Origin of the sequence: Natronorubrum halobium, from assembly GCF_051351675.1 — an archaeon.
Classification (GTDB): Archaea; Halobacteriota; Halobacteria; order Halobacteriales; family Natrialbaceae; genus Natronorubrum.
In genome coordinates this window covers 1-51623 of record NZ_CP195597.1, presented here as the reverse complement: position 1 = coordinate 51623, position 51623 = coordinate 1, and the positions used below count along the sequence as shown (strand labels likewise).

The following is a 51623-nucleotide window of genomic DNA, read 5'->3' as shown; positions in this document are numbered from 1 at the left end:
GGGTCACCCCTATACTTCTGTAACTACGCCTGTCTCTCAGCGTATATCGACGAGAACGGCCTTACCACAGGAAATGCGTGCGAGTGGAATCCCAATGAAAGCGACTGTTGCTAATCGACGGAATCGGTGAATCTGCGCTCTGTATCCAACACGTCTGTTGAAACCTATCACTCCTTGAGGGTTTCAACAGGACCAACCCACTCACTCCGAATCGTCCAACTGCTCTTTCACGTCCTCGAGTTCGCGCTCGAGACGATCGACACGCTCGACCAGCGATTCTTCGCACACTTCGGTCTGGAGAATATCGAAGAGTTCGGGGTCGTGTTCGCGTAGTAATCGGGCGTCGTCTCGCATTCGTCGCTCTAGTTTTTGTTTGACTCGAGATCGGTGCGTAGAGCGTGTATCGTCGTCGACGCTCTCGTCGCCGCGAATTGCGGCCCGCTCGCCGTCGGTAAGTAAAGCCCGTCGCATAGATTGTGTTTGCGTTTTCGTCACCGTATGCGTTCGCATTAACGGAATACAGTGACTAAACGGTACTGGTGTTCAGCACCGTATTCGGTGAAACCAAAACAAATATGTTGATGGGGACTAGAGTTATGGGTAACTCGCGGCACCCCCGCGATGGTGACCACCTATGCCGAGAAACCCACTACCGGAAACGGTCAAACGGGCGAATCGGGCGGACGAACAACTCGCTGACGCCGACCTGGGCTCGAGCGACGAGTCCGACCAGCGCCCGGCACTCGAGGCGCTCACACTCGAACAGCCGAACGCGAATGCGCTGTGTCTGGCCGAAGCCGGCCACGATGGGGCCGCGTGGATCGAAGCCGACGCGAACGCCGTCGTCGATCTACACGAGGTGGCCTGAGATGTCCGTTCAGGCGGATTTTGATAGCTTCGGACTGGAGGATACCGAGACGCGGTCGTACGATCCCGACAAGCTATCGGCCGACAACGAGGACTACCAGCATTCGGGCGTCCTCGATTACTTCCACAACGAGCGCGGGATGGCGGCCGAGCGTATCGCTCGCGAGGTCTTCGACGGCAAGGTGTCCGGCGAGACGATTCGCCACTGGCTCGTCGAACACGGCCTGAAAGCCCCGGCTGGAACACTCCTGAGCCGCTCTGGACACACGGGGGCGTCACCGATGGTCCTACTCGGTGAGTTGGCACGCGAAAATGGCGACTCGATGCTCGAAACCCCACTGGGTGATCTCCTCGAGCGATACGCCGACGAAGTCTCGCATCGGTCGACGTTGACCAACGAAGGTTGATAGGTTAGGAGTCCGAACAATCGGCGACAACGTGCGCGACGGTCTCACATGACAGTGTGACGCGGTTCGATCCCGCGGCGTACCTTCCGTGCCAAAACGGCACAACACCCCTGCTATGGACGCAACACAGGCAGCAGTCGACCGAGCGATCGGCGACTGTACGACCGAGATGGATAGTGATAGCGACCAGCCAACCGACCTGCAGAACGTCTCGCCCGATAGCGATCGGTTCGCCGTCGACGCGGACGACGAGGCGATCGAACCGCTCGAGCTCCCCGAGGACTGGACCGAGACCGACCTCACAGACGAGTCGGTCGAAATCGATGGTATCGACAACGCCGCCGAAATCGAGGAGGTCGATCTCGAATGAGCACCGAGTCCAAAGCCGACGAGACGCAGTCCGTCGACGAACCAGAGCCAGAACCGCAGCCGGAAGCTGAAGAGAAAGAAGAGGAAGCCGACCCAACGCCGGATCTCACGACCGAGAGTGGCGGGTTCGCGTGCAAGGCGACTGCAGGCGACCTGCTCGCGTTTTTCGAGCAGTACACCCCGATTCTCGACGAGATGAAACTCCACCTCGAGTCCGACGGCCTGGAAGGGCGCGGCGTCGATCCCGCGAACGTCGGGATGGTCGACGAGCGACTCGACGCGGCCGCGTTCGACCACTACTCGAGTACGGGCGGACTGATCGGTCTGGATCTCTCCCGGATCACGGATATCCTGAGTCTCGGCGAGTCCCGAGACCCGGTGTCGTTGGAACTCGATCAGGAGACGCGCAAACTCGAGATCGTCATCGACGGGCTCGAGTACACACTCGCACTGATCGATCCCGATAGCATCCGGCAGGAACCGGACATCCCGGATCTCGAGTTGCCCGCGTCGGTGACACTCGAGGGCAAGGACATCCACCGAGCGGTCAAAGCCGCCGATATGGTCTCCGATCACATGCGATTCGAGACCCGGCAGAACGACGCCGGGGAGGACGCGTTCGTCGTCAGCGCCGAGGGCGATACCGATGATGTCGTTCTCGATCTCACGCGTGAGGACGTGATCGACCTCGAGATGGGCGACGGCGACGCGCTGTTCTCGCTGGACTACCTCAAGGATCTCTCGAAGGAGATCCCGGCGAACGCAGAGGTGACCCTTGACCTCGGCAATGAGATGCCGGTGTTCATCCAGTTCGAGCATATCGAGGACGACGACGAAGAGGGAGACGACACGTTCCACGGCGAAGTCACGCAAATGCTCGCGCCGCGTATCTCGAGTGACTGACCATGTCGGGTACACAGCACTCGGGTGAGACAGAGCGATCCGCCGATGAGTGGGAAGCGTATCTCGAGGCAAACCCTGACGAAGTGTTGCTGTTCGTCGACGCGAACTACGAGATTCACACGTTCGAGCACGAACCAGAAAAAGGCGAGTTGTCGTTCGTTCGGGGTGGCAGTCACGGATACGACTACGACGGTTCCCGTGCTGCGCTCGAGTCGTTCGCCGCCGACGATTCGGATATCCACAAGCTGGTTCCTCGAGACGAGGAATACGCCGAACGAAAGCGACTCGTCGACGGCGAGTTCGACAACCCGCAGGAGTGGGTGGAAGCATGACGGCGACCGATTCAGAGCGTGAACTGACGCTCACAGGTGTCGGCAGTGATCAGCGACGGACGCTGTTGGACGCGGCCGGTAACGACCCACACGACTTCGGGATCCGAACGACGATCGATGTAACGTCAGTCACTGAGGATAACGTCGGTGATCTGCTCGATGCACTGCTCGAGGTTCAACAGGAGATGGCCGATTACGGGGCCTACGACGAAGCAGAAGCAGCATCGAGAACGTACGACATGATTCGTGAGCAGGCGAGAGCGGAGGGGTTGGTCAAATGACCGGCGCTGAATCGGCCGACTCCGAAGACAGACTGCTCGAGGAAGAGTGGCCCTACGAACACGTCGAACCGGGCGAGGTCGAACGGAATCTCTCCTACCAGGAGGCGAAGGCGCTCCGACAGGAACTCGAGGACCTCCGCTCGACGGTCGACGACTGGGCGTGTGATGAGTGCGAAGAACGGAAATCGGTCTGCTATCATCCAGCGTCCGACCAGAACCGCTGCCGGGTCTGTGCCGGCTTCGAGGACCCAGACGCAGACATGGAGACCGAATCATGAGCTCGGGATCAGCCGATCACCGACTCTCGGCGGGCGTCCGCGTCGAGTTCCAGACGGTGGATTCGACAACCCCCAACCGTGGTCGGATCACGGAGATCGACGGCCACCAGCTCCTGATCAACTGGGCCGACGAGACCGAGTGGATCGACCAGGAACAGATCACGTCGATTCTCGAGCGTAACCAGCACACCGAGCGGATGTCTCGCGAGGACGTCCCCGAAAAGCCGGGCTACGAACTCGAGATCGACGAAAACGTCGACGCTTCGCTGGCGGACGCGCTCAAGACGGCCGCGGTCGCGAACGAGGGATACCTCGAGGCCCTACTCGCTGCGGAGTTAGCGTCGTTCCGGCTTGAACGAGGTGCGTACGACAGATGAGTGACTCGAGCGGCAACGCTGTGGACGGGACTGAGCGATTAGGAATCGTACGCGATGTGCTCAACAGCGAGGACCAGTCTGTAGAACAGATATATCACGATCGCCGTAACAGCGAGAGGAACCCACAGGGACCAAATTGCCCAATTCCCGAGTATGATGCCAGAGAGAAGACCAAGTACGATGAGTCCACCTACGATATATCCAATAACGGGCTCTGCGTCTCTAACATCCTGATTGGGAGGCATACAGCCCTTTTCCAATCGAGTTGTCAAAAATGTTCCTGCAATTCTAGACGTAGAATCTTCGGTAGAGGACGATCACTACACACGGCCACTGACGGCAACGGAGGCGATTCGTGATGCCGTCGGACAGAACTGAGCGGGTCGGATGCTATCGATGGAAGCGCGAGGGTTGCGAGGACACGTTCTGGTCCGAGTATCCTGCCACAACAGAGCAATTTGAGAAAAGCGAGGCTACGATCCTCTTTTGGGATGTAGTCACAGAAATGGGGGGAATCAGAATGAACACAGACGGGACTGAGCGATGGTGGAGCGACAAAACACCATCTCTGAGGGAGCGTATCGGAGCACTGACGAACGTGTTCCTATCGGGTCGTTTCGAGCACGAACTTCGATCTGCGGTGGCTGCACGACCCCGAACGAGACCGATGGGGGAAGACAATTTCGTCGGCATCGATCTGTACAAAATCTGGTTCGTTCTACACCACGACGAGCACGGTGACGACCGGACAACGAACCTCTACATCCGGAAAATCGGAGATACGTATGCGAACATAGATCGAATCCACGAGTCAAGCATTCAGGCAGGATTGTTGCCTCTCCAGAACGACGACTGGCAGTACCTACAACCGGACATGGAGCAGTCGGACGGTGACCTCGATGGATAAACCAATCCCCCGACCCGACGCCGATCGACGCGACCGGCTTCCACCTGAAGAAGCCCGTGCGAACAAGTACACAGCACTCGAGAACGGTGCGACGATGGGGACGGTCTGCGAGTACCAGGTTGACGACTGGTCGTGGGTCATCATCACCGACGTTCCCGAGAAAACGTGGGGCGACATCTTCGACGAGAACGACGACCGAGCAGACGAGAATGTCGTCCGATTCCTGAACCTCGAGAAACTCACCGACGACGAGTTCGGACTGTTCGAGGGCTGTATCGGCTGCTACGAACACGTCGACACCGCACGACAGTTCACCGATCACGACGGCGCTGGCAACCTCATGCGTCTGTCGGACTTCCTCGAGAAATTCAAGCCACTCGGACCGCTCCACCCCGAGCACAGGTCTACACCCGGAGGTGACGACCGTGGCGACTAACACTCGGTCCCGTACTCGAGACGACGAGTCCGAAAACGTGTTCGATGATCCGATGATGACGCCGCCCACGACCAACGCCGAAACTGGTACGTGGGACGATTCCGGATCGATCCGCGGCTGGACGTTCCGGTTGAAGCAGAACCAAGCGCAACTCCTCGATCTCGTGCTTGAGGACAAGTGGACAGCACACGATTTCACGTGCCTGCTGATCCGCGTGACCGAATACTTCGAGCGCGGCCGGCACACCCAGACTGAACCGGATCACGGTGAAGGCGAGACGTACTACCGCGGCTACGTGCACGCGCCGAATGTCGACTCGTTCTCTAAAGGCTACTGTGGAACGTATATCGTCGACTGCCATCCAGACGACGGCTGGTTCGTGTGGGACGAACGGAGCTGGTCAAACCGACCAGGATACACACAGTCCATGCAAGAATCGGCCCGCGGGAAGACTGAACGGCTCGCAGAGGGGCTGGCAAAACGGCAGCGAGGAGAGCTATGAACTCCGACAAAGCGGCCGACGTTCGGGATTCGATCAATCGACTCCCCTGTGTCGCTCACGACGCCGAACCCAGCCGGAACTACGCCAACGGGACGACGACAATCACGAATCGCGGCGAGGAGTGGACGCATACAGGCAAGTGTGTGGATCTGGATGACTTCCAGTTCCGACCGGCGACGATCAACGAAGCCGCACAGATTTCGTTCGACGGCGGTGACCGACGACCCTGTTTCGAAGTGATCCTCGAGCCGCTGGCACTTCCGACGCGACCATTACCGACGATTTCCGTCCCACCTGCGGTGGTCCACGAAATCGCAAAGCACGGGTGCCGACTCCGAGTGACAGCCGGTTACCGCGGTCGTCACACTCCGGGGATGCTCCGAGTTCGTGACGATTTCACGTACGACCGAACGTCGAATACAGGCGACGACGAGTGCGAATCGTGTGGCTGCAATCGATTCCGACTCCACGATGGCGTGCCGGAGTGTGAACGCTGTGGGAAGCACCGCGGGGAACGAACAGCACCTTCGGAACCGACACTTGAGGATTACGCATGACCGACGATCTCGACTACGAGTACGCCGTCCACAGACCGGACTCTATCGGTGAGACGACCTTCGACACTCGTCACGAGACAATCGGCCACGCGGCGATACTCTCCCGATACACCGACTCAGCGGACGAGTTCGAAGTGTTCGCCCGCCGGAAGACTCGAGAACCAATGACGAACGACGCACTGTGGCGAGCCCGGATCACCGACAAGGGCGGCGACGAGTGGGACCACGTCGGGTGGACGCTGCTGTACGAAACGCGGTCGTTCGCGACCGAGGCGGCCTATCGGTATATGCTGATGAACCATCTCGACGACGTGTCCGTCTCGAGTATGCCCTGGTACGGTGAGGACTACCGGCAGGTCGGGGCGCTCAAGGGCGGGTCTGACGATCAGTTCCCGATCTACGTCGGCTTCGACGAGGACGGCCAGCCGCTGGAACACGACGCGAACCAACTGCAGTACGCCCACCACGTCACGAACACGGCGCTGAATCGGTTCGATCGACAGGAGCAAGAGCCAGAGCCAGAACCGGAGGTAGCTGAACATGCCGAGTAGTGAAAACGACGACAGAAAACGCGAGCGCACGCTCGAGGACGTACTCGAGAACCCAGCCGACGACCTCGAGTCGACGGTCTTCCTCTGGCTCACTCCCGAGGATATGGACGACTCGATACTCGCCGTTCGACGAGCGTCCCTGGTATCACTAGTCGCTCGCGACGCGGACCGACTTCTCGTTGAAGTGCGGGAAGGCGAAGACGTCGAGTCACTGATCGAGTTCGAAGGCCGGGAGAACGTCGAACTGGCCTACGGGAGTCGGTATTCAACCCGTGGCGCGAATCTTTTCGAACGCGTACGAATCGCGGAGCGTGATCTCGAGCGATGAGCACCGATACGACACCGACCACGACGACCACAGAGGGCGAATCGAACATCCATCACATCGTCGTCTCTGGACGGAACGTCGAGCCACTGCTTCCGATCACGAAAGAGCGCGTGCCTGCAGATCGCGTGCGCCTGTACCCGCTCGCGACCGGCGACACCAACGAGACCGCGGAGACGGTCGCAGAGTACGAACGGATCACCGACCTCGTAGGCCTCGAGACGACCGTCACCGACCCACTCGAGAACTTCCGAAAGCTCTACACTGAGACGTTCGTGGCCCTCCGGGACGACCTTGAGCGCGGGCACGACGCGTGGGTGAACGTCGCGGGCGTCGCGAACCCGACCGGCTTCGCACCGATCACAGCAGCGACGTCGCTGGTCCTCTCGAGTACGGTCGATCCGAACCAGATTCACGTCTACGCGTCCGATGACGACGGGCAACCGTGGACGATCCCGACGGCGGTGCAAGCGCCCTCAAGTGACCTTGGCGAACAGATCCTCGAGACGATCACGCACGAGAATCCGGATTCGGTGACCGCCGTCGCCCGCTCACTCAGTGGCAATGACGACGGCCTCGATGGGTCGTTCCGGAGCAAAGTCCAGTACAACGCCGGACTACTCGAGGAGCGCGGACTGGTTCGGATGGTCGATGACGGCTACCGGAAACAGCCGGAACTCACGGCAGCCGGTGAACTGCATCTCGAGGCGCAAAGGAAGCAATAAACCGAGAGATCCTGAACTATTCGGCGGCGTGCTATTCTTTGGGTAGCTTGTCGGTACAGGCATGTACGCTACAAGTTCGGTTAGCAGTAGACAGTAACACGGTTTCTTTATTCAGAATTGCTCGTGTAACTCATAATCAGTATAGGTGATGCACTTATCGGTGCGGGCAGTGTACTGGCTCTACATGCCCGAAGAAGTCTTGTTCAAATCAGAGAGCGATCAGACTCGAGAAGAAATCGCATCGTATCTTCGCAGTGTTGCTGATAAGCTTGACCAAGGCGATGCGGTCACGCTCAAATCTGGTTCCGAGTCCGTGACAATGGAGCCGCCAGCCAGCCCAACGTTTGAGGTCAAAGCTGAACGCGAGGGGCCAACAGACGGGGCCGGTGAATTAAGTATCGAGTTCGAACTCGAATGGGACGAGAACGATAGTGAGGGGGACAACGGAAATGACCAGTTAGAAATTGAGTGACCAATTAGCACACGTAGTTGGCGTTCAGTACAGGTGAGCAATTCATCAGAATGACCCGCCAATACCAATGTAGACAAAGATTCCAACGATAGTTGCAATCACGTCCAGTGCGAATAGAATCGCATAGTCCTTTGATTCCATATCGTTGAGATTCTAGCCTAGTCTCTAAATTGTTCTGCAGAGGGTTGGTCACTTCGCATACGTAGTTTCCGTTCAGTACAGGATATCCACCGAATGGTTGCCTATTCCAGCCCGTGTTTTACGCTGATGCCCGTCGCTTTGGTACGTGATGGCAGTAACTCAAATTGATCACGTCAGTGAGAACGACCGGATGGCAGAGTGTATCGACAACTGTTTCGAGGCTGCCCAAGCGTGCGAGTGGTGCGCTGATGAATGTATTGGGATGGGTGACGAGATGGCTCGCTGCATTCGCCTCTGTCGGGACGTTGCTGATCTGACGACAATGCATGCCCGATGGATGGCCCGGAATTCCGGCTACAGTAGCGATCTCGCAGAAACCTGTGCTGAACTCTGTAAAGAGTGTGCCGACGAATGCGAACAGCACGATGAAGAACACTGTCAAGTCTGTGCAGAGAAGCTGCGAGAGTGTGCAAATTCCTGTCGCGACATGGCTGAGGCGTAGAATCTGCACCTGACCATCCGACTACACAGACACCTATTTTCATGACTGTCCTTAGGCGGTCATGCGAAATCCCAACGAACCCAATATGATACTATGAGTGGACGTGGTGAAAAACCCGAAGAAGACGGAGATGAACAGGCAGAGCGAGAAGCAGAACCAGTCGCTCTTGGCGAGAATGTGTACAACAAAGATGGAGAGATTCTCGGGAAAGTTCGAGGATACGAACAGGGAGGTTTCTTCATATCAACGCGCGATGGGGTGGAGCAGCTCAGTATTGAGCATGCCCGGTCGGGACACGATTTCGGTGAAGCCCACCTAATGTGGCGGTGCATGAACTGCGGTGAGATGGGTGAAATTGACGAGGGAATGCCGGAGCAATGCCCTAACTGTGGCATCGAAAAAGAAGAACTCATGTGGTGGACAGAAGATTGAGTGAATCTATTCAGTGAGGCTGGTAGAGCTACGAACCATGGTTCCTGAACCAGAGGCACCCTCTCAAGAGGAAATCGAAGAACGAATTAAACAAGTCGGATGGTACTCGCGTGCAGTCCGTACGGGGTTGGTAATCATTCTGAGTGCGTTTTTATTGGCGATTGGTGTCATCCTTCCCGCGAATCTCGACAGTCCTGCACAGGCAATTGAGTCGATACTCATGCCCCTCACGTTTGTTGGATTAGGTGTGATCCTATACGGAATCGGTATGCATCTACACTTGATGCATTTGAATCTCGTCAGACAGCTACAGCCTGAACAGACAGACGATCAGCGATCGGTTTCCAAGCCAGATGACTAAATTTTGAACTCGGAATACTTCAGTCCGCATCTGTAGTTGCCGAATCAAATGGTTCAGCTTCCTACCCAATAATAGCAAGTGAATTATATACCACCACTGATAGAGTTGAGCTGCCACAATAGCAATAAAACGATGATGGAAATTCGCCTACATTTCGTGAATTCGGAGTAACTTTGCAAGTCAGATAGTCATAAAGCCTGTCGCGAACAATGCGAGAATAATTCCTAACGCAGTGACGAGGCTGCCTACAGTAGTCCCAATTTGAAGCATATCTTCTCCAAACATCGTATGAAGAACATGCCGACCAGTGAAATACAGCACTATTCCACCAGCAGAACCCATACCACCAAGAATTACGAGTATTTGATATCCCACACTGAGTGTCAATCTGGCTGGAACAAAATCATTAGGGCCGTTATTATGATATATTTTTAGAAAAGAGTATATAGTCTACTCTTCTCTTCGGATCGCAGCTAAATCTCGTGCGAGTCGGGCTTTATCAGTTCCAGCGGATGTCCCATCGTCTCTCGAGATTACGATCATGCCCGGCGCTGGATGACAGGGCGCTCGATCGCCCTCACTGAATCCAGCGTCCTTCGCAGGCGGCAGTTGGACCTGATAACCGTGACCGGCGATTCGAACGGTCGCATCCATCGCCCGATGTACGCTGTTGGTGTCCTGCGCTGCTGCGACGACGAGTTCCGCTCTCTCTCCGACCGAGACAGTATCGAGATCAACCATGAGGAGGAGGTGATCGAACGCGTACACGCGGACGTCGGCCAGCGCGGTTGCCTCTCCATCGGCATCCTCTTCGACGAGGCCCGCCGCTCGAGTGGGCTTCGTGATCTGCAATGCGAGACCGTCAGTGCCGGAGGACTTGATCTGGTTCGCCATGTTGTTAGCACTAAGTGCTAACCAAAGAGCCTTTGGGGTCCGTTATTTTCTCCCTGAGAAATTAGTAGGACAAATCGAGATTAGGCACCGAGTGAGGCAGTAGAATCGCCATCTTCGGAGATAACAGCATCAAAAAGTGGTGTGAGAATATTGATAGTCTCATCGTCACATTTCATCGGGTCAAGGTGGTAGTGAGCAACTGTATCCGAGTTGGCTATATCCGATGTAAGGGAATAGAAGAAACTAAACGTGGTATCCAGATCAATTTGGTCGAGCAATGCATCAACTGAATCGAAACAAAGCGACGTCATATGTGAATTAGATTCCCAATCGGAAAGCGTAGCTTCAATTCGATCGTAAAGTGTAGACAGATCCTGCTCATCAGCGATCAAGTCAGCTTCAATAGGGCCGGGGAGTGTAACAGACTGGGCACTTGCTGATCGAGCAAATTCACCGAGGCTGATAATCTTGCGTTCTGCAGGCATCTCATATTGTTGTGCGTTCAACTCAGCCACCTTTTCGTCTGCAGGTTTGTCAACTATTATGCTGAGAACATTTTGCCGGTCCGGAGGATATGGGTACTGGAGGTCCGAACAAAGTTCGGTAGTATCTGTTCTTTGGGCTAAGAGAAGCACATTCGAGGTATGAGAAAGAGTTGTGTGAATCGATTCTGGGTCTCTGAGTAGGATTTTTCCATCACCATGTACCGTCACGTGAAACCCTTCATACTCAAAAGACACAAAGCAGTTATTCCCGGAGTGACCCATCCTATCCAATCCTTCTGGGTCAATAACGGAATGAAGCGGTGCCAATTCACCCCGCCCTGCACCGACAATAGCCGAGATAGACTGTATTACCCGAATACTTGGCAACTCAGTATCATCAAATGTGAGATAATATGGTGTCTCATGAGCCATGCGCTTAGGATACAGTTCACAGATAGCTACTAAAAGGATGCGGCCCAAATGCACACAATAAATCCTGTAAATTGGATATTTGCCACATCAACCTTTAGTCAGCGGAGATGAATTTGACAATTGTCAATCAGAGTTCAGCCAACAGATTATCTCAGGGGGTAATGTAGTCCCACTGAGGAGACGAATGGAAATATGTGGTATGCGTATACGGGCGAGTTGTGTTTAATTAGCCCATCTCTGGAATGATGTGGATTAGAGACCGCAAAAGGTGTCATAGAACGTTTTTCGCGGTATTGATTTCATCCCCTTATACGGTGAACCCGCTGATAAGTAGCCCTACAGAATGAGCACCGGAAAGTGATGACTTTCAAGGAAAATTGATAAGCTATAATCCCTCAATGATGTCTGCGAATTGAAACCTGACTTTTAATACTCCAACGGGGATATCCACCAGTAATGGCTCCGAAAGACGAAGATATTGTCCGTATACTTACAGAGTCTATTAATCGTGAAATTTTAACAGTTCTCAATGATGCTCCTCGCGGCCTCTCTGTAACGAAGATTGCCGAACAACTCGTTTCGGCGGACGAAAAGGAACTCAACCAGACAATCATCTCGCTACACCACAATTACCTGCCTCGACTTGACGAAGTCGGCCTCATCACGTATGACCACGATGAAAATGTCGTCACCACCGGAGATTATTCGACAGGTAACGCAGATTGGATGGACATAGACGCACTCGACGAACTGATCTCGCAGTTCGGGACGGGATACAGACCAGACGAGCGTACTGTCGGACGACTCGAGGGCCGCGAAGCGGTGTACGACTACTGTCGAGACTTGGCTGACAGAGCCGACGAAGAGCTCTTCCTGATCTACGCTTCCAACGACTTACTCGACGAAGCGTGTCTCCCGTACGCTGAGAACGCCATGGATCGAGGCGTTGAACTTCATGCTGGAACGAAAAACCAAGATGCTCGAGAGTTCTTTCGGGAGCGTCTCCCGGAAGCGACGATATGGGACCCACAGATGGATTGGATGTACGAGCAGGCGAACTATCCCAAGGTGAGTCGGCTCATTGTCGCAGATCGGGAGACTGTTGTCGTCGGCCTCTGGGATGAGGATGCCACTGGTGCGAAAACGGAGGTTGCGATGATCGGAGAGGGACGGACCAATCCGTTGGTGGTCCTCACCCGCGAACTGCTCGGTGCTCGATTAGACCATCTCGATTATCAGAGTGACGAGTTTCTCGGGGATCTTCCGTTTGAAACGTGAGCAACGGTCTGTGCTGGTTCGAATGTGTTCGATAACAGCTTTCTCTGTTCTTACCAAACTAGTTGATAACAGAGCAGGGTCATGTGAATTTCTCTACGACAACTCGTACCACGAGCGTGGTTGGCAAGACAAATCCCTTTCATTAGTCGAGACGTTCTTTCGGTATGGAATCCAGCACACACCCCTCCCAAGACGAGACAACAGGTTCTAACGAACATGACGAACGGATCACGGTCGGCGCCGACGGCTACGATCTCCCGGTCGTCGACGTGCTCACGGGCCGCGGATTCATCACCGGGAAAAGCGGATCCGGGAAGTCGAACACCGCGAGCGTCGTGATCGAACAACTGCTCGCAAACGGCTTTCCCTGCCTGATCGTCGATACGGACGGCGAGTACTACGGGCTGAAGGAACGCTTCGAAATGCTCCACGTCGGGGCCGACGAGGAGTGTGACCTGCAGGTCAGTCCGGAGCACGCCGAAAAACTCGCGGAGTTCGCAATCGAGCAGAACATCCCGATCATCCTCGACGTCTCGGGGTATCTCGACACTGACGATGCCAACGCCTTGATCCGGGAGACGGCCCGCCACCTATTCACCAAAGAGAAGAAACTCAAGAAGCCGTTCCTCCTGGTCGTCGAAGAGATCCACGAGTACGTTCCCGAGAGCAGTGGCCTCGACGACACCGGCCAAATGCTCGTCAAGATCGGCAAGCGCGGACGCAAGCACGGACTCGGTATCGTCGGGATTTCCCAGCGTCCAGCCGATGTCAAGAAGGACTTCATCACGCAGGCCAACTGGCTCGTCTGGCACCGACTGACGTGGGAGAACGACACCAAAGTCGTCGGTCGGGTCGCCGACACCGAGTATCGCGACCGCGTACCAGATCTCCAAGATGGCGAAGCGTTCGTCCAGGCCGACTGGAACATGTCGATCGACCGAGTCCAGTTCAAGCGCAAGCGCACGTTCGACGCGGGAGCGACGCCGGGACTAGAGGAGTTCGAACGACCGGATCTCAAATCCGTCTCGGAGGACCTCGTCGACGATCTCGAGGAAATCAGTGATCGCGAACAGCGCCGACAGGATCGGGTGGCCCAACTCGAGCGGACGGTCGAAGCCAGAGACGAGAGAATCGAGGAACTGGAACAAGAACTCGAAAACGCCCGCGATATGACCGACATGGCCCAGCAGTTCACGCAGGCGCTCACGTCCGCGGCCGACGGAGATGCTGAGAGCGGCGAGACCATTCAACAACAGGTCGACGAAATCCGCGAGCAGAAAAACGAGGAGATTCGCCGACTACGTTCGGAGCGCGACCAATTACAGGACCGTGTCGACAACCTCGAGTCGACGGTCACCGACCAAGCCGACCGGATCCGCGACCTCGAGCAGTACGAACAAGCCGTCGAGAACCTCGAAGAACTCCGCGAGGGCGTTGCACGGATGGCTGATGCACTCTCGATGGACGTCGACGGCGGATCAGAGAAGTACCGGCAGAAGCTCGAGCGCAAAGACGAGCGAATCGACGAACTCGAAGCGGCGATCACGAAACTCGAGCAACAGGGCTACTCGCTCAACGAGGAGTTCACCGAGAAGATGGATTTCCTCCGGCATGAAGCCGTTCGTGAGGAGATCGACCGGGCGGCCTCGAAAACGCGCACGAAAGACGAGCACACGTGGGACGTACTCTCGGTGCTGGTTGACCAGGACGAAGCGACGACAAAGCAGATCACGGCCTTCGTCGACGTAAGCAAAAGTAGCGTCCGGTCGATTCTCTCAAAGTTGAAAGACCAACACGTCGTACACGCACGTAAGCGTGGGAAGACGCCACACTACAGTCTGAACGTGGAGGGGATGAAGCAGATCATCCAGCAGCGCCGAAAACGCGAGGAGATGGCAGAACTGAAAGACCGCGTGAAATCGTGAGTCCTGATTCATCTACCTGATAACCTAACCAATTTCTTAGACGTTCGGCAGCTTAATTACCGCTGGTTGTGACAGTCACGATAACTGTCCTCACGAATCGGACAGCGACCGTCGGATCTGCCGGCGGTGTACCGTACGTCGTAAATCAACACCCCTGCACCGCCAGCAATGTACATGTCACCGCAGCGGCGGGCACAGTCTCGAGCACTCGCGCTCGCGGCCATGCTCGTCGTCTCACTGTTCGCACTCGCAGTCGTTCCGACCGGCCTTGGGGCCGAACCAACCAGCCTTGATACCGACGCGAGCGCCACCACTGCCGCGCTCGAGCCGTCGATCACGACCACCGACACAGACGAAGATATCGACGATTTCGAAGGCGACGGCGACCCTGTCGAACTCGACGTCGACGACACCGAGTATTTCCACTACGACGGCGAAGAACACGGCGACCTCTACTACCTGATCGGCGATCAGAACGACCAGGTGTACGTCTACGACGAGACGTTCACCCTTCTCGAGACCCACGCCCTCGAGTACGATCCCGCCGGAATCACCCGCTTCGACGGGCACTGGGTGATCTCGAGTTGGGACACCGACCAACTCTACATCTACGATAACGACGAGTTCACAGATCCCGAGACGGTCGACCTCTCCAATCACGACGTCGGCGGAGTATCGACGACGCCGTGGAACATCGATAGCTCCGACGGCCGGCTCTACGTCACCGATCAGGAGGAGATCGTCGCCTTCGACGCCGACTATGAAGTCACGGACCGAATCCAGACCGACCTCGAGACGGCGAAAGGACTCTACGCGGTCAACGATCGACTGTTCCTCATGGACAGCGATACGGATCCGACCGTCTACGAGTACGATCTCGACGGTACCGAAGTCGCCACGTACGACGCGCCACCGGACTACGGTGCCACGTACGACGAGTCGACGAAGGGGCTGATGCTACTCGGTGGCGATTGGTACGTCCATCCCTCCGACCTCGATTCGAATCTGTATCGGTTCCCCGCCACAATCGAAGAATCCAGTGGAGCGACGCTCACAGGGGTCGTTACCGACCAGCGAGGCGAACGGGTCCCAAATGCGACGGTCACCGTACACGGAATCTCGGAAACGGCGTTCCCCGATCTCGATGGGAGCGCCCTCGAGTCCGAAGCCGACGAACTCCTCGCAGAACTCGAGGATCCACTCCCCGACGCGTTCGACGAGAGCTACGATCTTGACGCCCACACGGACACCGACAGTACCTACGCGCTGATCCACGAGAACAGCGATTGGGGCGTCGGGACGAATACGATCATCGAGTCGAGTATCGACGAACCCAGAGTGATCGTCGACCAAGATCAGCAGGTGGTCATCTCGCTGTGGGATCCCGCCGAAGACGGCGGCTGGATCGAAAATCAGGTCGATCAGAGTTTCCACGGAGCGACCACCGAGGGAACGGTCGTTATCGAGCAACTATCGCCGACCGGCGAAATCACGGACACGCGAACGCTCGAGACCGAACCGATCGCGTCGACGACCGGCGCGAATCCACTCTCTACGACCGAACATCACGGCGTCCGAACCACCTTGCCGCCGGGCGTCTACCGGGCCTACCCCGAGGACAACGACGCAGGCGGCTACCCGTTCACGGTTGGATCGCCCGACGAAATCGCGAGCGGGTTCGCAGACGACCTTCGGGACGACGCCGATCAGTTGACCGAGCGAGCAGAGCGTATCGCCGACCTTGAAGCCGACGAAACGCTGGTTCGCGAGACCACCCAAGCTGACGGAAACGGCGAGTTCGAACTCGAGATAGACGAAACGGTCGCGACGGCGACGGTCCAGCCACTCGGCACGCCGGGTGAGACGCTCGATGACCTCGAGACACTCGAGGAGCCGACGATCGCCGATCTACAGAGCCTCGATCACGATGGGGCCTTCTACCTCCCGATGCCCAACGCACAGACGTACGCCCCACCCGAGGACGACCTCGAACTCACCGTCTATCGGACGCCCGATCTTCCGTTTGCCGAACTCGAGGCGTACGAGGATCTCCACGCAGAACTCGAGGAGGCCCTGCTGAACCAAAACCTCTCCGAACTGGACGGTTGGGACGAACATCTCGCGGAAATGGATCACGAGCGGCGTGCGGAACTCGAGGACGCCTTCGGTGACCTCCTTGAAGACGATGAGGACGAACTCGAGGATGATCCAGACCTTGAGACGATTCTGAACCGACTGGACGACCTCGAGAGCACGATCGACGTCGGGGACGGCGTGATCGACGAGTCAGACTCGGATCCAGACCAAGCGTTCGACATCTCGTGGACGCTCCCCGACGATATCACCGAAGACGAGGTGACGATCGTCGCCCATACGGACGCAGGCGAGACTCACTCGGTCGACGCCGACCACTGGACACTCGAGACGGGCGGGCTCTTCGACGACCCGACAGTCACGCTCGAGGAGCATCCGTTCGACGACGAGACGGCAGTCGCCAACTACGAAATTCATATCGCAGACGGCGTGTCCTATGGATCGGACAGCGTCTCCGCGCCGAACCCAGGCTTCGACGGCGAGATACCGGAGCTCGAAACGCTCTCGTTCTCCACACTCTCACCCGCAGCGGGCGAACGCGTCTCGCTGGACGTTCGGACTGCAGCGGATAGCACGGCCGATATGATCGACGCCGACGTGATCGGTCCCGACGACGAGATGATCACCGCGGAGATCGACGCCACCGACGACCGCGTTGCGTTCGAAGCGACAGGCGACGGGGTCCATCACGTCCGACTCACACTCGAGAGCGCGAGCGGTCACGAGTTCACGGTCACTGAGCGCCTGCGAGCGTCCGACCGCGCACTGCCCGATCACGCGACCGTCCGAGCAGGCACGTCCGCCGTGGGCGACTACGCAGTCACGGGCGATACGCTCACGGACGCCCAACTCGAGACTGACGGGGACAGCATCGACGTGACGGCCGTGATCGATCCCGACGAGAATCTCGGTGAGCTGCACGTCCAGCCCGACCCGGTGCTCTCGGGGAACGACCACGAGTTCGATATCTCGATCGTCAAAGGGCCAGACGAGATGCCGGTCAATAGCAATGTGGCCGTGACGGTCCATCTCGAGAACTACGACCCCGACTCGGCGGTCCACTGGCGGAACGGGGATGCAATCACCGTCGACGGTGACACACGCTACGGCGAAGTACTCACGCGAAACGACGGCGAGAAACACCTGTTGATGAGCTACACGGACGGCAACGGGGAACTGGAATCGCTCGAGATCACCGAAGACGCCGGCTGGACCGATCGGGTGTGGCACCGATTAGATCGATCGATACCGACGATCACGTGGCTCCCGACGATCAGCAACGCGCTCCTGGTGCTCGTCGAGACGGCGCTTACAGTAGCCGCGGAACCGGCGACGATGGCGACGCCGGGAGAAACAGTGGATCCAGTGACAAATAGTGGCCTAACAGCGCCGCTTCAGTGAGAATACTGGAGGGTTGGGCCACCATAGCCTTTTTATGCTGTAGTGTCACCTACCAATAGCGACAGATCGCTATGAACGTCAGCACACACCCCTTGACAGCGGGTCGTACAGAGAGGCGGTCGGCATGAACGACGCAGTGAGTTCGGCCGACGATCGCCTGCGGCTTGTCCTTGCGCTGGTCGAGAACGACCTCGAGTCGGTAACGGCTACGGTTTACGACCGAAACGCCGAACCGTACTGCCTTCGAGCGCGGGTGCTCGAGGCTGAGACACATCCAGACAACCAAGCCGATATCCACGTCGAAGAGTCCGCCGATCCGACCGGCGAAGAGTGGCTCAATATCTCCCAGTATGACGGCGAGATGATCGACGACCTCGCGGTGATGCACCGCAAGCAGGTGCGAGAACTCCAAGTCCGAGAGAAACACCCACAGAGCGACCTGTCACGACGGCAGCGTGGGCGGGCAAGACAGAAGGTTCGCAACCGCAAGGCGCTTCGCGAACAGTTCCGAGACGCCCGACTCACGTCGTGGACCCGCAAGGAACAGGTGGTCGCCAATGCGTGAGTATGACGCCGAACGGGACGCCGGTCGTGTCTCCGAAAGGACGGTTCACGACGACCTCGAGATTTCCGAGAACCACATGGTCTCGGGACGCAGCATCCACACGGAGTACGAGATCCACGTCGGGATGGCAGACGTCTACTACGTCCGACAGTCCGCGGTCGACGCTGTCGAAACCGAACTGGATCTGGATCTCGAGACGCTCGAGTACCGGAGTGGCGGCGAGATCGTCGCCGTCCCCGACGCGGAGGTCGATCGGTGATGTGTGGGGACGATTCTGACGACGAGTGGAAGTTCGAAGAGAGCGACGTGATCCGGGAGAAACACGAGCAGTTCGCTCCCGGCGGTGTAGCTCTCGGAAAATCAGAGTACAAGATCAAGCGATTGCTGCGCGACGAATCCGATGGTAAGCGGTTCTACCATGTCGAGAAAGAAGAGGGTGGATCTCACCTCTACTCGGCAAAGGCGGTCGAACACTCTTACGAAGTCATCCCCGTTTCGGAATCGCGGGCGTGGACACAAGACGCGCAAGGTGACGACGCCCGAGGTGATCGGGATGTCTGAGAGCAGCCCCGACCGATTCGGCCCGTTCCACTACGCAGGCCCGGATGGATTTGAAGCGTGGGGCTATCGCTTCCCCTCCGGATTCCTCATTCTCGAGTGGATCTCGGATAGCGTCCCTGAGGACAATTCCAAACTCCAAGAGGGCCACCAATCGCTGTATCACTCGTTCGAAGACTTCCGTACCACCTGTACCGGCGATATCGAGTGGGGGCGGACGCCGAATGCAGAGTTAAAACGGGGCTTGTACGGGAAGTACAACGTCTTCAAAGACGGCGAACCCGTCGAGAATTGTTTCGTCCTCGAGCCGGAAACGGACGAAGCTGCGAGGGCGGCCCTGAAAGCGTATGCTATGGCGACGAAAAACGAGGAACTGACCGAAGACCTTCGCGAGCGGGTGGACGGTCTCGAGGAGCGTGATCGGGATGCCGAGTGACGGTTTCGATTGGCTCGAGACCGACAACGCGCTCACCAAAGGCGAGCTGCAGCGAATCGTCTGCTTGCTGTTGGACCATCACGAACTCGAGGTCGGACACACCGTCGACAAGACAAATATCGCGACGCTGAACAACGTCGGCCTTCGGGGAGCAATCGCCGAATGCTGTGGGTTCGAATACTACGACCACGAGCCATGGGATCACTGGGCCGCTCGGACAAACACGAACCATCGGGAGGGCCAAGAAGCGTTCACGGTTGAGGAACTCGCCCACGTTCGCGACGAACTGCAGTGGTTAGTCGATCTGCAAGCACAGACCGAGGAAGCCGATCACGATGACTGACGGCGAGATCCAACTCGAAAGCGAAGAGCCGACTCCCGAAGAGGTCCACGGCATCATAGAATCCTGCCGAGATGATGGGAACTCGTACGTAGAGTGCCTGTTCCCACCTATCGGGGAAGGCATCGGCCTCTTCGGTATGGTTGCGGATTTCCTCGTTGGCCTAGGTGCACTGGCAATCACACTGCTCCTGATCGTGATCCTGCTGGCGGCCGTCGCCGTAGCGGTCTACGGAACGGTCGTGACCATGTTCTTGCTCTTGGTCACCGGCATCCAACTCGTTGCCGACTTTCGGCGGGCGAAGGCACACCTCCGAGAGTGTACCGAAGACGTTTACTGGACGGTCACATGGACGCTTACGGGTGTGGCAGGCCTGTACGTCGTCTTTTCCATCGTTGGATTCGTCCTCGCTGGCTTACTCGGGGCGTTCGTGCTTGCAGTGGGTGCTGGCGACGAGGAACTGCGAGCGGAGTTCCTCTCAAATCTGGCCGAAACAACCGCCGGTCACAACCCGATTTCGTTGCTTCAAGCCGATGCTCCGAATCCTGGCGGTCTCGCCTTCTGGCTCTCGGTGATCGGCCTGCTCGTCTTCGGAACGCTACACTGGTACGGTACCAAGCGCGGCCTCGAGCGACCACAGAAGGTGCCACGACTCCTCAAGAGGGGGAAGACCGATGCGTAGACGAGCGGTCCTCGCAACGACTGGTCTTGCGTTTGTCTCTGGCTGCCTCGGAAGCGAAGACACTGACGACATGGAACTCATCGGGCTCGAGGACAGTGATATCTACCACGATTATTCCATCGAAGAAAATTCGCTGATCAATACAATGTTCGGCTACGAGGACTATCTACTCTATCTCCAGTTCAATGTGGATAGCGACTACGATCCGACAGAGAATGACGTGTATCTGCTCGACGGAGAGGTCGTTACCAGTGAAGGGTACGTCCGACTGTTTGACCCTGACGGTCGACTCACTTTCGAACTCTCGAACAAGCAGATCACTGATGGCGGTCCGTACCGAGTCGTGTCACGGACACCAATCGAGATCGTCGACGAGTTCGAACTCACACTCGAGTTGAGCCGATGAAACTTAGGTCGGGCCGATCAATCACGGCCGTCACTTGCCCCGACTGTAGCGCACATCTCGAGGATACCTGGACTGGCGACGAGTGCGGACGGTGTGGCTTCCAGTACATCCTCGAGCGGTCTGAGTACCGACAGTCGATCAAACCAGGCCCGTCGCTGTCGACAGCCACAATCGCACTCCTACTCGCCTTTCTCGGCGGCGGGGCACTCGCAGAATCTGGGGTGAAAGTCGCCGATTACGAGCTGGTCCAGTCGATCGACCTGCTGATCGCAATCCTCTCGTCTGGATCGGCGCTGTTCGCTATCGGACTCCTCGCACTGTCGTTGATCGTCCTCCTTGCGAGTTCGATCAATCGCTCTCCAGCAGTCAGCGGAGGTAAACTCCGGTGACCGACGAAAACGGGAGGGGCGGATTCAATCCCTTGAAACGGCCACTCTGCTGGATATCTGATCACGAGTGGGTCGACGATGCGTTCATGGGCGACGGACAGGAGTGCGCCCGGTGTGGCGCGTTCGACGAGGCCAATCACCTGCTCCGGCAGTGGGCTGTGATCTTTGCGATAGGGTATCTCGCGGGGGCTCTCACACTCGGTTCCCTGGTGATCTTATGAACCTCGCCTTCGAGGACGAACTCTACGATGTGACATCCTCGCCCGCTGTAAACGGCGGGGCTTCCTACAAGGGAAGCCTCACGTTGGAGGTTTCAGGACTGAAACGTCGCAAGCGTCGTCTGTCCAGATCTCGGACTCGGCTTGCGGTGTCCTGTGGTGCTGTCACAAGCACTCCCGTCCTGTGGCGAGTCATTGCGTCCCGATTTCCAAGGAACGCTCTCTCCCCACGGGTCAAAGCGACCGGCGATATTCGCCGCCGCGTTGATATCTGCTTGGTACTCCGTGACCCAACACTCTGCGTTCGTGCACTTGAACTCAGCTTGCGAGCCACGTCGGCCGATGTGACCGCACGCGTGGCACGTTTGGGACGTATAACGCGGGTTCACAAACTCGACCGGGATGCCGGATTCGAGGGCCTTGTCCTCGATGCGGCCAGTGAGTCGAGCAAACGCCCACGCGTGAAGTCGTCGGTTCATGTACTTGCCATAATCGAGGTTCTCGCGGATGTACGACAGGTCCTCGAGTACGATTACCGGGTCCTCGAAGGACTCGGCGTATTCGACAGCTTCTCGAGACGCCTTCTCAACGATGTCCGTGAGTGCGTTCTGGTAGTGGTCGAAGCGTTCATCCACGCGCCACTCAGCGGCATCCCGCTCTTGCAGACGCTTCAGAGTTGTGTGCATCTCTTCGCGGAGTGCTCTCGCACGGCCGCCGTCGTAGATATACGGTTGGGTTGGAGTGTTGTTCTGACAGGCACAGCCCGTCAGAAGCTTGGACTCGCCGATATCGAACCCGATTCGAGTCGGGTCGTCCGGCGCATCTGGTTCGGCGACCTCGTACTTGACGGTGACGTGCAGAACCCAGTTCGCTCGGTGCTGTTGGAGCCGGAACTCACCGACCGTCACACTTTCGTCGAACAGGTCGAACCAGAGCGATTCCTGTTCCGGATTGATCTGGAGCGGAATCCAGAAGGCGTTCCCACGCCCGGCCTGGGGAACGCGCCAACAGAACTCGTGCGTTCGTTCTTCGGAGTGGTCGAGACTGAACCCCCGGTTTGTGAATCGGACCGGGTGATCGTCCTCGAGTTCCGAAGCGTTGTACGTCCGATGGAGTTGCGGGACGTAGTTCTTGAGCGCATCCTTGGCGTAGGACGTGAGCGTGTACGGCGTGACGGCATCGTTGACCGCGTTCTGTGTATCTGCACCGCTCTCAAAGGCATCCTCAAGAGCACGGCGGTAGGTCGCCACGGTCCGCTCGAGGCGTTGCTCTTTGCCCGTAGTGGGCGGGGCGAGCGTGGCTTCGAGCGTTTTCGTGGCGGTCGTCGTCACAAGAACAGATACGAGACCATAATAGTTAAAGATAACGAAAAACTAACCATGTGTGTAGATGCCCAACCTGAACATCGATGTAGACGAGGACGAATACGACCGCCTGAAAGAAGTGAAAGAAGCGAACGGGCTCACCTGGAAGGGGATGCTACTCCAGGGGGCGAAATCGTTGGACACCGACGGTCCGTTGTAGCGTTGGACAGACAGTCAAGTGACGCGATTCCTCCCTGCCCCAAGGGACGGGGTTTCCTCGCTGCTTAAGGATGACTCGGAATCGCCAACAGAAACTGAACAAGAAGATGGACGAACTGTTCCCACAGGAACGGTCGGACCTCTGCCGGGTCTGCAATGAACCCGTCGTCGACGGCCGGTGGAACTACTGCTCCGAACGTTGCCGAGATATCGCCAACGACGTCCAGCGGATGTTTCTGTGGGACGTGGTTCATGATCAGATCCTCGAGCGCGACGACTACACCTGCCAGACCTGCGGCGTCACCGGAGATCCAGACCAGGAGCAATCGATGGAAGTCGATCACATCCAGCGGATCGCCGACGGGGGTCATCCACTCGAGGAGTCGAACCTCCAGACGCTTTGCGAAGACTGCCACACGGAGAAAACGGCCGACGAAAATAGCGGACCGAACCGAAAATCAGCACCGAGCATGACGCTCGAAGATTATCTCGAGTCGTCGACCCGCCACAAATCGCTTAGAAGTAGTTGTTATACCTATACTCTATAAAAATTAAAGGTGAAAATAAAACGCAGGATTCAGCAACTACGTCTGCGGACGGACTACAACTACGTCTGCGGACGGACTACTGGGATTCCTACCAGCAATGGATGATGTTCGTAGCCTCGTGCAAAATACAGGACGCAAATCCAACACGAGTCAGAGATCAGTCGGCGAAGGCTGTGGCCGATCAGTTCAGAAGACGTATGAACAACAACTCCTCTGACAGATGTCCAAGCTGTAAGATGTGCTGTGTGCGCAACGAATCTATATCGAACAAAAACCGGTAAAACGAGTGATAGAAATCTATGATCTAACACAACTGCTTTAGCCGTCCCACTAACAAAACCTGATAATGGAGTCCTGGAAAACGGTTGAGTCCAGCACCAACTGGGGGCGAGCAATTGTCGCCCTAGGAGCCCTCTACGTTGTCCTTGGACTCGGGTGGGCCTATGTAGAGATATCACAAGGTACGCCACTCTCGAATGCGGTGATCATTTCGTCCTTTGTTGCTGGGCCAGGCATGGTCGTCCTGTACGGTGGATATCGATTGCCGGAAACTGAAATCAACCCCAAATTCTATTCCAGAATCATAGGCTGGTGTCTCGGTGGTATCGGGGTGTTGGCCGGTCTTCTCGCGCTCTATCACCTCCAACCCGCCGCGAGTATTAGCAATCCCGGTCGGGCAATTCTCATAATCTCGGCGTTTGTACTCGTCCCTTCGTTTGCCGGGGGACTCAACGATGCTCGGGCCAAATCAAATGCGTTTGTTCTCGAACGGACGGTCGATCTCCTCCACAAATCGGAGCGTATCGCGGACGTCGGTGGATGGGAAATCGATCCGGAGACGATGGAGGTATACTGGACTCAGCATATCTTCGAGATTCTGGAGCGGCCCTGGGACGAAGAACCGCCAGTGGATGAAGCCCTTGAGGTCTACCACGAGGATGATCGGCCGATCATCAAGAACGCCATCGAAGCAGCACTCGAGGAAGGCGAGCCTTTCGATGTGGAATTACGGTTCCATACGCCTGAGAGAGAGGTGCGGTGGCTTCGGATCCAGGGAGTTCCCGAAACCGTCGGCGACGATGTCGTATCGCTCCGCGGGGCGGTACAGGACATTACAGAGAGCAAAGAGCATGAGCAAGAACTCCAGCGTGTCCGAGAACGGATGGAATTTGCCCTCAACGCAACCGACGCGGTCGTATGGGACTGGAACGTAGAGACCAACGAGGCCTTCTTCTATCCCTCGGCGGAGTCGCTCTACGGAACAACAGTCGAGAACTGGGAGGATTTCATCGATATCATCCATCCAGAGGACAAAGAGAGGGCACAGCAGAACATCGAGCAATCCCTAGAGACGGGCGAACCGAAACACGAGGAGATTCGCGTAGTCCGGGACGGCGAAATACGATGGATCGAAGCCCCAGGCCACCCGGTCGAAGCCGACGACGGCTCGAAACGGATGGTTGGCGTGGCCCGTGACATCACCGATCGGAAAACCTACGAGCGTCGACTCGAGGAATCCAACGAGCGGCTTGAACAGTTCGCCTATGCCGCTTCTCACGACCTTCAGGAGCCACTCCGAATGATCTCGAGTTATCTGCAGTTGATCGAGAGTCGGGCCGACGATGAGTTGACTGAAGAGACCGAAGAATTCCTCGAGTTCGCCATTGACGGGGCCGACCGCATGCGTGATATGATCGATGGATTACTGGCGTACTCACGCGTGGAGACACAGGGGGAGCCATTCGAACCGGTCGACCTCGACGAGGTGGTTGCAGACGTCCGGGACAACCTTGATGTGCGTATCACCGAAAGCGATGCTGAAGTGGAGGTCGATGAGTTGCCCCGTGTGCTGGGAGATGAGAATCAGTTGCATCAAGTGTTTCAGAACATACTGAGTAACGCGATAGAGTATAGCGGGGACGAGCCGCCACAGGTGCTTATTTCCGCCGAGCGGAACAGTTCAATGTGGGAAGTGTCGGTTCAGGACGAAGGGATAGGAATCGAACCGGACGAGCAGGATCAGATCTTCGAGGTGTTCCAGCGGCTCCATTCCCAGAACGACTACGAAGGGTCGGGTATTGGCCTGGCTCTGTGTGAGCGGATCGTTGAGCGTCACGGCGGCGAAATATGGATCAACTCCGAGCCCGGCGTGGGATCAACGTTCACATTTACGCTTCCACCTGAGGATGCTCATTCCGAGTGAGCGCGACGCTGCGGAGCCAACCATCTGTACTTACCACCAAGTATGGTGGTAACTCTCTGGTTTGGACTGACCGTGGAAATTTTGAATGAAAAATTGTACTACAATCTACCAGTGCGATCAGACATCCCTACCATGTCCACAGTCTCGTTGAGCGCCTCGGGCAGGAGATCGGGATTCGTATCGAGGGCGTACTCGTGAACAGAATCGAATCATCGAACGAATTGCCGACGGCGGGCATCCACTCGAGGAGTCGAACCTCCAGACGCTCTGTGCGGACTGTCACGGTGAGAAGACGGCCGACGAGAACAGCGGCCCGCCTCGAGATCCAGTGCCGAACGTGACGCTCACTGACTATCTTGATCTCGAGTGTAACGGGACCGACCAGACACAGTCCACAGTCCCGCAATTCTGGCGTTGATCACTGGCCAGGCTCGAGACCCCGGGTGTCGAATGAAAATTCCGATGACCTATCACCCCGGGTGTCGAGTGAAATCGCCAGATACCGTGGGGAAGAGGCACTACGAGACAGCCTTACGAACATAGCACCCCAGGTGTCGAATGAAATTCGGATCGAGTGAAATCGAGAGGTGGACCCCAGGTGTCGAGTGATTTGCCGTGTCCACCCCAGGTGTCGAGTGTAATCACTTACTAAAATATCCCAACACAAATAGCGCCACCCCAGGTGTCGAGTGAATTTCTGCGTGTCAGTCCCTCTCAAGCTCTGAGAACCGAGTATCGTTGTGAATGACCGCTTGGACTACAGATGGATCCTCTAATAAGTAGTAATAGTTTGTCACGCCACTACTGTACCCACGCCCGACACGTTCAGTCCGGCCAAGAATATCAAGAAACACCTGTTCATCGAGTTTATCGCTCATGCGGCGTTGAGAGAGCGTTTCGATACCTAAAGCGCTATCCGAAGTGATATTCTTGTACATTTCGTAAATCTCTCGAGTCGCGAACTCTTCTCGATCACTGTGTTGATCGGCAAGCACAGACAGTGCATACACAGACGCTTTGATCTGGGTCGGCTGTCCCTCGAGCAATTGTGAAAAGCGGTCGATATTCGCTTTCTCGCGAGCATTACGCACGTGGTCTTCGGTTACCGTTTCGGCTCCATCATCCTTTGCGAGCTCACCAGCATTTCGAAGAATATCTAATGCCTTGCGTGCATCGCCGTGTTCCTGAGCAGCGAACGCAGCACTCAACGGAATCACATCGTCCGAGAGAACGCCCTCTTTGAATGCATCTTCTCGATTATACATGATTTCACGGAGTTGGTTGGCATCATACGGCGGGAACACAAACTCACGGTCCTGTAGACTACTCAAGATCCGCTCATCAAGAGACTCCTTGAACGAGATTTTGTTACTAATAGCGATGATTCCCACCTTACAGGAGTCTAGCTTGCCCGCTTCACCGGCCCGAGAGAGTTGCATGAGAATATCGTTATTCTGCAGTTTGTCGATCTCGTCGAGAATGATAATCGCAACATCATAGAGCTGGTCGAGAATCGACCAAAATCGCTCGTAATAGACATCGGTTGAGAGTCCTGTCACTGGAATACTAACGCCTGTTTCCTCCGGTTCATTCAATGCTCGAGCTAAATTGATCACAACACGGGTTTCTGTTTTGGTCTGCGTACAGTCGATATAGGCCCTTCCCATCTCTGTCCCGTTATCAATCGAATACTCCTGAGCACTCTGAGTGACGTGCTTCGCGACGAGCGATTTACCAGTTCCAGTCTTCCCATAGATGAGCGTATTTCGAGGTGATTGACCTTTCACAGCAGGATGAATGCTCGAGGCGACATTCTCGATCTCACCATCCCGACCAATAATACGATCCTCAGTTGGAACGAGATCGATATCAAGAAGCTCCTTTCGGTCAAATACAGGATCTTCCGATCCCCAGAAATCGTTCAGAGACCCGCTTTCACGATCAGGGTCGTTTCCCATAGACATCATGAATGGAGGTGTTCATATAAAGACTAGTGGTCAGCAGCTACCAGCCGTCGTATGTAGACGCAAGGGATGGGTGACTTTGAGCCCTCTGTTGGGCAAATTCGTAGGAAACACAACCCCAAGCGTCGAATGAAATTGAACGATCAGTCTTGAGAGGACGAACTCAGAGACCCCAAGTGTCGAGTGAAATTTCGCCAAAGAAAATAGCGGCGAAAGAACAGCGACCCACACCCCGAGTGTCGAGTGTAGATGGGCGAAAAGATGTAGCAGAATCCCTCTAGGTCCTGTTTAGAAACGACGATTCAAGACAAGTGATTGTTTTAGCGGAAACAAAAGAGGAAATGATCCTCTCTCTCTTATCAGCTATCGGCCCACTGCGGGTATGGTTTCGGTCTACTATAGATAAATCTTTCTCTTATAAGTTCTATTCTTACTCTCTTCACAATCACTCGGTACCACCGTTTATCTGAGATCGGCCCACATCTAACCCCTCTCCATCCTTTTTAGCCATCTACACTCGACACTTGGGGTGTGGGAGTCCAATTGAAATAGGTCAAGAAAACGACCTGAAAGTGGATCACGGTGTGCTAAGCTTTTGGAACCTCTTGCCTAGTCCCTATCTTCGGAATCTACCGGGTAATAGCCATCTCTCCAATAGTTGGCGTCCCGTATCTTTATAGTCAAATCCTGTGACTATCGTGATAGACGGTCACAATCCGTCGCTCGCACGATGCGAAACAGCACACACCCCTTTGACAGCGGCGTAGCGACTACTGACTACTACTCTCGTTCGGCGGCAACTCTCGAGGCGATCGTTCGATGACGACCATCGACGCGATCACGCTGATCGACCGCGACGACGGCACCCGATCGATGAAGCTCGGTCGTCACGACGGCGACACCTATCTCGAGGAGCAAGCGATCAAAACCGAATCAGCCGAGATCGTCGAACTCGAGGACCCAGTCTCGAAAGCAACTATCCTCGCGAACTGGGCTACATCGGACTTTCCCGAACGCGTTCGCGAGTTCTTCGACGTCGACAAGGATGGAACCGAGTCTGAGGACGACGGAGACGGCGATCAGGACTTCGTCGACTGCGTGCTCTGTGACGAATCCAGTTCAACGGAGACCGAACACAACCAGCACATGGAGGCGGTTCACAATGTCTGAAGCCGAGTCCAAGCAGGGCGCACTCCCTGGACTCGAGCCCGGCGAACCCGAGCAGTGGATCATCACGGCCATCGACGCCGGTCTCGAGTACCACATCCTCGTCGAAGCGATGTCGCGCATGGAGGCCCGCAAGACGTTCGAATCCGAGTTCGAAATGTACGAACTGGGCGTCGAGGACGACGAGTTCGACTGGAACCACGAAACAATCTTCGCTCAGTCGCAGGACAACGCCGAATCAATCGTCCTCGAGCGCGACCGCGACTACATGCGCGTTTACGACTGGTCGTGTTTCGGCAACACTGCCGACGTCAAGTCTGTCGATCGGGCCGACGATGTCGACGGCTGGAAGAAACGCCGAGCAACAAGCGACGCCGAGGTGGTCGGCCGATGAGCGACTCCGATTCGGAACGCAAACTCGGGACGCCTGGACTCGGCACGCCGGATACGATCAACGCGGTCGTCATCGTCGACGGAGAGTCCGGACAAGCGTTCGAGTACAGGGGTCCGTACTCGTTCCGACGGGACGGCGGCTGTTGGGAGACGGACATCCCGATCGGCCTGTACGAACGCGGCGGCATCGACAACGCGACTGCAGACCGTCTCGGTGAGCGAGTCGGGGATGTCGCTCTCGCGTACGCTGACTCGAACGTTCACTCGTCGGGTGTCATCGAAGCGGCCGACGTGATCGACGGGAAGCTCACGATCCGCGTTGACGATCCGGCTCACCTATCATCCGACGATGTAGACGTCGATCCCTCCGAGGTGGACCGATGAGCACCGATCAGGAACAGACCACCACGAGTCTGACCTTCCCGAGTGACGCTATCGAGACGGCGCTCGACGAGCTGCCGCCGGGGACGATCACCGACGCCGCTGAATCGTACGCTCGAGAGTGCGGAACGATTCTCGATGGACACTACTACAGTTCCGGGCGCTCCCCATCGGGACTCGCGGCGGCGACGATCTATCTGTCATCGCTGGTTGCGAACCAGCCTGCTCACCGCGGGTCGTCACGGACACTCTCTCAAGACGAGGCCGCCAATTACTGCGGCGTGTCACCGGTCACGGTGCGGCAACACTATCGGAAGATTCTGGATCTCCACGAGGAATCGCCCGATGTCAATCTCCACGGAAAATCGGACGAACGCGAGTCGACTCCGAACGCAGCCCCAACGAACGGTGATCTCCCGTGAGCACCCACCAGACACGTGCGCACCCCCACACCCGATCGGAGACGATGCCCGCCCATGCACCGGTCTACGCGACACTCCGAAGCCGACTCGAGAGCAACGGCGTTTCGATCGACATACTCGACGAGGTCGCGGCCGATCCCTACGTCCGAATCGAGGTGAGCGATACAGCGGCACCGCGGGGGGTTTCGATCCTGACGGCGGCGATCGTCCTGCGGTCGTTCCCCGAACTCTGCACGGACACCGGCCAGATCCAACTCGTCGACGACGGCACTCGCGTCGGTTACGCGTACGTCTCGCTGGACTGGATCCGCGCCCATCACGACGGTGAGATCACGAACGAGGAGTACGCGAAACGCGTCCTCGAGACGTGGCAGTCCTTCGAGAACACGATTCATGGAGGTGACCTGCCGTGCTCGAGGTAGCGGTAGTGCCAGCGACCGCAGACGCAGGTGCGGTCGCAGACTACGCGCTCCTCACCGTAGTCGGAGTGTTCCTCTTTGCAGCGGCGCTCGGACGACTCGCAACTCGAGCTCCCGAACAGGACTACGATCACGACCACGAGCGAGGGCAGTCCGATGGGTGAGGACAGTCGTGACGATCCGTTCCGAAATCCAGCCCACGGTCCAGCACGACTGCCGGGTGCACTCGAGGCCGAACGCGTCGACTTCCGCGTCACGTACGAAGAGCAGTGTGCTCAGAACCGGTCGCACTACCACTTCAAAACCCGCGCTCGGAACACGCCCCTTGAGGACCTGATCACCAGCCAGCCGATCGAGGATAGCTGCCCGCGGTGTGACGGCCCGATTGTCGGCCTTCCGAACCGGACGGTGATCGAGTGATGGGCGCGGTGCGTAGCTTTGGTCTCAAGACCGCGACCGTGGTCCTGGTTGGAAGCTTGGCGCTCGTCACGTACATACAGAAGCTACTCGGACTCGAGAAGGCCCCCGAGACTGTGGCTGATTCGATCACCGACGGCGATGTGATCGAGGAGTTCGAGGCAGACGACTCGTCGACACTGGAGATCGAATATCAAGATGGGGTGTCGACAACACTCGAGTGTACCGACGGCGGCTTAGTGATCACGGAGACCGAGGCCCCGAGTCGCCCGCTCCCGAACATCGAAATCCGACGCCCGACCGCCGATCGCGGCGCCGACGACGTTCGCGAGCACCTGGACAGCAAACGCTGTATCTTCTGTAAGGTGCCGGTCGGCGACGACGAAGAGTTCGTCCAGACGGACAAGTTCGGAATGCTGGTCACGAGACCGATCTGCAAGGGTCACTCGGAGCATCCCGAAAACTGGCTTCGAGCGCGGCGAGAGTACCGAGAGGAGATGGGTTACTGTCCGTCTTGCGGTGATGTGACGCGACAAGACGCGTACAGTAAGGAATGTGGGACGTGCGATCCGGTCGAACTCGAGACGCGAAACGATCGGCGGCTGTAAGTTAGCACTATGTGCTAACGAACGCCCCACCCACTCCTTACTGCGGATCCGTATCACCACATTCGGGACAGTACTCGTACCACCGCTCGGGATCGTGGCTTCGGTGAGTACATCGGTCGGGGTTCTCTTCTAATTCGGCCAGATTCAGATCCGGATCCGGATGGTTGCCGAACAAGATATCCGTCCGGCTACTATTACGAGTTCCAAATCTCGTCAGTAGGTGGACTGGGCAGTAGCGACACGCTCGGAGCTCGACCGTTGGCGTCGTACGATTGCCAGATTGGACTCGTTCTGAAAACACCCATTCGTGGAATCCTTTCGGCCCACGACAGCGTTCGATTTCAGGACGGCCAGCGGCGGCCTTTTCGGCGGGCGCAACCGGATACCGCTGCGATAAAATCTGCCCATCGTTCGGAAATCCACCCCCTCTGACGAGTGCCTTCCGGAGTAGTTTCGGTCGGAAGTACGATGGGACTCCCGACCCGATCCCGTACTCGTAGCTTCCTGTTTCCTCATCGTATCGGCGTCGAACCTCACACACCTTATCAACACAAATTTCGTACTCAGGTGCGTCCTCAAGTACGCATTCTGGAACTGTCTTCCAATTGTGGTCTCCTTTGGAGGTGAAACACTGGCAATCGACGAACCGCCACGGGTCGTACTCCCGGACGCTAAATCCGGCTCCGGTTTCTGATTGGAACGCTCGATCAATAACAGCGTAGTCTAACGCATCCGAGTCGAAGTCCGCAGTCGAGAGCCAGACCACAGAGTATCCGGCTTTGAGAAAATCATAGTTCGTCGCAGTAGTGTTTTTCTGGTGATTTCTGTGCTGGACTTCGACGACAATCCCGCGACCGAAAAATGGGTTAGGGGATTCGAACTCGAGGAGCGCGTCTGCTCGTCGGTGGTCGTGACCAAGGTAGCTCTTCTCGAGTGGGATCCGAACCTCGATCCCGCAGGTCGTCCGCTGTGAGTTGAACTGATCAGCGAGGGCGTCTGCGGCAAGGGCAACACACCGGGCATGCGTATCGGACTCACCAGTCGAAGCGGTGGAACAGCTAGCACCCGCAGCCGAATTTGCGTGGTAGAAGTGCCGGGCTTCGCCCCTCCGCCTGCGAGTGTACATGTCATTGCCGCATTCAGGACACTCGACAGCCTCGTGATCTGGCACTGCGGTCGGCGCGACGATCTCCCCGTTGCGGATGGCCCGGAAGGGCATTGGATATCCTGAAAATGACGCTTCAACCGTATTAAAATAGCGCAGCGTGGGTAGTTCAGACGGTGCTATGCTGCGGAAAAGATGAGTAGCCGGTCGGATTCAGCCATCTGATTCGACCATAGAACCGTTCTCTTCGTCAAACTCCGACAGTACCTCAGCCGTTGACTTGCACTCACCGTTCTCGGTTGTCGAGTCGATCCACTCGGTAGATCCGTTCGAATAGTGAATCTGGATATCGTACTCACAGCCCTCGTTGTCCACCGATCCGGCGAATGCCACAGTTCCGAGAGCCATGGCCCCGACCAGCAACAGGAGCAATACCACTCCGAAGCTTCCGACCAGTTGTCGGTTAGTCATCGGAATCACACTCGAGGGGATAGGTGGCAATCGGGTGGATGTACACCGTTTGTTCGGCGATCACGGCCCGGATCTGTCGCTCGGCTTTCTCGCCACGGTAGAGCTCACCTGCCGATCGGGTTGCGTACACGAACTCGTCACCGTCGTGCCGGAAGTACCAGTGGACCTCGTACTCACCGTCTTGCATTCGACTGCGTTCAGAGGCGCTTGCGTACACGATGTCTGCCAGCACTTCGAGGGCTTCGACCCACTCGTCGACGGTCAACTCCGGCGAATCCATCATGAAGAGACAGTCCGTCGCGAGCGTACTGCGGAGTTCGCTAACTGCTGGATGGTCGAACTCCTCGAGCGTGTCGAGAAGGTCGTCGAAGAGTTCTTTGGACCCAGACTGCTGGACTGCCGTCTCGCTGTGGTTGTCGGTCACCGAACCACCTCGTTCCAATCCACGTCGTACTCGCCGTGAACAGCGTCCTGCAACACGGCCAGCCGATCGAGCCACTCCCGATCGTCGCCGTCGGGCGTCGTCGGCAGCGTGTACGTACTCCGTGGGACGCCCATTTCCTCGAGTAGCGCGTCGAAATCCACATCGCCGTCGTCGGCGTCGGCTACTGGGTCTGGAATCCACTCTGGAACGGCAACCGAGACGATCTCCTCGATCTGTGCCGGATGATAGACGTTTTCGGGCCAATTGTTCTCGTCGTTACACCAGGACATCCCTTCGCCGACGCCACCGACGTCGTCGCAGGTCTGCCACGGCGTCAGAATATCGGCGTCGATCGATTCGAAGTGCGCCTCGAGCGGGTTCACGTAGTCTTCGCCTGCGATAATCACCACGGCGTCGTAGCCGTCGCGATCGACGATCCGCTGTAGATCATCGGCCACGTCGTCGGCCCACTCTCGAACCGCTTCGTCGCTCATCTTCGAAAGCGTCTGGTCGTAGTACGGAAGTTCCTCATCGTGGTGAACGAGTCCGAACTTCGCCGATGCGATATAGTAGCCGTGCGAGTGGCGTCCGTACCGATCCTTGCAGGTGTGTACACTCGAGTTGTACAGCTCCCGCGCCGGTACGGTCTCGCCGTCCTCGAGAGTCTGCTTGCTCGAGCCACAGGAGACGACCGTCAGCACTTTCGGGTCTGGTTCCTCGAGCGTGTCGCCCTCGAGTGTGGTCTGTTCAGTCGCCATCCTCAGACCTCGCTGTCTTCCTGCTCGACGACAAACCCGATCAGGTCGCCGTCTCGGACGACCCACCGCATCGGGACCGACTCGCCACGCTCGAGGGCCGCGTCCCCACCGAGACCGGCGGCAATCTCGCCGGCTGCAATCCGGGGCTGGCTGTTCGACGGGCCGGCGAAGACGACCGACCGGCCGGTTTTGTCCTCCTCACGCGTCGCGTCCGTGGGTGAGAGAACAAGCACGACCCGTCCCTCTAGGCAGTGAAACGACGGGTCGACGCGTGTCTTCCCGCCGCGTTCGATACCGATCTCGCGAACAGCTGGCATCGGGAGCATGGCAATCGTGTTTTCGACATCCTCGCCGACCCGCTGGATCGTCGACCGGCGGCTCTCGCTCGCGGCCAGCTCCCACAACTCCACCTCGAGTGTGGATTCCCAGCCGTCGATCGGCGCGGTGACCGTCACCGTCCCCTCGTCGTCGGTCGTGATTGATCCATCTCCCCATGCGGCGTGACAATCGATGATCCCCCATGCGTGGGCCAGAAAGATCGGGAACTCGATAAGCACCTGTCCGGTCACACTGGACACGTTCGGTTTTGTGGTCGCCGGCCCGTCTGGAACACCAGGACCAAAGCGCACCGTCAACACCGGTCTTTCATCAGCCCCGCCACAGCCGATTCGGACTTCGGTTTTCTGGTTATCGGACTCGAGGTCGTGGAAGCCCGTCTCTTCGACGGTCGCTTTCGGTAGTGTCGTGCGAATCCGATCGTTCGTCTGTTCGGAAATCTTCGTACTCATCTCTTGTTTGAGTGCTATTGACATCGTCGTGGTCACCTAGTGCTTTCGCGAGTGGTGCTTCTCCCCCCGCTCTGAAAAGTATTACTATCATCAACGCATTTTTCAGAGCTACAAGGGCATCAGCTCTGTACTCGAGTCGATCTAGATCGTCGAAAAGCGGTGGGTGTGTCAGCGAACTGCGACCAAGGTGTGTCCGCCGATCGTCTGGTGGGTGCGAACCGATCGGCGGTGTCAGTTAGTGACCGTGATTGCGGGCACGTTACCCCCCTAGGGTGTTGTGCTGTGATCTTCCAGTTGGCCCCGATACCACCGTGGGCCAGCTAAGACGATCCACTCACTCATAAAGAATCTATCGTCCTCCAACCGTTTTGGCCGATAGTTAGCTTTCAGAAATCGGATTTGAAATTGAAATGTCGGGTTTGATAAGTACTCGTGCGTACTGACCGCTACGAATCCCTCAGATAAGAAGAATTAATAACCTATGTGTTCATCATCGGTAGCGGCCTGTCATGAATAATGTCTGAAGCGATATTCGCTAGAAGAGACATCCACAGTACACAGAAGATGAGTCCAAGGATTACTGCCCAGTGAAACCGTATTGCAAGAGGTGCAAGCACCACCAGAGGAATACCGATTGGAGCGAGCAATACATACAGTGGCTCTGCAAGCCAAGAAGGACCTACTCCACCCATTTCGAAGATCGTCCAGAGGAAGGAAACAGCTATGAAGCAAGAGAACACTTCAAGAGCTGTCTTATCTGGTTGAAACACCCGTTGACGGTATGTTAACTCGTGTACAGTATCCGCATTGCTCTGACGCCTGAGAAATACAAAGATTGTGGCGAAGAGAGTTGAACCTAAAACTGCCACTCCGATGGACACAGCAACCAGTTCTGTGGTCGGCTCAGTATGTGGAGGTAATTGTTCCGTCATCACGTTACGATTAATATACCAGACTGCTGGAAAGAGAATCATGAAAAACGGGATGATCATCCTGTGAATGTATTTCTTCATATCCTATTATTTATATGGTTACAGATGAATTTTTCCACTAATGAGTCCAATGATGGAGACCCTTGGGATGGTCTTGTTTATTTTGGTAGCAGGAATACTTCTTTTTCTCCCGTCCTTAGCTATGCGTTGGTGGCAGTCACAAAGACAAGATGGATGCCATCCAAAAGAACGGTAAATCCACTAGAAGTAATTACTCTTCCTTCAACAGATGGGTGTCAAATTCGTGGCCAATAATCTACGAGCTTTATTGGCGTAATATGGCCACCACGACCGCAAGTGTGAAGCCTACTATCGCCATCAGGAAGCTCGGCATAGTCAATAGAAGAGCAAAGGGTCCCAGCGGCGAATCACCACCACCGAAGCTCCCCACGTCAAGTGCTGCGCCGACGGCAACTATGAGGTAGAACACAACACCCGGAGCAACCCCACTTCCAGCGGCTGCAGGAAATCCGAGCCTATACCAGCCACAGATCCCGCCAGCAAGTCCCGGAAGCACGCCGAAGGCAATAGCAAAAGCACTCGTGCCAACCAGCCCAGATACACCCCTCTCCAGAAGACCGAATGGAACGAGGATGGCCGCAGTTGTGATCCCGACGGCGACAACAGTCACGACTGCACGCTGAGGATGTTCGCCGTGCAGGTATTGTCGGATCGTGGCCACAGTCTCCGCCTGAATCCCGCAAAGAAATATACTTTCGGCCGGCTGATGGTGCGGTCTTGTCTTAACACACAGACATCTCCATGCGGGTATCAATACCACTGGGGCGATGAATCTGGTCTGTCTTCAACCTGACCACGGTCGTGACTCTCCGATGGGGAATCCCAGCAACCAGTTAATGCCGATGAGCGTCGCTGTGATAATTAGTAAAAGGTGTATCGTCCCCTGCTTTTGCAACAGCTCGCTCCGGTCAAGTTCGCTATCCATCCTGTAAATCACTAGTAGTGGCCCTTGCATCATGCACCTCGCTCCTACGCGGTCGCTCGCGGTGAGCAAACTTCTTCGACTGTATGGAGCGATTGGATTCCCCCTGACAATGGGTGTCTTTTCGTACTACATTCGCGCTGTGTATCTTGCACCGTGCTACGAACGACATCTGTAACTGGTAGAAACTCTGGCGTTCGATAAGCATTCTTCAGCGGCCAGCTATTTATCACGATAATATATTTGAAGAATAGAACCTAAATAGAGCCTATATAATCTATACTTGCTGTGTCTTTCACACCTACCTCTGAATAAAGAAACCGTGCCGCTATCTACACGTCATGTTCACCGTAGCACTCACTGGAGCACTGGTGGCCGCCACAGCGTCCATCGGGAAACATCTGGTACTGTCCAACCGTCCCGGCGACGTCGTCGATCGTCCACTGCTTGCGCTCGGGGATTGGGATCTCGAGGGCGGGACAGTGACCCAGCACCCACCAGACGTACTCGAGCGGAATCGCGCTCCGAACACCTTGTTTCCCCCATTCCGATGGAACGCCTTTCGCGTCGGCCAACTCCTGAATTGACTGATCGTTTCGCGTGTCGACGGTCACCGTAGCGTTGCCCGGAACGTAGGCATCGGGGACATCGAAGGTCGTCTCGAAATGGCGCTCGAGGTCGTAGGGCTTCCCGAAGGCGAGCCCGTTTACGCGACAGTTAGTGTGGAGATCACCGACTCGAGTTGCACCAGGAACGTTTTCGATCACGAAATTCGGAGCTATCTCGAGGAGGAACTCTCGGAACGCGTCGGTGATCCGCGGGTTTGCCTCGAGTGCTGCTTCCTTGGACCCGTAGTGGGTTGCACTGAGCGACGAGTAGGCCGTACAGGGGAACGAGACCCAGACGACATCGGCGGTCAGTCCGCGTAGCGTCGGCAGGGCGTCGGGTCGATCAACCCGACCACTGTCGATCAGCATCGACTCGTAGGCCGGCCCGGTCGACACGTCGATCGATTCAGCGAGTTCCTCGAGCGACGGCCGCTCGTCGTCACAGAGGAGATCCTGTTGGGCAAACCGGCCGGGATACGTCTCGCTGTAGTCCTCGATATCGAAGCCGGCGAACATTCGTGCCTCGAGCCACTCCGAGAGGGCGAGCCCGACGCCACCGCGTCCCGAAAAGAGATCGACGACCTGGAGTCGCCACTTCGAGGTCCACTCTTGGGGAACTGCGTTCCGATCGATCTGGGGCGTCTCGCGCAGAGCGTCCGGTCGGCGGATGACGCTCATGCCGCCACCTCAACGGGAGCGCCGGTCTCGAGTACCTGCTCACGCAGGTGCGACGCGACGTGAGCGGCCAGCAGCGGCGGGACGGCGTTCGAAGCCTGTCGATACTGTTCGTGCTTGTTCCCGGCGAAGGCATACCAATCCGGGAACGTTTGGATCCGGGCGACCTCGCGGACGGTCAGTCGACGGGTATTCTCGAGTGCGCCGTCTGGGTTCTCCGGCGATCGGCCAGCGTAATTCACCGGAGGGGTACCCTCAGATACAGTCATCGTCGGCGCAGGTTCGTCGGGATGCAACCGCCGATCGGTCGTCGACGTGCCACAGAATCCGAGCGACCACTCGGCGAATCCGGCCCGAGTCTCGCGGCCGTGATCGATTTCGACGTGATTCAGCGGCATCCATACCTCCTCGCCGTCACGTTCAATGAACTCGCTCACCAAGTGCGGATCGACGCGGTGGCGATCCAACGGGTCGTCACGGTAGGCGACCAGTTCGTCGATCGTCGCGTGTACGGGATCGTCCGCGGGCGATTGGGACTCGAGCGGGCGAGGCAGTGGCCCGTCTCCGCCCTCTTCGAACGCCTCCCGCGCCGTAGTGTATCCCTCGAGTGCACGGCCTGTCCCGAACTCGACCAGTCGGCGCTGTCCGTCACGATGGGTCGCAGGCGGCGTCCAGGTGTCGGGCGTCGGCAGGCCGTCGCGAACACCGACGATGAACACGCGCTTTCGGCGCTGGGGGACGCCGTAGTCGGCGGCGTTCAACTCGAGGGTCCGAACCTCGTAGCCGGGACCGGCGTCTGCAAGCGCGTCGACGAGCGCCGAATGCAACGGCCCGTGGAGTTCGGTCATCCCGACCACGTTCTCGATAAGCACGAGCTGTGGTTCGCAGGCGTCGGCCCACTCAGCCATCGCGAAGGCGTGCTCGTTTCGCGGGTCGTCGGGGTCAATCTCCCCGCCGGCCGAACTCCATCCCTGACAGGAGGGGCCGCCTGCGAGCATCGAGAGATCGTCCGGCACTTTCGAGGGATCAACGTCGGTCGCGTCGCCGTACTGTGCGAGATCGTTCCCTTGGCAGTGCTGGACGTGATAGCTGTAGCGTTCGGGGGCGCGGATCTCCCACGCAGCGCGGACGTGAAAGCCCGCGAGGAAGAGCCCGAAGGTCATCCCGCCACAGCCGGCGTACATATCGACAGCGGTGGGGGCGTCGTCGGGACCGGTCCACTGGGGCATCTACACCTCACCCCCGCTTGCGAACTGCTCGAGTCCGGACTGTCGCCCACCGTCGTCGCGGTTCTTTCGGTCTCGATGATTCTCGTGTTTGACGATCCGTTCGGTGATCGTATGCTCGTCGTAGTAGCGCTCGACGGCGGCATCGATGTCGTCGATGCCGATCCCCTCGAGAATATCGCGAACGTCCCACTCACGCAACGCCTCGAGCCACAACGAATGGCCGGGTGCGTGCTGTTCTTTCTTGACGCTGATCAGCACGGTCTCGACGGTCGCGTCGAACGTCTCCGGGGGCAGATACCAGATCGGCTCGACGAACTGCGAGCGGATTTCCCACCGGAGTGATTCGAACATCGGCGCACAAAGCGCGGAGATCGGGAAGAAAAACGTGAGCCAGCCGCCCGGTTTCAGCACACGGAGGGCCTGCTCGAAAAACGGGACGAACAGATCGAACTGGTCGACCGCCGTTCGAAACTGCTCGCGGTACTGGTCGCGTGTCTCGCTCTCGAGAGCCCGATACCGAACGAACGGCGGATTCGAGAGCACCCAGTCGAACTGCCCGTCTGGTGGGTCGAGCAAGAAGTCGGCGTGGTGGACATCTATTTCGGCGTTCGGATGTGAGGCGTGGAACTCCTCGAGACGCTTCGGGTCGGTCTCGACGCCGACACACTCGGGGGCTGGGTAGTCGAACGACCGACAGGGCGACCAGCCCTCACCAGACGTACAGTACCGCTGGACGGCGTCGAAAAGCCGACCGGTCCCGAGTCCGGGCAACAGGATCCGACCGCGACGATCACCGTCGAAGTGTCCCGGCCGGTCGACCGCGAACGTACTCGCAGCAGCGAGATCGGCGACCGGTTCGGGCGTCGGCACGTAGCCGTTCTCGGTCATGCCGACCACTCCGTGACTGTCGCTTGCTTGCTCCTCAACTCTCCCGGCTGCGGGTCCGGAGAATCGGTTTCCTCCGTCGCCTCCTCGAGTCGCTCGAGATAGTGCCAATAGCCGTTCTGGAAGATCGTCGTCGTATCACAACTGTTGAACCCGGTCTCGTACGCCCACACGAGTCCATTGACGCCACCAGGATTGCCGACGTGCGCTCGCAGATCACGGTCGCGGGCTTCGGCGACGATCTGGTCACCGTGAGCGCGAAGCCACCGCTTCGATCCGCCGACGAACACGCCTTGACAGCCTTCGATAGCGTCGAACTGCTCGACGATCGGGACGCCGGGCTGGAGAACCCAGTAGCGCATGATCTCCCCCGACCGCAGGGGTAACGGTCGGTCGTACAGCCACTCCCGATGCTTGTCGATCGTCGCCGCGGCGTCACCGGGGACATCGGGCAACACGACGAAATCGGGTTCGGTCGGCATCTCGGTCAACGCCTCCTCGAGCGTACTGACCCAAACGTCGCCGTCGAAGTGGCCGCCGAATGCGCCGTTGTCGAGAAAGTAGTGATCGTCGTGGGGCGTCATCTTCTGGGGCGTCCAGCCGTATCCGTGTGAGTGTGAGGGGGCGTGTTCGCGGGCTTTCCGAAGGTTATCCGGGGATGCTCCGGTGTAGTAGAGCCTCACGCCGACCACCGTCCGAGTGCAACCTGATTGCCGTCGGCGTCTCGATCGGCGTTCGAAAGGTGCCGTTCGCGGTTGTGCTCGCGGACTGTCTCATAAACCGTCTCGAGTCGGTCGCAGAACCGATCGATAAAGGTCACGTCCTCGTTGAACGCCTCGGGTCCGTGATGGTCGAACGGGTCGGACAGTGGCATTCGGGCGTCAGTCAGCGCCCAGCCGACGTTCTCCGGCGGGAGGATCACGACCGGCTGGCCGTGATCCGAGCACACCCAGTAGGATCGACTACCGGGTTCAGTCCCGTACACGGCTAGCGGAGAGTCACACCGCGGGCAACAGCCCGGTTCGTGGTCGCCGTCGGTGTCTGTCACGCCGACCACCGTCCGATATCAGCTTGCCCTGCCGCGTCGATCTCCCCACCGTCGCCGAAGTGCTTGCGAGCGAACTGCCGGGCCATCGTCAACGCGACCTCGAGTCCACACTCGTCGGGCGTCTCGAGGATGGGCTTGATATCAGGATGTTTTGTCTTCGGCCCGTGCGCTTCGGTCCAGGGCGCGAGTGCGACGGTCGCGTTCCCGCTTCCGTTCCACTGGTGGACGTACAGATACGGCGCGGTCTCGCGGGTCAACGCTTCGGGACCCTCGCCACGCACATCAATCTCGACGCCCGTCTCGGCGTCGTCGCGTCGGTAGTACACGATGGACTCCCGATTCTCGAGATAGTACGTCTCGAGTGAGTAGCCCGCGGGCGCGTCGAAGACGGGCTCGCACACATCGGGGTGGGACCACGCCGCCGGATCGGTCTGTTCCATCCACGCCCGCGCAGCGCCGAGCGCCCCGACCAGCGCGTCGTCTCGGTCGGCCCGATCGTACTCGACGCGCTCGAGGTCCACGTTCGACGCGAACCCGGAGACGCGGTCGTCGATCACACGGACCGAAACTGAACTGAGGGTGTCGAACACGCCGACCGAACACTCGTAATCGCTCGAGCGCCAGACGTGCCCGTTCGACGTGTCTTCGGTGTCGTACAGCCACCCGTTGACGGCGTCGGGCAGCTCGTAGCCGTCGGGGAGTGAGGGGACCATCGATCACGCCCCCGCGTGAACGCGCTGGCTGTCTCGGACGCGCGTACTCTCCTCGCTTGGGACCACGGCGTCGGCTGGGCCGTCCGTGGCCTCGAGCGTCCGTGCGTGCAACTCTTCACGATAGGTCGCGCCGGTCCACCGCTCGACTCGGAGCCCGTCGCCGTCGCGCTCAGCGATCAGGTAGCGTTGGTCCTGGTCGCTCGAGTCCACGCCGACGAGACCGGGCCGACCGAAGAAACTCCCGAGAACGTCGACGATCGTCAACTCCAGATCTAGCGCCGGGATATCGACGCGGTCGTAGCGGTCGACGCGCTCGAGGTCGATCACGGACGCGTTCGCGTTCGTATTGGCGTTCATGGGTCCACCTCGAGTTTGATCTCGGTCCAACTGCCCGGCGTCATCAAATACAGCGTCTCGCCGACGGCCGCCACGTCGCCGATCTCGAGGCTCCGCGTCTCGGCGTCGATGAAAGCCGGACTCTCCTTGCCACTCCCGCGGTTCCAGCGGGGCCACAGCGCCGAGACGACGCGCAGGAGATCGGGATTTCGTTTGGCCGGGATCTCGTCGGAACCGGCGTGGTCGTACAGTCGGTTGAACTCAGCAAACGAGAGCGTCGACTGCTCGTTGTATCGGATGTCGTGTCGGAGCTGTTCGGCGTCGGCCGCTCGCTGTTCTTCGCGACGGTTGCCGCGGTAGCTCTGGAAGACATCAACCGTCAGCGTCTGGCTGTACTGTGCATCCGCACCGTCGTGGTCACCGTTGCGACCGGTTTCCCGGTTCATACTCTCCACTCTATTTTCCACCCACTTAGATCTTACTATTGAATACGCATATCAAAAACCAGCAGGTCACCGGAAACGTGGTGTGTCGTTGAGACTATTGAACCCGAAATCGATCACAGAAATGACCGCAATCGCCTTTTCGTTCGCGTTCGAAACCCCTCTTGCCGGGGTTAATTCACCCGGTGTACCAGCACCGGGGACTCGGCACGTGTTCCCGTGGGATGGAGGCCTCCTAACCTTTCAAGTCCCACGGGACCCCGTCAACGCCGACGTGCTGGCGTATCTTCGCAGCCACCCATGAGGCGGACTGTTGCTCGAGATACACGCTCTGTTTGACGACGTGGTATTGCAGCGGATAGCTGTCATCAGTCGCCATCTCTCGAATCAACTCCTTGGCTCTGCCACGGTCGTGGCTAGCTATGCCGAACGACGCGGCCGCGTCGATCGACACCCCTCGGGGCTGGTAGAATCCCTCTCGGTGGAGTTTAGCGAGGACGGTGGCGCGAATTTCACTGTCCCGGTCATTTTCAGACATCTTGATTTTCACCTCCACACACCACTATTGAGAACGCATATACATAAGTCTGTGTGTTTGAAAGTATAGTACCGGACTTTGTGACCAATAGTATTTTGTATGACCTGTCCGTAGAGGAATGTATGCCAGAACAAGAGCCCGAATCGGAGGGTGAGACCGTCGAACAGGGCGAACGGATCGATAACCATCCGATCGTCGAACTGTTAGGCAACCGAACGCGAGTGAAAATTTTCGCGACGCTGCAGGACGCCTCGAGTCCGCTGAACCCGCACGATATCACCGAGAACGCGGATATTAGCCGGAACGCGTGGTACGATAACTACGGCGTACTCGAGGAGTACGGCGTGATCAAGCAGGCCGGACGCCACGGCAACTCGCCGCTGTACGTGCTGGGCGACGTCGAGACCGATGACCAAGACGAGACAGACGATGCGGGCAACCCCGAACTGGTCGCCGCACTTCGGAAGGCATCCGATCTCGCGGGCGCACAGCGGCGCGAAAACCGAGATACTGAGGACGGGTCCAATGAGTGACGAACCAGATCCAGACGCTGAGCGCCGAGAGATCGAACCCAACAGCGAGCTGGTCGCCGACTCGGTCGACGACATTATCGCCGCGAATGCGTTCGTCGAACTCTTAGGAAACTCCTCGCGAGCGAAGATTCTCGCAGTACTCGCTGGCACGCAGACGCCGGTCAATCCATCGGCGATCGCCGATGCCGCGGATATCTCTCGAGATACGTTCTACCGGCACTTCGAGACGTTCGAAGAGTACGGCGTCGTCGAGCAAGTTGGCGAAGCCGCCAACGCACCGCTGTATTCGACGACCGAGACGGATCTCGCGCGAGCACTCGAGATGGTCGCCGATCACGCCGGGGAGCGAAAGCGGATCCGCGAGGGCGTTCGGGACGGGATGGATCATGAGTGATTCTGGTGCATCGTCGGACGTTATTTACCAGGAAGTTTCCCCCGGTGTCAGGTGGAAAAGGCCGTTCTGTTGGCTTCTCGGCCATGAATTGCAACACCCAGAAGGTGTCAAATTATGCACTCGGTGTGACCTATGCACGGCTACTGAACAGTCGGGTGATGAACGTGCCGAGTGAAAATACCGACCCAGCGGACACCACTCAAGTCCGACTGGATGGTACTGTCCCATCGACTCGAGTCAGCCACTGTCGCAAAGACGAGACAGACGTCTATATCGGCAGAGCCGACGGCGGCGATGGTCACCTACTGAATACGCCGATCGGCGAGCGCGGGTGGCTCGGTAATCCGTATCCAAAAGACGATCACGGTCGCGCGGAGTGCATCGAACTGTTCCGTGAGGACTTCGAGGACTGACTCGAGGACGACCAGGAGTTTCGCGCGGCCGTCCGGGAGCTCAAGGGAGATCGTCTCGGTTGTTGGTGCCAGCGTCTCGACGACGACTCGCCGGCTTGTCACGGGGAAGTAATCGCAAGGGCTACCGATCGACTAGCAACTGAAACTGAGAAAGAGAAGTGATTTTGCGGTCGTCGCTGCTGATCGGCTCTGTTGAAACTACATCTTTCAGATGTATTTTAGAGTGAAACGCACGCTCACTACACGTGCTTATTGATCGCTGAGATTCCTACCAATCAGCGTATCTCTTCGAGGAGTCGTGATGAATCGTCACCGAGCAGAACATCGAATCGCTACTTCTCGAATTGGTGGTCGAGATCCTCGATACAGCCCGTGTCGAGGCGCTTTGTGGCGAAAAACACGCCCACGACAACGGTGACCAGCGCTTCCAACGAGAATTCATCCGGACAGAACACTCGTCTATGAAGAAACGCTACCGTCGCCCGTTGCTATCGCTTGAAACACTGATTCCCCACACCGACACCCATCTTTCCGCCCAATAACGTGGATCGAACTGTCAGGAAGCATCCACGCTGAGTAGACCGCACCACACTCACAGCACCTCGCAGCCACTTTCGTTCGGTCATCTACCTTCGACACGAGCACGCACCTGTGAGAGGGTCTTGACACTGCGCCACTTGTTCAGCACGGCACATACGTATCAATCAGCGCCAGTGATTGTTGGTCCAGTTCATCGGTACCGTTTCGGACCTGATTCGTTTCGGTATCGTGGACGATCATGCCGCAGTCTTCCAGCTGTGGGAGATGAATATGGTGAAGTGCAGTGTGAACGCGTTGTCGATGGTCGTCGTCCGTCGGTTCTCCATCTCGAACGCGTTCGGCAACCTGGTCCACGAGTGCGCTAACCTCCATCGTCTCCCCCTCGGTCTGGTTCAGTGATCGAAGGACAGCCCGTCGGTGTTCGTTGGCGACTGCCGAGAGAGCCACATCGAGAGGGATCGATTTCCTACTCTCGAGGGTACTGGTCGTCATGTGGTTTCTCCGGAGGCAAATCGTTCCACTCTCGGATTACGGTGCATACTCACTACGTAACGTGCAAGCGCTGTGAACCTTTGGCATGGTGCACAAGGGGACACGGTTCACGTCCCTGACTCGACGGGAATGAGTGTGTACGTGACGAGCGCTATGATAGCACGACGGAGTCGTTCCGTCACGGCCTGATCGGAAATCCCGAGTTCGTCTGCAAGATCCTTGGTCGTACAGCCTCTCGGGATATCGTAGTACCCCTTCTGGACGGCGAGACGAATCGCTTCGCGCTGGGGCTCGCTCAAGCCGTACCACGGACCGTCGTCCGGTTCCGTTGGATTATACACACGAGTCGTCTCGACCGAGACCTGTGCATCCTCACAGTGCGTCGTGAACTCGCTGAGGGCGCTGTGGCTGGAAAACCGCAACTCGAAGTCCCACGCGTCGGGAGTTCCGACGGCGCTCAATAGCTGCCCTTCGCTCTCACTGATTCCGCGGAAGACGTGGTCCTGGTTCGCATCCCAATCGAGCGTGAAGAGTGTTCGGTTGTCGAACACGTCCACCGCCGATGCACTGGTGACAGCCGGGTGGCGTTGGACGATTTCGAGAAACGACTGTCGTGTCGAGTTGTGGATCCAGAAAAGCGGAACGGTGTTATCACCAATCGGGACGAGGTTTTCGAGCTCGATAGACGTTACCCCCTCGACGCGGAGAATCCGTCCGAGTTCGAAGTCAATGGATGGAATGCGAACTTCAGCAATGACGCTCATTACTCACTCTTGCTACCATGGTTGATCCTGCCCGTACAAAACGGAGCGGCTTGGTACACCATGCCTGCGCAAAATTGACGCCGATTCCCGCCCTCTATTCCTCACCAGGCCCGCCATCCACTACGTGTGGGCCAATCGTAATCGGCCCTTGGTACACCATCCACGTCGGTTATCCGCCTTCGTGACGAATCAGTCGATATGGCCACCGTGATGGAGTTCACGATGCCGGCAGCCGAGTTCCCGCTGGGAACGGTCTTCGAAAACTTGCCGGAGGTGACGGTCACGATGGAGCGACTCCTCCCACAAGAGTCACTGATAGTCCCGTACTTCTGGGTCCGTGGCGGGCAACCCGAGGATATCGAAGCCGATTTCGAAGCTCACCCTGGCGTGAACAGCATCGATCTCATCGATAGCGTCGAGGACGAGTATCTCATGCGTGCAGAGTGGGATCAGGAGTACGCTGGCATCCTGAACGCCCTCGCCGAGGACAACATCGTCGTTCTCTCGACGATTGGGACAAAAGACGGGTGGGACTTCGAGGTTCGGGGTGAGAGTCACGAGGAGATCAGCGAATTTCGCACCACCACTCAGGAGTACGACATCACGATAGAGATTACCGCCGTGCACGCAATGATTCCGATACAGGGAGACGGCTACGAGTTGACTGACACCCAGCGAGAGGCACTGGTATTGGCCTACGAACGCGGCTACTTCGATTCCCCACGCGAGGCGTCGCTCGAAGACGTTGCCGAGGAGCTCGGAATTACCCAGCAGTCGCTTTCATCTCGACTCAGACGCGGGCACCGACGGCTCATTGGCGGGACGCTCATCACTTCGTAAGTTCGACCGAAAAGCTCGACGGGAGTATTTATACCTCCTGTATAATCAGTGCCTCTGTTCAACCGATTTAGGCCGCTATACTGATGTGAATCAATATGACAGCCAGCGTAGCCAGTACCGAGTTGGAGTCGGTCGAGTATCATCGCGAGTCAGAATCGTATCGAGCCCAGTACGATCGAGATGAGACCTCCGCAAGCATGGCCGTCGTCGCGGCGCTGTCGGACGTGATGGACAGCGATCCGACCGAACTGGAACCGCTCCACGCGTCCATAGACACCGGCGCGCTCAATGAGGTCGTCTCCCTTCAGGACGCGACGAACGGAGATATCTCGGTCACTTTTACCGTCGCGGAGTACGCGATAACCGTCTACAGCTACGGTGTGGTCGCAATCGATCCACCAGGACACAATCGAATCGACGACCTGAACGAGGGAGCCCCGCACACATGACTACCGAAGAGACGGCGCTTACGTCCAGAGAAGAGTTAAACACCGAACTGAAAGCGCTCCTTCGTCGGGCGTACACCAACGGGGTCGACGTCGAAGGTGGGTGGAACTGTCGGAACGGTGCCGACCATCCGGACTGGGACGTGATCGTCACCGAAGTACGAAAGAACGAGGGGTCAGAGTAACTGTGTACCGGAGCAACCCCAAGACGGTTCGGAGTTGTTCCGGAAATGACTGACAGCTGACCGTCTCACTCCCCCAGATCGCTCCCACGTTCGGTCTCCTGAAGGATGAACGGTCCCATCGCCAGCGTCTGCTTCGCGACGGTCGCGATCCGAAGTACGTACGCGATGAAGACGACGAACGGAGAAATGCCGACGACGAACCCCGCGCTCGTGAGCCAGACGAGATTGTCGACACCGAGCACCGTTCCGGGAAGCGTGGTCGCGTCGACGTACATAATCATCACTGCCATCGTGGTTAGTTGAGGTTATCAGAGGCAAACTCTAGACGGCTTTGGGACGGGACCAAGTTGTTATAGGAACCCGATATAAAACCGTCGAAACATTATCAAATCAATATTTGGGCGTGGTCGTCACTAATTTGCCGTAGAATCCTTGTATCTCGAACGGCTTTCTTGACAGATAACGTGTGCTTCCGCAGTTGAATCGGTACATGAGTTTCCTATACTTACCGCAGAGGGTGCCAAACCTATCATATTATAAGGGTTCCAACAGAGCCGCTAATTCCTAGTCCTCGACGATCACCTCGAGTCGCCCGCTCGGAAACCGATACCGAGTCATTTTGTCGTCGAGCGTTCCTTCGTCGTAGGCCATCAGCACGTCCCAGTGAACCAGTCGTCGCCGAAGACACGCCGGACATCGCTTTCGTAGACCGCTTCGACGACTGGGTCGTCGGCCCACTCGCGCTTGTTCTTGCGACACTGTGCGACCGTACACTGGGTCTCGAGCAGATAGTACTCGGTCGCGACGGCCTCGGTCTGCTCGAGGACGATCACACGCTCGTCTTGGACGCTATCGCGAACGATATCCCCGGCTTCGAACTGATCCGTCGCGGTCTCTGTCTCTATCTCGGCGTCGACCATTCAGACCACCGCCTCCGCGAGCGTTTCTTCGTTATAGGAAGTCGCCCACTCGATGCGAACGGTCGCGTTCTCGCCGCGCAATCCTGCGGTCACCGAGTCGCCGTCGGTGATCGTCTGCCCGTCGAACTGCGCTTTCGTGTTTGTGAGATCGCCGTGAATCTCGAGCGTGCGAGCGTTGATCGACTCACCTCCAGCGTGCGTGACGAGGACGTCGCCGCCGATGCGTTCGATATCGAACGACGTGTCGGGAGCCTCTTCGTCCCACGGCTGCAGGTCCTCTGCTTGCGATTGGTGGTCTTGGACTGCCTCGAGCGCGTACACTGCGACGACAGCGCTCAGGATGATCGTCAGTCCGACGAGCAATACGACTCCGATAATGGGCGATGCGGCCCGTGCTGTACTCTTTGATTTTGAATTGCGTCCCGTCATGGTCACCTTGGGCCAGGTTTCCCCGGCCACACGCACTCATTCTGGCTGGACTGCCTTAGTTGTTACTATTGAATAAGCATATGTAGGGAAAGACGGGGCGTGCGACCAACAAACTGTTCGTCAGACCACTCTCTGGACACTGGCTGTGCCTGATACTATATCCATATCTGGTATTTGGATACTGTATCCAGATACAACATTCGCGTACAGGATGCAAATCAGTGATTAGTGATTTGTTGCTCGAGGATTGGTCCGGCTACGCTCCACGCCGATCAACAAGATGGTTCGTTAGGAGCGTGTATTTGTATACTGTATCCAGATACAAGATCCAGATACAAAATGCGGATTAGAACTCGTCAGTTTGGGACTCGAGGAACTGCTTCCGCCCCTCTTTCCCCGCTTCGATGAGCGATTCGTCGACTTCGCTAAGGCCGATCCGTACGAGCAATCGGAGTACTGCCGCTCGATTAGAGCCATCTACATCGTCTCGATCGAGGACCGCCGCCGCGTCGGATCCAACCGCTGCAAGCTGGTCCGATTCCTCAAGTCCGGCGAACAGTGCTGCCAAATTCTCGTCGCGGAGCGTGAGATTTGACGCGAGCTCTCCGTCGTCGATCGTCCGGTAGGCATCCGCCACAGCGTCCTCGAGTTGTGGCGTATCGTCATCCTGTCCGACTGCCGGTTCGGTATCTTTCCGCGACTGTTCTTTCGCTTCCTGCAACAGTTCTTCTGCTTTCGCTTCGTCATCAGCCATTGTTAGCGAGCCTCGAGTCGGTCGAGTAAGTCAGCAGTTAGTTCTCGGTACGCTTCGCGAGCGCGCCGTCCAGTCTTATACAGTTCGTCATCGTCGTAGGCAAACAGCGTTTTCCCTTCCTTCTGACCGTCCCCAATATTAGCAGAGTCCGCGATCGGCGGCCCAGAAATTTCTGGGTAGCTTGATTCGATCTCGTCGACGAACTCGCTCGAAAGGTTCGTCGTCCCATTGATCATCGTCGCGAACACAAGCCGAAGATTCGGTTCGGCATTGTGGTCTTCGTCGTCCTGGATCTCCTTGAGCTCTACTTGTAGATTCTCGAGTTGGTTTCGTTCGAACTCACCGGGCTTCAGCGGTGCAATAACGTTATCCGCAGCGAATAGCCCGTTGATCGTGATATTGTCGTCCTTGCCCGGCAAGTCGAGTAACACGAGATCGTAGCGCGGGGCGATCTCCGAGGAGATGAACGACTCGAGTCGATCATACCGATCCTCCGTTGGGACGTTCGCGAGGTTGTTGTCCGCTCCCCCGAGTCCAGGGTCGGCTGGTATGAGATCGGGTCCTTCGTCAGTCTCGAAAACCATCCGGTCGACGATGTTGTCGATGTTCGATCGGATAAATTCCCAGTTCTCTCCGAAAATCGCTGAGACCGGTGCATCGGGATCGATGTTGCCCTCTTCGTCGGACGGGAGATCGACGCCGAACTGTGTCGCGAGGTCATTTTGTGTGCCGGCGAGGTCCATCGTGAGCACGTTCAGATCGTGCTCGAGTGCCGCGTTCGCGGCGAAATGACCGGTGCTGGTTGTCTTACCGATTCCGCCTTTCGGCGTGTAGAACGCTGCTCGCTTGATCGTATCTGTCATCGGCTACCACCGATTCTGTTTCTCATATACAGATACTGGATACAGATACCAGATACATATAGGTTATCCACACAAACATCCGCGGGATAACGTTGGTCTACCCTCGAGCGTTTAAGTTAGCACAAAGTGCTAACCACGTTGGGTTTCGGATTCGGCCAGCGAATACGAAATACAGATACTAGATACGCATGATAGGCTGACGTAGTGCTGGCCGCTCCAAA

General features: G+C 57.3%; 78 protein-coding genes and 2 pseudogenes (1 of these 80 running past the window's edge). 50 read left to right on the top strand and 30 right to left on the bottom strand.

Annotated elements, in window-relative coordinates; genetic code table 11:
* Positions 1 to 114 carry the 3' portion of a hypothetical protein gene (locus tag ACSFC7_RS27210; protein ID WP_436348936.1) on the top strand. 108 nt of this gene lie to the left of the window's left edge, so 114 of the gene's 222 nt are visible here — the last part of the coding sequence; its start codon lies beyond the left edge, outside the window; it ends in the stop codon at positions 112 to 114.
* 87 nt (positions 115 to 201) lie between these two features.
* Here the strand turns inward: ACSFC7_RS27210 and ACSFC7_RS27205 are convergent, their stop codons facing one another.
* Positions 202 to 471, bottom strand: a complete 270-nt coding sequence (locus ACSFC7_RS27205) for a hypothetical protein (protein ID WP_436348935.1) — start codon at positions 469 to 471, stop codon at positions 202 to 204.
* Between the two features lie 163 nt (positions 472 to 634).
* On the opposite strand from ACSFC7_RS27205, the gene ACSFC7_RS27200 reads away from it, so the two are divergent.
* From ACSFC7_RS27200 to ACSFC7_RS27165, 8 genes are all read left to right on the top strand, one after another.
* Positions 635 to 868, top strand: a complete 234-nt coding sequence (locus ACSFC7_RS27200) for a hypothetical protein (RefSeq protein WP_436348933.1) — start codon at positions 635 to 637, stop codon at positions 866 to 868.
* A gap of 1 nt (position 869) precedes the next feature.
* Entirely contained in the window at positions 870 to 1274 is a 405-nt protein-coding gene (locus ACSFC7_RS27195) for a hypothetical protein (protein WP_436348932.1), read from the top strand.
* 115 nt (positions 1275 to 1389) lie between these two features.
* On the top strand, positions 1390 to 1644 hold the full coding sequence (locus tag ACSFC7_RS27190; RefSeq protein WP_436348931.1) for a hypothetical protein: 255 nt from the start codon (positions 1390 to 1392) through the stop codon (positions 1642 to 1644).
* On the top strand, positions 1641 to 2546 hold the full coding sequence (locus ACSFC7_RS27185; RefSeq protein WP_436348929.1) for a DNA polymerase sliding clamp: 906 nt from the start codon (positions 1641 to 1643) through the stop codon (positions 2544 to 2546). The genes ACSFC7_RS27190 and ACSFC7_RS27185 overlap by 4 nt, the downstream gene beginning before the upstream one ends.
* Positions 2547 to 2548: 2 nt before the next feature.
* Positions 2549 to 2878 carry a hypothetical protein gene (locus ACSFC7_RS27180; RefSeq protein WP_436348928.1) on the top strand — a complete coding sequence of 110 codons (330 nt, stop codon included), beginning with the start codon at positions 2549 to 2551 and terminating at the stop codon, positions 2876 to 2878.
* Positions 2875 to 3159: a hypothetical protein gene (locus ACSFC7_RS27175; protein ID WP_436348927.1), complete on the top strand. Its 285-nt coding sequence runs from the start codon at positions 2875 to 2877 to the stop codon at positions 3157 to 3159. Before ACSFC7_RS27180 ends, ACSFC7_RS27175 begins: the two co-directional genes overlap by 4 nt.
* A complete protein-coding gene (locus ACSFC7_RS27170) occupies positions 3156 to 3437 on the top strand; it encodes a hypothetical protein (RefSeq protein ID WP_436348925.1) in 282 nt (93 codons plus the stop codon). Before ACSFC7_RS27175 ends, ACSFC7_RS27170 begins: the two co-directional genes overlap by 4 nt.
* A complete protein-coding gene (locus ACSFC7_RS27165; protein ID WP_436348924.1) occupies positions 3434 to 3814 on the top strand; it encodes a hypothetical protein in 381 nt (126 codons plus the stop codon). Before ACSFC7_RS27170 ends, ACSFC7_RS27165 begins: the two co-directional genes overlap by 4 nt.
* Before the next feature lie 38 nt (positions 3815 to 3852).
* Here the strand turns inward: ACSFC7_RS27165 and ACSFC7_RS27160 are convergent, their stop codons facing one another.
* The gene (locus ACSFC7_RS27160; RefSeq protein WP_436348923.1) at positions 3853 to 4059 is read right to left on the bottom strand and encodes a hypothetical protein; all 207 of its coding nucleotides are present in this window, start codon (positions 4057 to 4059) and stop codon (positions 3853 to 3855) included.
* Positions 4060 to 4172: 113 nt separating this feature from the next.
* On the opposite strand from ACSFC7_RS27160, the gene ACSFC7_RS27155 reads away from it, so the two are divergent.
* The 10 genes from ACSFC7_RS27155 (at position 4173) to ACSFC7_RS27110 (ending at position 9364) form a co-directional block, all read left to right on the top strand.
* Positions 4173 to 4721 (top strand): hypothetical protein, encoded by a 549-nt coding sequence (locus tag ACSFC7_RS27155; protein ID WP_436348922.1) that lies wholly within the window; start codon positions 4173 to 4175, stop codon positions 4719 to 4721.
* Positions 4714 to 5157 (top strand): hypothetical protein, encoded by a 444-nt coding sequence (locus tag ACSFC7_RS27150; protein WP_436348921.1) that lies wholly within the window; start codon positions 4714 to 4716, stop codon positions 5155 to 5157. Before ACSFC7_RS27155 ends, ACSFC7_RS27150 begins: the two co-directional genes overlap by 8 nt.
* A complete protein-coding gene (locus ACSFC7_RS27145; RefSeq protein WP_436348920.1) occupies positions 5147 to 5659 on the top strand; it encodes a hypothetical protein in 513 nt (170 codons plus the stop codon). The genes ACSFC7_RS27150 and ACSFC7_RS27145 overlap by 11 nt, the downstream gene beginning before the upstream one ends.
* A complete protein-coding gene (locus ACSFC7_RS27140) occupies positions 5656 to 6216 on the top strand; it encodes a hypothetical protein (protein ID WP_436348918.1) in 561 nt (186 codons plus the stop codon). The genes ACSFC7_RS27145 and ACSFC7_RS27140 overlap by 4 nt, the downstream gene beginning before the upstream one ends.
* Positions 6213 to 6767: a hypothetical protein gene (locus ACSFC7_RS27135; protein WP_436348917.1), complete on the top strand. Its 555-nt coding sequence runs from the start codon at positions 6213 to 6215 to the stop codon at positions 6765 to 6767. Before ACSFC7_RS27140 ends, ACSFC7_RS27135 begins: the two co-directional genes overlap by 4 nt.
* Entirely contained in the window at positions 6757 to 7095 is a 339-nt protein-coding gene (locus tag ACSFC7_RS27130) for a hypothetical protein (protein WP_436348916.1), read from the top strand. Before ACSFC7_RS27135 ends, ACSFC7_RS27130 begins: the two co-directional genes overlap by 11 nt.
* Positions 7092 to 7817 carry a hypothetical protein gene (locus ACSFC7_RS27125; protein WP_436348914.1) on the top strand — a complete coding sequence of 242 codons (726 nt, stop codon included), beginning with the start codon at positions 7092 to 7094 and terminating at the stop codon, positions 7815 to 7817. The genes ACSFC7_RS27130 and ACSFC7_RS27125 overlap by 4 nt, the downstream gene beginning before the upstream one ends.
* A 184-nt stretch (positions 7818 to 8001) precedes the next feature.
* The gene (locus ACSFC7_RS27120) at positions 8002 to 8289 is read left to right on the top strand and encodes an amphi-Trp domain-containing protein (protein WP_436348913.1); all 288 of its coding nucleotides are present in this window, start codon (positions 8002 to 8004) and stop codon (positions 8287 to 8289) included.
* Between the two features lie 289 nt (positions 8290 to 8578).
* Positions 8579 to 8932: a four-helix bundle copper-binding protein gene (locus tag ACSFC7_RS27115; protein WP_436348912.1), complete on the top strand. Its 354-nt coding sequence runs from the start codon at positions 8579 to 8581 to the stop codon at positions 8930 to 8932.
* 93 nt (positions 8933 to 9025) lie between these two features.
* The gene (locus ACSFC7_RS27110; RefSeq protein ID WP_436348911.1) at positions 9026 to 9364 is read left to right on the top strand and encodes a DUF7130 family rubredoxin-like protein; all 339 of its coding nucleotides are present in this window, start codon (positions 9026 to 9028) and stop codon (positions 9362 to 9364) included.
* Positions 9365 to 10175: 811 nt separating this feature from the next.
* On the opposite strand, the gene ACSFC7_RS27105 is transcribed toward ACSFC7_RS27110, so the two are convergent.
* Both ACSFC7_RS27105 and ACSFC7_RS27100 read right to left on the bottom strand, forming a co-directional pair.
* Entirely contained in the window at positions 10176 to 10619 is a 444-nt protein-coding gene (locus tag ACSFC7_RS27105) for a hypothetical protein (protein ID WP_436348910.1), read from the bottom strand.
* Positions 10620 to 10699: 80 nt separating this feature from the next.
* Positions 10700 to 11536 carry a DUF7504 family protein gene (locus ACSFC7_RS27100; RefSeq protein WP_436348909.1) on the bottom strand — a complete coding sequence of 279 codons (837 nt, stop codon included), beginning with the start codon at positions 11534 to 11536 and terminating at the stop codon, positions 10700 to 10702.
* A 456-nt stretch (positions 11537 to 11992) separates the two neighbouring features.
* Here ACSFC7_RS27100 and ACSFC7_RS27095 point away from each other — a divergent pair, with 456 nt between their 5' ends.
* The 12 genes from ACSFC7_RS27095 (at position 11993) to ACSFC7_RS27040 (ending at position 21831) form a co-directional block, all read left to right on the top strand.
* Positions 11993 to 12814, top strand: a complete 822-nt coding sequence (locus ACSFC7_RS27095) for a DUF7344 domain-containing protein (RefSeq protein ID WP_436348907.1) — start codon at positions 11993 to 11995, stop codon at positions 12812 to 12814.
* 164 nt (positions 12815 to 12978) lie between these two features.
* Positions 12979 to 14739: a helicase HerA domain-containing protein gene (locus ACSFC7_RS27090; RefSeq protein ID WP_436348906.1), complete on the top strand. Its 1761-nt coding sequence runs from the start codon at positions 12979 to 12981 to the stop codon at positions 14737 to 14739.
* 168 nt (positions 14740 to 14907) lie between these two features.
* On the top strand, positions 14908 to 18234 hold the full coding sequence (locus ACSFC7_RS27085; protein WP_436348905.1) for a hypothetical protein: 3327 nt from the start codon (positions 14908 to 14910) through the stop codon (positions 18232 to 18234).
* A gap of 124 nt (positions 18235 to 18358) precedes the next feature.
* The gene (locus ACSFC7_RS27080) at positions 18359 to 18799 is read left to right on the top strand and encodes a hypothetical protein (RefSeq protein WP_436348904.1); all 441 of its coding nucleotides are present in this window, start codon (positions 18359 to 18361) and stop codon (positions 18797 to 18799) included.
* A complete protein-coding gene (locus tag ACSFC7_RS27075; protein ID WP_436348903.1) occupies positions 18792 to 19058 on the top strand; it encodes a hypothetical protein in 267 nt (88 codons plus the stop codon). Before ACSFC7_RS27080 ends, ACSFC7_RS27075 begins: the two co-directional genes overlap by 8 nt.
* Positions 19058 to 19360: a hypothetical protein gene (locus tag ACSFC7_RS27070; protein WP_436348902.1), complete on the top strand. Its 303-nt coding sequence runs from the start codon at positions 19058 to 19060 to the stop codon at positions 19358 to 19360. Before ACSFC7_RS27075 ends, ACSFC7_RS27070 begins: the two co-directional genes overlap by 1 nt.
* Positions 19353 to 19793 carry a hypothetical protein gene (locus ACSFC7_RS27065; protein ID WP_436348901.1) on the top strand — a complete coding sequence of 147 codons (441 nt, stop codon included), beginning with the start codon at positions 19353 to 19355 and terminating at the stop codon, positions 19791 to 19793. The genes ACSFC7_RS27070 and ACSFC7_RS27065 overlap by 8 nt, the downstream gene beginning before the upstream one ends.
* Positions 19783 to 20136, top strand: coding sequence for a hypothetical protein (locus ACSFC7_RS27060; protein WP_436348900.1), 354 nt, complete (start codon positions 19783 to 19785; stop codon positions 20134 to 20136). The genes ACSFC7_RS27065 and ACSFC7_RS27060 overlap by 11 nt, the downstream gene beginning before the upstream one ends.
* Complete coding sequence (locus tag ACSFC7_RS27055) at positions 20129 to 20815, top strand: hypothetical protein (protein ID WP_436348898.1); 687 nt, start codon at positions 20129 to 20131, stop codon at positions 20813 to 20815. The genes ACSFC7_RS27060 and ACSFC7_RS27055 overlap by 8 nt, the downstream gene beginning before the upstream one ends.
* Before the next feature lie 145 nt (positions 20816 to 20960).
* On the top strand, positions 20961 to 21221 hold the full coding sequence (locus ACSFC7_RS27050; RefSeq protein ID WP_436348897.1) for a hypothetical protein: 261 nt from the start codon (positions 20961 to 20963) through the stop codon (positions 21219 to 21221).
* Positions 21218 to 21610 (top strand): hypothetical protein, encoded by a 393-nt coding sequence (locus ACSFC7_RS27045; RefSeq protein WP_436348896.1) that lies wholly within the window; start codon positions 21218 to 21220, stop codon positions 21608 to 21610. Before ACSFC7_RS27050 ends, ACSFC7_RS27045 begins: the two co-directional genes overlap by 4 nt.
* Positions 21607 to 21831, top strand: a complete 225-nt coding sequence (locus tag ACSFC7_RS27040; RefSeq protein WP_436348895.1) for a hypothetical protein — start codon at positions 21607 to 21609, stop codon at positions 21829 to 21831. Before ACSFC7_RS27045 ends, ACSFC7_RS27040 begins: the two co-directional genes overlap by 4 nt.
* Before the next feature lie 92 nt (positions 21832 to 21923).
* On the opposite strand, the gene ACSFC7_RS27035 is transcribed toward ACSFC7_RS27040, so the two are convergent.
* A complete protein-coding gene (locus ACSFC7_RS27035) occupies positions 21924 to 23159 on the bottom strand; it encodes an RNA-guided endonuclease TnpB family protein (protein ID WP_436348894.1) in 1236 nt (411 codons plus the stop codon).
* 58 nt (positions 23160 to 23217) lie between these two features.
* On the opposite strand from ACSFC7_RS27035, the gene ACSFC7_RS27030 reads away from it, so the two are divergent.
* Complete coding sequence (locus ACSFC7_RS27030) at positions 23218 to 23352, top strand: hypothetical protein (protein ID WP_436348892.1); 135 nt, start codon at positions 23218 to 23220, stop codon at positions 23350 to 23352.
* Positions 23353 to 23416: 64 nt separating this feature from the next.
* Here ACSFC7_RS27030 and ACSFC7_RS27025 read toward each other — a convergent pair whose 3' ends face one another.
* Positions 23417 to 23722 (bottom strand): hypothetical protein, encoded by a 306-nt coding sequence (locus tag ACSFC7_RS27025; protein ID WP_436348981.1) that lies wholly within the window; start codon positions 23720 to 23722, stop codon positions 23417 to 23419.
* Between ACSFC7_RS27025 and ACSFC7_RS27020 the strand changes: the two genes are divergently transcribed.
* The 3 genes from ACSFC7_RS27020 (at position 23681) to ACSFC7_RS27010 (ending at position 26520) form a co-directional block, all read left to right on the top strand.
* The gene (locus ACSFC7_RS27020; RefSeq protein ID WP_436348974.1) at positions 23681 to 23899 is read left to right on the top strand and encodes an HNH endonuclease; all 219 of its coding nucleotides are present in this window, start codon (positions 23681 to 23683) and stop codon (positions 23897 to 23899) included. The genes ACSFC7_RS27025 and ACSFC7_RS27020 overlap by 42 nt on opposite strands.
* Positions 23900 to 24245: 346 nt before the next feature.
* A complete protein-coding gene (locus ACSFC7_RS27015; protein ID WP_436348891.1) occupies positions 24246 to 26102 on the top strand; it encodes an ATP-binding protein in 1857 nt (618 codons plus the stop codon).
* Positions 26103 to 26310: 208 nt separating this feature from the next.
* Positions 26311 to 26520 carry an HNH endonuclease signature motif containing protein gene (locus tag ACSFC7_RS27010; protein WP_436348973.1) on the top strand — a complete coding sequence of 70 codons (210 nt, stop codon included), beginning with the start codon at positions 26311 to 26313 and terminating at the stop codon, positions 26518 to 26520.
* 286 nt (positions 26521 to 26806) lie between these two features.
* Here the strand turns inward: ACSFC7_RS27010 and ACSFC7_RS27005 are convergent, their stop codons facing one another.
* Positions 26807 to 28060, bottom strand: coding sequence for a Cdc6/Cdc18 family protein (locus ACSFC7_RS27005; protein ID WP_436348889.1), 1254 nt, complete (start codon positions 28058 to 28060; stop codon positions 26807 to 26809).
* An 825-nt stretch (positions 28061 to 28885) separates the two neighbouring features.
* On the opposite strand from ACSFC7_RS27005, the gene ACSFC7_RS27000 reads away from it, so the two are divergent.
* The 9 genes from ACSFC7_RS27000 (at position 28886) to ACSFC7_RS26960 (ending at position 32846) form a co-directional block, all read left to right on the top strand.
* A complete protein-coding gene (locus ACSFC7_RS27000; protein WP_436348887.1) occupies positions 28886 to 29236 on the top strand; it encodes a hypothetical protein in 351 nt (116 codons plus the stop codon).
* Entirely contained in the window at positions 29229 to 29627 is a 399-nt protein-coding gene (locus tag ACSFC7_RS26995; protein ID WP_436348885.1) for a hypothetical protein, read from the top strand. Before ACSFC7_RS27000 ends, ACSFC7_RS26995 begins: the two co-directional genes overlap by 8 nt.
* Entirely contained in the window at positions 29624 to 30010 is a 387-nt protein-coding gene (locus ACSFC7_RS26990) for a hypothetical protein (protein ID WP_436348884.1), read from the top strand. The genes ACSFC7_RS26995 and ACSFC7_RS26990 overlap by 4 nt, the downstream gene beginning before the upstream one ends.
* Positions 30007 to 30429, top strand: coding sequence for a hypothetical protein (locus ACSFC7_RS26985; RefSeq protein ID WP_436348883.1), 423 nt, complete (start codon positions 30007 to 30009; stop codon positions 30427 to 30429). The genes ACSFC7_RS26990 and ACSFC7_RS26985 overlap by 4 nt, the downstream gene beginning before the upstream one ends.
* The gene (locus tag ACSFC7_RS26980; protein WP_436348882.1) at positions 30426 to 30851 is read left to right on the top strand and encodes a hypothetical protein; all 426 of its coding nucleotides are present in this window, start codon (positions 30426 to 30428) and stop codon (positions 30849 to 30851) included. The genes ACSFC7_RS26985 and ACSFC7_RS26980 overlap by 4 nt, the downstream gene beginning before the upstream one ends.
* Positions 30852 to 30856: 5 nt before the next feature.
* Complete coding sequence (locus tag ACSFC7_RS26975; protein WP_436348881.1) at positions 30857 to 31012, top strand: hypothetical protein; 156 nt, start codon at positions 30857 to 30859, stop codon at positions 31010 to 31012.
* A complete protein-coding gene (locus ACSFC7_RS26970) occupies positions 31005 to 31268 on the top strand; it encodes a hypothetical protein (protein WP_436348880.1) in 264 nt (87 codons plus the stop codon). Before ACSFC7_RS26975 ends, ACSFC7_RS26970 begins: the two co-directional genes overlap by 8 nt.
* Entirely contained in the window at positions 31268 to 31873 is a 606-nt protein-coding gene (locus ACSFC7_RS26965) for a hypothetical protein (RefSeq protein ID WP_436348879.1), read from the top strand. Before ACSFC7_RS26970 ends, ACSFC7_RS26965 begins: the two co-directional genes overlap by 1 nt.
* Before the next feature lie 826 nt (positions 31874 to 32699).
* A complete protein-coding gene (locus ACSFC7_RS26960; protein WP_436348878.1) occupies positions 32700 to 32846 on the top strand; it encodes a hypothetical protein in 147 nt (48 codons plus the stop codon).
* 345 nt (positions 32847 to 33191) lie between these two features.
* Here the strand turns inward: ACSFC7_RS26960 and ACSFC7_RS26955 are convergent, their stop codons facing one another.
* The 15 genes from ACSFC7_RS26955 to ACSFC7_RS26885 form a co-directional block, all read right to left on the bottom strand.
* Positions 33192 to 33449, bottom strand: coding sequence for a hypothetical protein (locus tag ACSFC7_RS26955; RefSeq protein ID WP_436348876.1), 258 nt, complete (start codon positions 33447 to 33449; stop codon positions 33192 to 33194).
* The gene (locus ACSFC7_RS26950; RefSeq protein ID WP_436348875.1) at positions 33442 to 33873 is read right to left on the bottom strand and encodes a hypothetical protein; all 432 of its coding nucleotides are present in this window, start codon (positions 33871 to 33873) and stop codon (positions 33442 to 33444) included. Before ACSFC7_RS26950 ends, ACSFC7_RS26955 begins: the two co-directional genes overlap by 8 nt.
* A complete protein-coding gene (locus ACSFC7_RS26945; protein WP_436348874.1) occupies positions 33870 to 34631 on the bottom strand; it encodes a DUF6884 domain-containing protein in 762 nt (253 codons plus the stop codon). The genes ACSFC7_RS26950 and ACSFC7_RS26945 overlap by 4 nt, the downstream gene beginning before the upstream one ends.
* A 2-nt stretch (positions 34632 to 34633) precedes the next feature.
* Positions 34634 to 35443, bottom strand: coding sequence for a hypothetical protein (locus tag ACSFC7_RS26940; protein WP_436348873.1), 810 nt, complete (start codon positions 35441 to 35443; stop codon positions 34634 to 34636).
* Positions 35444 to 35898: 455 nt separating this feature from the next.
* A complete protein-coding gene (locus ACSFC7_RS26935; RefSeq protein WP_436348872.1) occupies positions 35899 to 36432 on the bottom strand; it encodes a hypothetical protein in 534 nt (177 codons plus the stop codon).
* 244 nt (positions 36433 to 36676) lie between these two features.
* Positions 36677 to 37093, bottom strand: a complete 417-nt coding sequence (locus ACSFC7_RS26930; RefSeq protein ID WP_436348871.1) for a hypothetical protein — start codon at positions 37091 to 37093, stop codon at positions 36677 to 36679.
* Positions 37094 to 37686: 593 nt separating this feature from the next.
* Complete coding sequence (locus tag ACSFC7_RS26925; protein ID WP_436348870.1) at positions 37687 to 38640, bottom strand: hypothetical protein; 954 nt, start codon at positions 38638 to 38640, stop codon at positions 37687 to 37689.
* Complete coding sequence (locus tag ACSFC7_RS26920) at positions 38637 to 39866, bottom strand: DNA cytosine methyltransferase (protein ID WP_436348869.1); 1230 nt, start codon at positions 39864 to 39866, stop codon at positions 38637 to 38639. Before ACSFC7_RS26920 ends, ACSFC7_RS26925 begins: the two co-directional genes overlap by 4 nt.
* Positions 39867 to 40754: an Eco57I restriction-modification methylase domain-containing protein gene (locus tag ACSFC7_RS26915; RefSeq protein WP_436348868.1), complete on the bottom strand. Its 888-nt coding sequence runs from the start codon at positions 40752 to 40754 to the stop codon at positions 39867 to 39869.
* Positions 40751 to 41434 (bottom strand): hypothetical protein, encoded by a 684-nt coding sequence (locus ACSFC7_RS26910; RefSeq protein WP_436348866.1) that lies wholly within the window; start codon positions 41432 to 41434, stop codon positions 40751 to 40753. The genes ACSFC7_RS26915 and ACSFC7_RS26910 overlap by 4 nt, the downstream gene beginning before the upstream one ends.
* Positions 41431 to 41799, bottom strand: a complete 369-nt coding sequence (locus ACSFC7_RS26905) for a hypothetical protein (protein WP_436348865.1) — start codon at positions 41797 to 41799, stop codon at positions 41431 to 41433. The genes ACSFC7_RS26910 and ACSFC7_RS26905 overlap by 4 nt, the downstream gene beginning before the upstream one ends.
* Positions 41796 to 42512 carry a hypothetical protein gene (locus tag ACSFC7_RS26900; RefSeq protein WP_436348864.1) on the bottom strand — a complete coding sequence of 239 codons (717 nt, stop codon included), beginning with the start codon at positions 42510 to 42512 and terminating at the stop codon, positions 41796 to 41798. The genes ACSFC7_RS26905 and ACSFC7_RS26900 overlap by 4 nt, the downstream gene beginning before the upstream one ends.
* A 3-nt stretch (positions 42513 to 42515) precedes the next feature.
* Positions 42516 to 42869: a hypothetical protein gene (locus ACSFC7_RS26895; RefSeq protein WP_436348863.1), complete on the bottom strand. Its 354-nt coding sequence runs from the start codon at positions 42867 to 42869 to the stop codon at positions 42516 to 42518.
* Positions 42866 to 43294 (bottom strand): hypothetical protein, encoded by a 429-nt coding sequence (locus tag ACSFC7_RS26890; protein WP_436348862.1) that lies wholly within the window; start codon positions 43292 to 43294, stop codon positions 42866 to 42868. Before ACSFC7_RS26890 ends, ACSFC7_RS26895 begins: the two co-directional genes overlap by 4 nt.
* 232 nt (positions 43295 to 43526) lie before the next feature.
* Complete coding sequence (locus tag ACSFC7_RS26885) at positions 43527 to 43847, bottom strand: hypothetical protein (RefSeq protein WP_436348861.1); 321 nt, start codon at positions 43845 to 43847, stop codon at positions 43527 to 43529.
* A gap of 104 nt (positions 43848 to 43951) precedes the next feature.
* Here ACSFC7_RS26885 and ACSFC7_RS26880 point away from each other — a divergent pair, with 104 nt between their 5' ends.
* Both ACSFC7_RS26880 and ACSFC7_RS26875 read left to right on the top strand, forming a co-directional pair.
* Complete coding sequence (locus tag ACSFC7_RS26880) at positions 43952 to 44362, top strand: winged helix-turn-helix domain-containing protein (protein ID WP_436348860.1); 411 nt, start codon at positions 43952 to 43954, stop codon at positions 44360 to 44362.
* Positions 44355 to 44756: a winged helix-turn-helix domain-containing protein gene (locus ACSFC7_RS26875; RefSeq protein ID WP_436348858.1), complete on the top strand. Its 402-nt coding sequence runs from the start codon at positions 44355 to 44357 to the stop codon at positions 44754 to 44756. Before ACSFC7_RS26880 ends, ACSFC7_RS26875 begins: the two co-directional genes overlap by 8 nt.
* Before the next feature lie 302 nt (positions 44757 to 45058).
* Here the strand turns inward: ACSFC7_RS26875 and ACSFC7_RS26870 are convergent, their stop codons facing one another.
* Positions 45059 to 45271, bottom strand: coding sequence for a hypothetical protein (locus ACSFC7_RS26870; protein ID WP_436348857.1), 213 nt, complete (start codon positions 45269 to 45271; stop codon positions 45059 to 45061).
* Between ACSFC7_RS26870 and ACSFC7_RS26865 the strand changes: the two are divergent.
* A pseudogene (locus ACSFC7_RS26865) lies at positions 45221 to 45331 on the top strand (hypothetical protein); the annotation flags it as partial. The gene ACSFC7_RS26870 and the pseudogene ACSFC7_RS26865 sit on opposite strands and share 51 nt — an antisense overlap.
* 519 nt (positions 45332 to 45850) lie before the next feature.
* On the opposite strand, the gene ACSFC7_RS26860 reads toward ACSFC7_RS26865, so the two are convergent.
* Positions 45851 to 46201 (bottom strand): DUF7344 domain-containing protein, encoded by a 351-nt coding sequence (locus ACSFC7_RS26860; RefSeq protein ID WP_436348856.1) that lies wholly within the window; start codon positions 46199 to 46201, stop codon positions 45851 to 45853.
* Between the two features lie 107 nt (positions 46202 to 46308).
* The gene (locus ACSFC7_RS26855) at positions 46309 to 46965 is read right to left on the bottom strand and encodes a helix-turn-helix domain-containing protein (RefSeq protein WP_436348855.1); all 657 of its coding nucleotides are present in this window, start codon (positions 46963 to 46965) and stop codon (positions 46309 to 46311) included.
* 198 nt (positions 46966 to 47163) lie between these two features.
* Between ACSFC7_RS26855 and ACSFC7_RS26850 the strand changes: the two genes are divergently transcribed.
* The 3 genes from ACSFC7_RS26850 (at position 47164) to ACSFC7_RS26840 (ending at position 48436) form a co-directional block, all read left to right on the top strand.
* A complete protein-coding gene (locus ACSFC7_RS26850; RefSeq protein WP_436348854.1) occupies positions 47164 to 47805 on the top strand; it encodes a helix-turn-helix domain-containing protein in 642 nt (213 codons plus the stop codon).
* A 95-nt stretch (positions 47806 to 47900) separates the two neighbouring features.
* Positions 47901 to 48254: a HalOD1 output domain-containing protein gene (locus tag ACSFC7_RS26845; protein ID WP_436348853.1), complete on the top strand. Its 354-nt coding sequence runs from the start codon at positions 47901 to 47903 to the stop codon at positions 48252 to 48254.
* Positions 48251 to 48436, top strand: coding sequence for a hypothetical protein (locus ACSFC7_RS26840; protein ID WP_436348852.1), 186 nt, complete (start codon positions 48251 to 48253; stop codon positions 48434 to 48436). The genes ACSFC7_RS26845 and ACSFC7_RS26840 overlap by 4 nt, the downstream gene beginning before the upstream one ends.
* Positions 48437 to 48501: 65 nt before the next feature.
* On the opposite strand, the pseudogene ACSFC7_RS26835 reads toward ACSFC7_RS26840, so the two are convergent.
* The 5 genes and pseudogenes from ACSFC7_RS26835 to ACSFC7_RS26815 all read right to left on the bottom strand — a co-directional run.
* Positions 48502 to 48741: pseudogene (locus tag ACSFC7_RS26835) on the bottom strand (hypothetical protein); the annotation flags it as partial.
* A gap of 345 nt (positions 48742 to 49086) precedes the next feature.
* Positions 49087 to 49356: a hypothetical protein gene (locus ACSFC7_RS26830; protein WP_436348851.1), complete on the bottom strand. Its 270-nt coding sequence runs from the start codon at positions 49354 to 49356 to the stop codon at positions 49087 to 49089.
* A complete protein-coding gene (locus ACSFC7_RS26825; protein WP_436348972.1) occupies positions 49357 to 49785 on the bottom strand; it encodes a type IV pilin in 429 nt (142 codons plus the stop codon).
* A gap of 346 nt (positions 49786 to 50131) precedes the next feature.
* Positions 50132 to 50539 (bottom strand): hypothetical protein, encoded by a 408-nt coding sequence (locus ACSFC7_RS26820; protein WP_436348850.1) that lies wholly within the window; start codon positions 50537 to 50539, stop codon positions 50132 to 50134.
* A 2-nt stretch (positions 50540 to 50541) separates the two neighbouring features.
* Positions 50542 to 51402 carry a ParA family protein gene (locus tag ACSFC7_RS26815; protein ID WP_436348849.1) on the bottom strand — a complete coding sequence of 287 codons (861 nt, stop codon included), beginning with the start codon at positions 51400 to 51402 and terminating at the stop codon, positions 50542 to 50544.
* Positions 51403 to 51623: the final 221 nt, after the last annotated feature.

Excerpts from the sequence above, each read along its gene's own strand:
- ACSFC7_RS27205 (WP_436348935.1), bottom strand. The coding sequence starts at position 471 with ATGCGACGGGCTTTACTTACCGACGGCGAGCGGGCCGCAATTCGCGGC.
- ACSFC7_RS27200 (WP_436348933.1), top strand. The coding sequence starts at position 635 with ATGCCGAGAAACCCACTACCGGAAACGGTCAAACGGGCGAATCGGGCG.
- ACSFC7_RS27195 (WP_436348932.1), top strand. The coding sequence starts at position 870 with ATGTCCGTTCAGGCGGATTTTGATAGCTTCGGACTGGAGGATACCGAG.
- ACSFC7_RS27190 (WP_436348931.1), top strand. The coding sequence starts at position 1,390 with ATGGACGCAACACAGGCAGCAGTCGACCGAGCGATCGGCGACTGTACG.
- ACSFC7_RS27185 (WP_436348929.1), top strand. The coding sequence starts at position 1,641 with ATGAGCACCGAGTCCAAAGCCGACGAGACGCAGTCCGTCGACGAACCA.
- ACSFC7_RS27180 (WP_436348928.1), top strand. The coding sequence starts at position 2,549 with ATGTCGGGTACACAGCACTCGGGTGAGACAGAGCGATCCGCCGATGAG.
- ACSFC7_RS27175 (WP_436348927.1), top strand. The coding sequence starts at position 2,875 with ATGACGGCGACCGATTCAGAGCGTGAACTGACGCTCACAGGTGTCGGC.
- ACSFC7_RS27170 (WP_436348925.1), top strand. The coding sequence starts at position 3,156 with ATGACCGGCGCTGAATCGGCCGACTCCGAAGACAGACTGCTCGAGGAA.
- ACSFC7_RS27165 (WP_436348924.1), top strand. The coding sequence starts at position 3,434 with ATGAGCTCGGGATCAGCCGATCACCGACTCTCGGCGGGCGTCCGCGTC.
- ACSFC7_RS27160 (WP_436348923.1), bottom strand. The coding sequence starts at position 4,059 with ATGCCTCCCAATCAGGATGTTAGAGACGCAGAGCCCGTTATTGGATAT.
- ACSFC7_RS27155 (WP_436348922.1), top strand. The coding sequence starts at position 4,173 with ATGCCGTCGGACAGAACTGAGCGGGTCGGATGCTATCGATGGAAGCGC.
- ACSFC7_RS27150 (WP_436348921.1), top strand. The coding sequence starts at position 4,714 with ATGGATAAACCAATCCCCCGACCCGACGCCGATCGACGCGACCGGCTT.
- ACSFC7_RS27140 (WP_436348918.1), top strand. The coding sequence starts at position 5,656 with ATGAACTCCGACAAAGCGGCCGACGTTCGGGATTCGATCAATCGACTC.
- ACSFC7_RS27135 (WP_436348917.1), top strand. The coding sequence starts at position 6,213 with ATGACCGACGATCTCGACTACGAGTACGCCGTCCACAGACCGGACTCT.
- ACSFC7_RS27130 (WP_436348916.1), top strand. The coding sequence starts at position 6,757 with ATGCCGAGTAGTGAAAACGACGACAGAAAACGCGAGCGCACGCTCGAG.
- ACSFC7_RS27125 (WP_436348914.1), top strand. The coding sequence starts at position 7,092 with ATGAGCACCGATACGACACCGACCACGACGACCACAGAGGGCGAATCG.
- ACSFC7_RS27120 (WP_436348913.1), top strand. The coding sequence starts at position 8,002 with ATGCCCGAAGAAGTCTTGTTCAAATCAGAGAGCGATCAGACTCGAGAA.
- ACSFC7_RS27115 (WP_436348912.1), top strand. The coding sequence starts at position 8,579 with ATGGCAGTAACTCAAATTGATCACGTCAGTGAGAACGACCGGATGGCA.
- ACSFC7_RS27110 (WP_436348911.1), top strand. The coding sequence starts at position 9,026 with ATGAGTGGACGTGGTGAAAAACCCGAAGAAGACGGAGATGAACAGGCA.
- ACSFC7_RS27105 (WP_436348910.1), bottom strand. The coding sequence starts at position 10,619 with ATGGCGAACCAGATCAAGTCCTCCGGCACTGACGGTCTCGCATTGCAG.
- ACSFC7_RS27100 (WP_436348909.1), bottom strand. The coding sequence starts at position 11,536 with ATGGCTCATGAGACACCATATTATCTCACATTTGATGATACTGAGTTG.
- ACSFC7_RS27095 (WP_436348907.1), top strand. The coding sequence starts at position 11,993 with ATGGCTCCGAAAGACGAAGATATTGTCCGTATACTTACAGAGTCTATT.
- ACSFC7_RS27090 (WP_436348906.1), top strand. The coding sequence starts at position 12,979 with ATGGAATCCAGCACACACCCCTCCCAAGACGAGACAACAGGTTCTAAC.
- ACSFC7_RS27085 (WP_436348905.1), top strand. The coding sequence starts at position 14,908 with ATGTACATGTCACCGCAGCGGCGGGCACAGTCTCGAGCACTCGCGCTC.
- ACSFC7_RS27080 (WP_436348904.1), top strand. The coding sequence starts at position 18,359 with ATGAACGACGCAGTGAGTTCGGCCGACGATCGCCTGCGGCTTGTCCTT.
- ACSFC7_RS27075 (WP_436348903.1), top strand. The coding sequence starts at position 18,792 with ATGCGTGAGTATGACGCCGAACGGGACGCCGGTCGTGTCTCCGAAAGG.
- ACSFC7_RS27070 (WP_436348902.1), top strand. The coding sequence starts at position 19,058 with ATGTGTGGGGACGATTCTGACGACGAGTGGAAGTTCGAAGAGAGCGAC.
- ACSFC7_RS27065 (WP_436348901.1), top strand. The coding sequence starts at position 19,353 with ATGTCTGAGAGCAGCCCCGACCGATTCGGCCCGTTCCACTACGCAGGC.
- ACSFC7_RS27060 (WP_436348900.1), top strand. The coding sequence starts at position 19,783 with ATGCCGAGTGACGGTTTCGATTGGCTCGAGACCGACAACGCGCTCACC.
- ACSFC7_RS27055 (WP_436348898.1), top strand. The coding sequence starts at position 20,129 with ATGACTGACGGCGAGATCCAACTCGAAAGCGAAGAGCCGACTCCCGAA.
- ACSFC7_RS27050 (WP_436348897.1), top strand. The coding sequence starts at position 20,961 with ATGTTCGGCTACGAGGACTATCTACTCTATCTCCAGTTCAATGTGGAT.
- ACSFC7_RS27045 (WP_436348896.1), top strand. The coding sequence starts at position 21,218 with ATGAAACTTAGGTCGGGCCGATCAATCACGGCCGTCACTTGCCCCGAC.
- ACSFC7_RS27030 (WP_436348892.1), top strand. The coding sequence starts at position 23,218 with ATGCCCAACCTGAACATCGATGTAGACGAGGACGAATACGACCGCCTG.
- ACSFC7_RS27020 (WP_436348974.1), top strand. The coding sequence starts at position 23,681 with ATGGAAGTCGATCACATCCAGCGGATCGCCGACGGGGGTCATCCACTC.
- ACSFC7_RS27025 (WP_436348981.1), bottom strand. The coding sequence starts at position 23,722 with ATGACCCCCGTCGGCGATCCGCTGGATGTGATCGACTTCCATCGATTG.
- ACSFC7_RS27015 (WP_436348891.1), top strand. The coding sequence starts at position 24,246 with ATGGAGTCCTGGAAAACGGTTGAGTCCAGCACCAACTGGGGGCGAGCA.
- ACSFC7_RS27005 (WP_436348889.1), bottom strand. The coding sequence starts at position 28,060 with ATGGGAAACGACCCTGATCGTGAAAGCGGGTCTCTGAACGATTTCTGG.
- ACSFC7_RS27000 (WP_436348887.1), top strand. The coding sequence starts at position 28,886 with ATGACGACCATCGACGCGATCACGCTGATCGACCGCGACGACGGCACC.
- ACSFC7_RS26995 (WP_436348885.1), top strand. The coding sequence starts at position 29,229 with ATGTCTGAAGCCGAGTCCAAGCAGGGCGCACTCCCTGGACTCGAGCCC.
- ACSFC7_RS26990 (WP_436348884.1), top strand. The coding sequence starts at position 29,624 with ATGAGCGACTCCGATTCGGAACGCAAACTCGGGACGCCTGGACTCGGC.
- ACSFC7_RS26985 (WP_436348883.1), top strand. The coding sequence starts at position 30,007 with ATGAGCACCGATCAGGAACAGACCACCACGAGTCTGACCTTCCCGAGT.
- ACSFC7_RS26970 (WP_436348880.1), top strand. The coding sequence starts at position 31,005 with ATGGGTGAGGACAGTCGTGACGATCCGTTCCGAAATCCAGCCCACGGT.
- ACSFC7_RS26965 (WP_436348879.1), top strand. The coding sequence starts at position 31,268 with ATGGGCGCGGTGCGTAGCTTTGGTCTCAAGACCGCGACCGTGGTCCTG.
- ACSFC7_RS26955 (WP_436348876.1), bottom strand. The coding sequence starts at position 33,449 with ATGACTAACCGACAACTGGTCGGAAGCTTCGGAGTGGTATTGCTCCTG.
- ACSFC7_RS26945 (WP_436348874.1), bottom strand. The coding sequence starts at position 34,631 with ATGGCGACTGAACAGACCACACTCGAGGGCGACACGCTCGAGGAACCA.
- ACSFC7_RS26940 (WP_436348873.1), bottom strand. The coding sequence starts at position 35,443 with ATGTCAATAGCACTCAAACAAGAGATGAGTACGAAGATTTCCGAACAG.
- ACSFC7_RS26935 (WP_436348872.1), bottom strand. The coding sequence starts at position 36,432 with ATGAAGAAATACATTCACAGGATGATCATCCCGTTTTTCATGATTCTC.
- ACSFC7_RS26925 (WP_436348870.1), bottom strand. The coding sequence starts at position 38,640 with ATGAGCGTCATCCGCCGACCGGACGCTCTGCGCGAGACGCCCCAGATC.
- ACSFC7_RS26920 (WP_436348869.1), bottom strand. The coding sequence starts at position 39,866 with ATGCCCCAGTGGACCGGTCCCGACGACGCCCCCACCGCTGTCGATATG.
- ACSFC7_RS26915 (WP_436348868.1), bottom strand. The coding sequence starts at position 40,754 with ATGACCGAGAACGGCTACGTGCCGACGCCCGAACCGGTCGCCGATCTC.
- ACSFC7_RS26900 (WP_436348864.1), bottom strand. The coding sequence starts at position 42,512 with ATGGTCCCCTCACTCCCCGACGGCTACGAGCTGCCCGACGCCGTCAAC.
- ACSFC7_RS26895 (WP_436348863.1), bottom strand. The coding sequence starts at position 42,869 with ATGAACGCCAATACGAACGCGAACGCGTCCGTGATCGACCTCGAGCGC.
- ACSFC7_RS26890 (WP_436348862.1), bottom strand. The coding sequence starts at position 43,294 with ATGAACCGGGAAACCGGTCGCAACGGTGACCACGACGGTGCGGATGCA.
- ACSFC7_RS26880 (WP_436348860.1), top strand. The coding sequence starts at position 43,952 with ATGCCAGAACAAGAGCCCGAATCGGAGGGTGAGACCGTCGAACAGGGC.
- ACSFC7_RS26875 (WP_436348858.1), top strand. The coding sequence starts at position 44,355 with ATGAGTGACGAACCAGATCCAGACGCTGAGCGCCGAGAGATCGAACCC.
- ACSFC7_RS26860 (WP_436348856.1), bottom strand. The coding sequence starts at position 46,201 with ATGACGACCAGTACCCTCGAGAGTAGGAAATCGATCCCTCTCGATGTG.
- ACSFC7_RS26855 (WP_436348855.1), bottom strand. The coding sequence starts at position 46,965 with ATGAGCGTCATTGCTGAAGTTCGCATTCCATCCATTGACTTCGAACTC.
- ACSFC7_RS26850 (WP_436348854.1), top strand. The coding sequence starts at position 47,164 with ATGGCCACCGTGATGGAGTTCACGATGCCGGCAGCCGAGTTCCCGCTG.
- ACSFC7_RS26845 (WP_436348853.1), top strand. The coding sequence starts at position 47,901 with ATGACAGCCAGCGTAGCCAGTACCGAGTTGGAGTCGGTCGAGTATCAT.
- ACSFC7_RS26840 (WP_436348852.1), top strand. The coding sequence starts at position 48,251 with ATGACTACCGAAGAGACGGCGCTTACGTCCAGAGAAGAGTTAAACACC.
- ACSFC7_RS26830 (WP_436348851.1), bottom strand. The coding sequence starts at position 49,356 with ATGGTCGACGCCGAGATAGAGACAGAGACCGCGACGGATCAGTTCGAA.
- ACSFC7_RS26825 (WP_436348972.1), bottom strand. The coding sequence starts at position 49,785 with ATGACGGGACGCAATTCAAAATCAAAGAGTACAGCACGGGCCGCATCG.
- ACSFC7_RS26820 (WP_436348850.1), bottom strand. The coding sequence starts at position 50,539 with ATGGCTGATGACGAAGCGAAAGCAGAAGAACTGTTGCAGGAAGCGAAA.
- ACSFC7_RS26815 (WP_436348849.1), bottom strand. The coding sequence starts at position 51,402 with ATGACAGATACGATCAAGCGAGCAGCGTTCTACACGCCGAAAGGCGGA.